Source organism: Paenibacillus sp. BK033, assembly GCF_004345425.1.
Lineage (GTDB): Bacteria > Bacillota > Bacilli > Paenibacillales > Paenibacillaceae > Pristimantibacillus.
Map to the genome: position 1 here is coordinate 1 of NZ_SLVP01000009.1, position 57,671 is coordinate 57,671.

Below are 57,671 nucleotides of genomic sequence, written 5' to 3' on the forward strand. Positions count from 1 at the left end.
AGACCCCTTGAAGACGACGAGGTTGATAGGTTCGGGGTGGAAGCACAGCAATGTGTGGAGCTGACGAATACTAATCGGTCGAGGGCTTATCCTACTGCTTAAGAATTCATTATTTCGCATCCAGTTTTCAAGGCACAAGCTTTGAACATATTCCCTGATAGCTCAGTTGGTAGAGCACTCGACTGTTAATCGAGTTGTCACAGGTTCGAGTCCTGTTCGGGGAGCCAATATGCTCTCATAGCTCAGTAGGTAGAGTGCATCCATGGTAAGGATGAGGTCACCGGTTCGATCCCGGTTGAGAGCTCCAGAAGTATTTTTAAGGCCCGTTGGTCAAGGGGTTAAGACACCTCCCTTTCACGGAGGTAACAGGGGTTCGAATCCCCTACGGGTCACCATATATACTTATACGGTGGATATATTGCCTGTGGAGGCTTAGCTCAGCTGGGAGAGCATCTGCCTTACAAGCAGAGGGTCGGGGGTTCGATCCCCTCAGCCTCCACCATTACAACATTGGGGATTAGCCAAGCGGTAAGGCAACGGACTTTGACTCCGTCACTCCAAGGTTCGAATCCTTGATCCCCAGCCATTTTAATACGAGCCATTAGCTCAGTTGGTAGAGCACCTGACTTTTAATCAGGGTGTCGAAGGTTCGAGTCCTTCATGGCTCACTTTTCTTAATAAGCTTCACCCATGCGCGTATGGCGGAATTGGCAGACGCACCAGACTTAGGATCTGGCGGGCGACCGTGGGGGTTCAAGTCCCTCTACGCGCACCATACTTAACACCCAAACCTTCAGAAGATGTCCTGAAGGTTTTTTTGTGCTACATTGTAACCATATTAATTTTTAAGGCAAAGGAGATATCGATAATGAACGAAACTATAGCTAAGTTGTTGCAACACCGCTCTATACGCAAATTTACGAAGGATCCGATTACGCAAGAGCAGCTTGATGCCATATTATCCGCGGCTCAGCAAGCATCAACTTCAAGCAATATGCAAGCCTATTCCATTATTGGTATTACGGATAAGGTACTGCGCAGCGAGCTGGCTAAGCTGGCGGGAAATCAGGCTTATATAGAGGAAAGCCCCGTATTCCTCGTCTGGTGCGCGGATTTGTACCGCTGGGAGCAAGCAGCGAAACGGCATTACGGGGAAGTGATTCCTAGTACAACGGAGAACTTTATTATCGGTACGGTGGATACGGCATTAGCCGCACAGAACGCTGCTGTAGCAGCCGAATCTCTTGGGCTTGGTATCGTTTATATCGGAGGGATCCGGAATCAGCCTGATAAGGTGTCTGAACTTCTGAAGCTGCCGCAGCATGTGTATCCGGTGTTTGGCATGTGCATTGGCGTACCGGATCAGTCTCCGCTCGAACGGCCTCGTCTGCCTCGCCAAGCAGTCTATTTTGAGAATACATACAAGCAGGACGCCATAGACTCTGCTATTGATGCTTACGATGAGACGCTAAGCGCTTATATGACGGCTAGATCGAACGGGAAGGCCAGCGCGACATGGTCGCAGTCGATGGCAGGCAAGGCGGGTCCTGTACGCATTCATATGCGTTCGTTTTTAGAGAAACAAGGATTTAAGCTGGAGTAACGTTCATTCCCTTAAATATGAAGTCCATTAATCCAAAGTCATTTGGTCAAGTATCACATTTCTGTCATTGACAACGTATCTGAGAACGATTATCATTATACATAGTTAATTGATAATTGTTATCACGACGCGCTGCAGGCGCATAAATAAAAACGATCCGCCTTGCGGCATCGGAAGGAGCGTGCAGGTCAAATGATTCGTCTTGCGACTTCGAATCTCGACATTGCTTATGATGATCGACTCATCGTTCAAAATTTAAATATTGCTATCCCTCAAGGTAAAATTACAGCCCTTGTCGGTTCCAACGGATCGGGTAAATCGACCATTCTGAAGACGATGGCGCGTTTAATGCACCCATCTGCAGGCAGCGTTCTTTTGGACGGAAGATCGATTCACAAGCAGTCTACAAAAGAAGTGGCGAAGCAGCTTGCGATTTTGCCGCAGAATCCGACAGCTCCGGACGGCCTGACCGTTGCCGAGCTCGTGTCGTACGGTCGCTTTCCTTACCAAAAGGGCTTCGGGTCTTTAACGAAGGAAGACCGCGGTATTATCCAATGGGCTATTGAGGCGACAGGCATGGGAGAATTCACCGATCGCCCGGTTGACCAATTGTCCGGCGGTCAGCGCCAACGCGCATGGATTGCAATGGCACTTGCGCAAGAGACGGACATTTTGTTCCTCGACGAACCAACGACCTTCCTGGATATGGCCCATCAGCTTGAAGTGCTCCACTTGCTGCAGAAGCTTAATGAGATGAACAACCGCACCGTTGTCATGGTTGTCCATGATTTGAACCATGCCTCCCGTTACGCGCATCATATGGTTGCCATCAAGAAGGGCACGGTCGTAGGTGAAGGCACTCCGGCTGAAGTCATGACACCGGATATTTTGCGTGAAGTATTTAATATCGAAGCCGATATCGTTCCTGATCCTCGCACAGGTGTACCGCTTTGCCTGCCACACGCATTAGCCGGCGAACCGGCTGCTGACAAAGCGCTGGCTGACTCGAGGCCTGAACGGATTTTGACTGCTGCAGGGGCATAATTATAATGAAAGGCCGTGCGGGAATGGCGCGGCTTTTTCTTTTTATAACTTTTCTTAAAAAAACTTTTATAAAACAGTTGCATTTTGTTTTTGAAGGTGATATATTATTACTTGTCGCCGCGATGATAAGTAAACGCGAACGACAGCGAAAGTAACATGCGGAAGTGGCTCAGCGGTAGAGCATCGCCTTGCCAAGGCGAGGGTCGCGGGTTCGATTCCCGTCTTCCGCTCCATAATGTGCGGCCTTAGCTCAGCTGGATAGAGCGTTTGACTACGAATCAAAAGGTCAGGAGTTCGAATCTCTTAGGCCGCGCCAATCTTTACTAATACTTACTTATATTTGTCGGGATGTAGCTCAGCTTGGTAGAGCACCTGGTTTGGGACCAGGGGGTCGCATGTTCAAATCGTGTCATCCCGACCATTTAATACGCGGGTGTAGTTCAATGGTAGAACTTTAGCCTTCCAAGCTAATAGCGTGGGTTCGATTCCCATCACCCGCTCCAGATTTTCAAACAATCTCCTTCTTCGGAAGGAGTTTTTATATTTTATCTCCTTATATTGGCAGCCCCCGCTGGGGCTGCCTTTCGCGCGTTATGAAAAGAAAGTGGGTGCTTCGGGCTTCAACCGAGCGTCATTTTGTAGTATGATGATTAGAAGTTGAAAATGCGTTAAAGTACAGGAGGATCAGTATGTCGGACCAAGTAACATCGACTTTATCGGCACAACATCGGCCGCAGGCTAACAATTTACTGCGCAGAGACGTCCGTTTCCTAGGCAACATACTTGGGGAAGTGCTCGTCCATCAAGGCGGCCGCGAACTGCTGGATATCGTCGAGCAAATTCGTGAAACAAGTAAAGCGTTACGCGCTGAATTTGTACCTGAGCTTTTTGAACAGTTTAAGACGACAATTGCATCATTAAGTCCCGAAATTCGCCATCAGGTGATCCGTGCATTCGCGATCTATTTCCAATTGGTCAACATTGCAGAGCAGAACCACCGTATTCGCCGTAAACGCGATTACGAGCGTTCAGCAGGGGAAAGTGTACAACGAGGTTCCATTGAGAGCGCGATTTCCGATCTGAAAGAGCGCAACATCGATGTTGAAGGTGTTCAAGAAATCCTGAGCAATATTTCACTCGAGCTCGTGATGACTGCGCATCCGACGGAAGCGACGCGTCGTGCCGTGCTTGATATTCATAAGCGGATTGCCGAAGACGTAATGGAGCTTGATAATCCGACGCTGACTTACCGCGAACGCGAGATCCTTCGGGACAAGCTGCTGAACGAAGTACTCATTCTATGGCAGACCGACGAGCTCCGCGACCGTAAGCCAACTGTTATCGATGAAGTGCGCAACGGGTTGTATTACTTCGACGAAACCCTGTTTGAGGTGCTTCCGAACGTATACGAAGAACTGGAACGCAATCTTACGAAATATTATCCGGGAGAGTCCTGGCATGTACCAAGCTATCTGCGCTTCGGCTCATGGATCGGCGGAGACCGTGACGGCAACCCGTCCGTAACCGCTAAGGTCACATGGGAGACGCTGACGCTTAACCGCCAGCTGGCTATTAAGAAATACGAAGAGAAGCTGCATGAGCTTGTCAGCATTCTGAGCTTCAGCACGAACCTGGTTGAAGTATCCGAAGAGCTGATTAACTCGATTAAGAAAGACCGCGAGCACGTGGAACTCAAATGCATCGATCTGTGGCGCAATGCGAAAGAACCTTACCGCATTAAGCTGGGCTTTATGCTGGAGAAGCTGGCGAATACGCGCGACGAGTCGCTCAAAGGCTCTGCAATGCGTTACAACAACGCAAACGAGCTGCTTGAGGATCTGTACATTATCGACCGCAGCTTGCGCGGGCATTTTGCCGATTATGTAGCGGATACGCACATTGGCAAGCTTGTACGCCAAGTGGAGCTGTTTGGCTTCCATATGCTTACCCTCGATATCCGTCAGCACAGCCAAGAGCATGAGAATGCAATGGCCGAAATTTTGGCGAAAATGAATATCGCTCAGAACTACGGTTCCTTGTCGGAAGATGAAAAGATTGAATTGCTCGGCAAATTGCTGGAGGATCCGCGTCCTCTTACTTCTTCCCATCTGGATTACTCGCCTTCGACTCGCGAGTGCCTTGACGTATACCACACGGTATACAGAGCGCAGCAAGAGTTCGGACCGGAATGTATTTCGACTTATCTGATCAGTATGACACAAGGCGCCAGCGACATGCTGGAGGTTATGGTATTCGCGAAAGAGGTTGGCTTGTTCTGCAAGGAAGCAGACGGCAGCGTTCGCTGCACGCTGCAATCCGTGCCGCTCTTCGAGACCATTGACGACCTTCACGCCGCACCTGGCATCATGAAGCTGCTCTTCGAGCTGCCGATCTATCGTCAAGCCGTAGCGGCAAGAGGCGATCTGCATGAAATCATGCTGGGTTACTCCGATAGTAACAAAGACGGCGGCGCGGTAACCGCGAACTGGGAACTGCGCGTAGCGCTTAACGATATTACGGCAACTGCGGGAGAATACGGCGTGAAGCTGAAATTCTTCCATGGCCGCGGCGGTGCGCTTGGCCGTGGCGGAATGCCGCTTAACCGCAGTATCCTGGCTCAACCGCCACATACGGTTGGCGGCGGTATTAAGATTACCGAGCAAGGCGAAGTATTGTCCTCGCGTTATTCGATGCAGGGCATTGCTTACCGAAGCCTGGAGCAGGCAACATGGGCGCTTATTACGGCTGCCCGTCTTGCGAAATATCCGCAGGCACAAGACGACGCCGTGCTGAAGGAATGGGAAGAGATTTCCCGTTCGATCTCGGAAACGGCTTTGAACAAATACCAAGATCTGATCTTCCGCGATCCGGACTTCCTGACTTACTTCAAAGAGTCGACTCCGCTTCCTGAGGTTGGCGAGCTGAACATCGGTTCCCGTCCTTCGAAACGGAAAAATAGCGACCGCTTCGAGGATCTTCGCGCGATTCCTTGGGTATTTGCATGGACGCAGAGCCGTTACTTGCTGCCGGCATGGTATGCGGCAGGTACTGCCCTGAAGCAGTATACCGGCGAGGATGCGCAGCGTCTTGAAACGTTGAAGACGATGTACGAGAAGTTTCCGTTCTTCCGTTCGCTCATCGACAATCTGCAAATGGCACTGGCAAAAGCAGATTTAACGATCGCGAAGGAATATGCGGATATGATCGCCGACAGCACGATTCGCGACCGTATCTTCACGCAGATCGAGAACGAATATAAGCTGACTTCGGAAATGATACTGAGCATTACCGGTCAAGACGAGATTCTGGACAACGTGCCTGTTATCCAGGAATCGATTCGTCTGCGGAATCCATACGTGGATCCGCTCAGCTACATGCAAGTTCAGCTTCTGAGCGAGCTGCGAGCGTTGCGCGCGAAGGAAGAGGATGATCCTGAGCTGCTCCGCGAAGTGCTTCTTACCATTAACGGAATTGCTGCGGGTCTGAGAAACACGGGCTAACAGCAGACTTATAACCGGGCATTCGGCTTAATACAAGCCGGATCGCCCGGTTTTTGTTTTAAAAAACGAATTCGCCTATTATTTATCCTCCTTTATAATCCGCTTAAGTTTGATTTAAGGTACAACCCTCATGATAGTAATCAAGCAAGCGACATCAATTGCAAAAGCGATTGTCATGACAAAGGAGCGATTAAGATGAACCATAACGAATTCGAAAATAACCAAGTAAACGGAAACGATACAACTAACACCGAATCCACTGCTGAACATAAGCCATATACCTATACTTACAGAACGAGCCGCTCGACGGCAAATCTTCGCGAAGCTTACGAGAATCAGCTGCAGCTGACGGGGATGGACGGATCGGACGGAGGATACGGCAGCGGCGGAAAGAAGAAGGGGAGGAAATCGCAGGCCAAGGCCATGGTTGCGGCTTTCCTTGTTGGCGCGGTAGTTATCAGCGGATTTATGTACGCATCGGATAAAACAAACTTGTTCACCGGTAATCAGCCGCCTACTGCGGCAACTACACTCGCGAGCAATACGCCGCAGCAGTCGGCGGGCGTAACTACGGCATCGGTAAGCGTAGACGCTTCTATCGCTGACGTATATAAAGCTGCATCGCCTGCGGTAGTGAAAATCGAGAATTACACGGAGCCGGTTCAAAGCACGGGCAGAGGCTTCGGAGGCAGAGGCGGCTGGCAGGGATTTAGCCAAATGCCGCAGTCCCAAAGCGGCAGCGGTCAATCTAATTCGACCGATTCCACCGATAGCTCTAATCTGCAGCTGGCGGGAACGGGCACAGGATTCTTTTTCGAATCCTCCGGTTATATCCTGACCAATGATCATGTAGTCGAGGGAGCCGCGCAAGTGAAGGTGCAGGTAGAAGGTTATGATGAGCCGTTTGTGGCTGAGGTCGTAGGCGAGAACGCGGATCAGGACTTAGCCGTATTGAAAATCACGGGCTCCAAGGCATTCCCGACTCTCGCGATTGGCGATTCCGATCAAACCGCTATCGGGGATTGGGTTATTGCAATCGGCAACCCGTACGGCTTTGACCACACGATGACCGTTGGGGTGCTAAGCGCGAAGGAACGTCCAATTACGATCAGCGAGGAAGACGGCACCGAGCATCAATACGAGCATCTGCTGCAAACGGACGCTTCGATCAACCCGGGCAACTCCGGCGGACCGCTGCTGAACGCAAAAGGTGAAGTTATAGGTATAAATACAGCCGTCAATGCCGAAGCGCAAGGCATCGGATTTGCGATTCCAACCAGCACGATTCAAGAAACATTGAAGCAATTGCTTGGCCGCAGCGCATAATGCCATTATTCACTTATAAGGTTTGGGAAACGGAGGGGCGCTTATGCGCCTCTTCGTTTTGTTTTTTGCTTTTGCTTTTGCTTTTGAAGGGGGAGAACCGATATAATAGATCAGATGCGAATGGAGGACTTTTGTTCGATGAAAATTTCATCTGGCTATTGGACGGGCGTTGTTATGGTCGTTACCGCGGCAGCATGCTACGGAATCATGTCGCCGGTGCTTAAGCTTGCTTACGAACATGCCTATACCTTTCAGCAAATTACGGTACATCAGGCCGGAATAGGCGCGGCGCTGCTGTGGATCCTTGTCCTTTTGCGGCCAAACTCATGGAATAAGCTGGAGTTCGGTTTGAGACATTGGGCGGCATTAGCGTTTACCGGTATTTTCGGCCTAAGTATGACAACCGTATTATATAATCAAACCCTGGAGAGACTGGATGCTTCTTTTTCAATTGTCTTGCTTTTTCAGTTCATGTGGATTACGATTTTGCTAGAAAGTTTACGGAACCGGAAATGGCCGACGAAATGGCAATGGGCAGCCATTGTTATGGCTATGGCAGGAACGGTGCTGGCGGCCGGTTTGCTCCAGAATAATCTTAGGGACATGGACTGGGCTGGTGTTGGATATGGACTGGCCTCGGCGTTTTCGTACAGTCTTTTTCTATTTCTGGCGGGCAGAGTGGCCCCGGGTTACGATCCTGTATTTAAGTCGGCTCTTATGATGTCATTCGGATTTATTGTTATTCTGATTATGTACGGCTCTGCGACATTCCAGGGCAGTGCCGGCCTGCAATGGAAGCTTATGGGCTGGGGTTTCGCGCTTGGGCTGCTCGGGCAGGTCATGCCAACGGTCTTCTTTAACGCGGGTATTCCCCGGGTGGGAAGCGGGCTTGCTTCCATGCTGGGAGCAACGGAGCTGCCTTTTGCCGTAATAAGTGCATGGCTGATACTAGGGGAGCCGATAACGTTGACCGGTACCGGTGGCATATTGCTTATTCTAGGCGGTATTGTTGTGGCCGAATACGGTGCGCGCCTAAGGCGGCAAGCCGCTTGACCGGACCATGCTTGCGAAGTAAGAATTAACACGAGCCGCGTGTTTGGACCATGCTTACGAAGTAAGAATTAACACGAGCCGCGTGTTTGGACCATGCTTACGAAGTAAGAATTAACACGAAACAGCTTGTGTTAATTCTTTGTAGGAGGATGAATAGTGAATGTATTGGAAGCCCGTCTCGCCAGGTTAGCGTTGAAAGGCGACCAGCGGGCATTTGCTGAGCTTGTGGGCCTGTATCAGGACAAGCTTTTCCATATGGCCTACCGAATGTTATATAACCGCCAGGAGGCGGAAGACGTCGTTCAGGAAACCTTTCTGCGCGTCTATAAAAATCTGGAGCGGTACGACGAGTCGCTCAAATTCTCCACGTGGATCTACCGGATTGCCACGAATCTTTGCATCGACCGGCTGAGGAAGCGAAAGCCTTCTTATTCGCTGGATGCGGAATCTACGGATCACGAAGGTTTGGATGGCTACTCCATGATCCCAAGCGATGACCGTACGCCCGAATCCGAGCTTCTGCTGTCGGAAACCCAGCGCATTATACACGAGTCGATCGAATCGCTTCCTCCGAAGTACAAGACGATTATGATGCTCCGCTATATCCAGGAGATGTCTCTGCAGGAGATTGGCGACGTTCTGGATATGCCGGTTACGACAATCAAGACGCGCGTCCACCGGGGCAGGGAGTTTTTGCGGAAAAAACTGGAGCACAAGCTATAGGCCAAGGAGAAACGGCTGTCGCCGTCCTTGGCGGAATCCGGAGAATGCTTCCGGACAGGAAATACTTATACCATTTTATAGCTTAAAAAAAGTGAAACATCTAATGCGAGCTATACGTACTCTATAAATGTGAAGAGCTTATGCGCAAGCAAACGAAAGAAAGGACTGGCTGCTATGAATTGCAACGTCGCGGTTGTATGGATGCATGATTATTTGGACGGCGATCTGCCGCGTGAAGACGCGCAAGAACTAAAAAATCATTTGCACGCATGTCCCGCTTGCCTGGCCCGCTTTGAACAGCTGGAGAAAACGGAAGCGATGATGCTGGGTACCCTTGAGCATACCGTTTCCATTCCCGATTACGATAAATCAGCTTTGACCGACCGTATTATGGCGCAGCTGCCAAAACCGGCAAAAACAAAAGAGCGTCGCGGCGTGCTCCGGTTCATCTACAAGTATCCGGGTCTTACGGCCGCCGCGTTGTTCGTGCTTGTCATGCTCGGCAGCTTCACTTCGATATGGGAACAGGACTCCAAGCTGATTGTATCCGGAGAAGATCTGCAGCAGGTTGTCATTAACGGAAACACGGTCACGGTTCCGGAAGGTGCCCATGTGAAAGGGAATCTGGTTGTCGAGAATGGAACGGCTGATGTGAAAGGCGAGGTAGATGGCAACGTAACGGTCATCGACGGCAGCCTCAATCTGGCATCAACGGGGTACATCGCAGGACAAAGCCGGACCATCGACCAGGCGCTGGATTGGTTCTGGTACAAAGTGACGGAAACGTTCAGCGGATTGGCTTCTTAGGACGAACTGCCTCTCTTGCAGAGAGGCGGTTATTTTTTTTATGAAAAAAAGGGTTTCGAAGTGCGATTCTAGAAAAGAATAAAGTTGAGTCCAAAAAAACGTATGATGGAGCAGATTACGTTTCGCGGGTAAAATATAGGCGGAAAGATAGAGAAATCTTATACTTACTTAAATGATGAGTTGTCGTCGGCAGTTTGGGGGTTGATCTATGAATTACTTCAATGATTTGACTTGGAATGGCTGGATAAAGGACATCATTGATATCGGCATTGTCAGTTATATTATCTATAAATTGATTTTGCTGGTGAGAGGCACAAGAGCAGTCCAGCTTTTGAAAGGGATTCTGGTCCTGGTTGGCACCTGGGCGATAAGTACCTGGTTTAATCTTTATACGCTGAAATGGCTGATGAACCAGATGTTTACGTTTGGCGTTCTGGCTGTATTTATCATTTTCCAGCCGGAGCTTCGGCGCGCGCTTGAGCAATTGGGACGCGGGAAGCTGTTTGCCCGTACGTCTACGCTGGAGCGGGATATTATAGCCGAACAGGTCGAGAGCATTATGAAGGCTGTTCAGCATATGTCTCAGCGGAGTATCGGGGCATTGATTGTTTTTGAACGAAATACGGGAGTCAGCGAGTTGATTGAATCCGGGATCCAGATGGAATCGCGGATTACGTCGGAGCTGCTCATAAATATTTTTACGCCGAATACACCGCTGCACGACGGGGCGGTTATTATCCGGGGCAATCAGATTATGGCCGCAGGCTGTTATTTGCCGCTTTCGGAAAATCCGTTTATCAGCAAAGAGCTGGGGACGCGACATCGCGCGGCTATCGGGGTAAGCGAGGTGAGTGACGCCGTCGCGGTTATCGTCTCGGAAGAGACGGGGCAAGTCTCCCTTGCGATTAACGGAATGATTGTCCGCGATATTAAGGAAGAATCGCTTATTTCCAAGCTGTTCGAAGAGCTGACGCCGAAACAGACGAGCGGCAAGGAGCGGGCAACCGTTTCCTCGTTCTCATTCTCCTCGTTCTGGAAGCGGAAAGGAGGCAGCGATGGATAAGTGGTTAAGTCATCCGACGATACTCAAGATTCTTTCGGTTGCGATTGCGCTTCTTTTATGGGCTATGGTTCATTTTGATCCGGAATCGACCCCGGCCACGGTGACGTCCACTATGGATACCAAAGTCATCGAGGCCGCCTCGGTTATTCCGACCGGACTGGATGAAACGAAATATGCACTTGTAAATGTAGAACCTACCGTAGTCCGGCTGGTCGTAGAAGGACGCAAAGCGAATTTGTTGACGATGAAAGACGAGGATTATGCGGTGCATCTGGATTTGAGTCACGTGACGCCAGGCGAGCATGTGGTGCCGCTGACCTATGATTTGCCCAAGGGCATTAGTCTGATTGAAATGTCGCCGCGTTCCGCTACAGTGGATATTGTAGAGATCGAGACGAAAACGTTCGAGCTTGGGGTCGCAACGGAAGGAACGCCCGCGAACGGTTATATTGCCGGCACGCCAACGGTGAAATCGGGAACGATCGTGAACGTTACGCTGCCGAGGGACGAGATGGCTCTCGTCGGGGCGGTGCGTACAACCGTTGATATCGAAGGCTCGGAGAAAAACGTTGTGAATAAAAAAGCGCAGGTTGTTGTCTACGATACGGAAGGCGAAGCGATGGAGCATGCCATCATACGTCCTTCGACGGTAGAGGTCGAAGTGCCGGTAACTCCTCCGCTTAAGACAATGCCGCTGCAGATCAGCTACACGGGGAGTTTGCCGGATGGTCTTAGCGTGAGCTCGGTAAAGGCGGATATTGATAAAGTCGCCGTATACGGGGATCAGAAGCTGCTTGATTCCATGGATACATATACCGGCGGCGTGACGGTGGATTTATCGAAGATCAAGGAATCCGGTACGGTCAAAGCGAAGGTAACGGCCGTTGGCGACGTGAAGATGGTCGAGCCGTCCGAGATTAATGTGGAGGTTACGGTTGTGCCTTCCCAGACGCTGACGCTGGACCGCAGCGTCATCTTGAACGACTTGCCCGGCGGGCTGAAGACAGCTTTTAAGGATCCTCCCGACGGTCATGTCTCGATCACGGTTCGAGGCGCGCCTAATATGCTTGCGGCTATTCAAGCCAATGATGTGCGGGTTATAGCGGATCTGAGCGGGGCCAAAGTGGGTCAGGCCATGTTTCCGCTGCTTGTGAAGCTGCCGCGGTTTATCGAACTGGCCAATGAGTCCCAAAAATTTACGGTTACGCTTGATATTGCGGATAAAAACGCCCCTAGCGGGAACAACTCGGACGGCGGAAGCAATAATGGCAACGGGGATGTCCCGGCTGGCGGACAACCGGAGGATACGCCATCGCCGCCGCCGGATACGGATACGGGAGCAGGAAACGGTACCGGGAATGGCTCCGGAAACGGCTCGGATACGGATGCAGGCTCCAGTCCTGATCCTTCTTCGAGCACGGACACCGGGGCTGACCCCGATGCCAGCCATTAAGGAATGCAGGCATGCTAGCGAAAAAAGCGGTAATTAATAGTAGTTCAAAAGCGGCCTCAGATGGAGTAGGATATGGAATAGGCCATTTGCAGCAGCAGATTTAACGACAAAAGGGGCATGAGAAACGATGGGGAAATATTTTGGTACGGACGGAGTGCGCGGAGTAGCCAATCAGGAGCTGACTCCGGAGCTTGCTTATAAAATCGGCCGCTGCGGCGGTTACGTATTAACCGGACAGGCGGATAAGCCTAAGGTGGTTATCGGTCTGGATACGCGGATCTCTGGACCGATGCTGGAGGCTGCCCTTATTGCAGGGCTTCTGTCGATTGGCGCAAGCGTTATTCGGCTTGGCGTTGTATCGACACCGGCAGTTGCTTACATTACGCGCGAGCTTAAAGCGGATGCGGGCGTTATGATCTCGGCCTCGCATAACCCGGTTCAGGATAACGGCATTAAGTTTTTTGGCGGCGACGGCTTCAAGCTGTCCGACGAGACGGAGCTTGAAATCGAGCGTCTGATTGATGCCGAGGCGGATGAGCTGCCTCGTCCAATCGGCGGCGATATCGGTGCGGTATTGAACGACGATCAAGCGAAGTTCCGTTACCTCGATTATTTAAAAACAACGATTAAGGGCGATTTCGGCGGCCTTAAAATCGTCCTCGACTGTGCGCACGGTTCCGCTTACGAGCTGGCGCCAAAAGTATTCCGCGAGCTTGGCGCGGAGATTATTACCGTAGGCGCGGAGCCGGACGGCCGCAATATCAATGCGGGCGTTGGTTCGACGCATCCGGAATATTTGCGCGAGCAGGTTCTGGCTCACGGCGCGGACCTCGGTCTGTCGTTTGACGGCGATGCCGACCGCCTGATCGCGATTGACGACAAAGGCGAGGAAGTAGACGGCGATTATATCCTCTGCATCTGCGGCGATGCGATGAAACGGGCCGGCAAGCTGAAAAACGATACGATCGTTACAACGGTAATGGCGAACATCGGCTTCTTCAAAGCGACGCAGCGCCTTGATCTGAATACGGCGCAAACGGCCGTCGGCGACCGTTACGTGATGGAAGAAATGCGCCGCGGCGGCTTTAACCTGGGCGGCGAACAGTCCGGTCACGTGATTTTCCTGGATTACAACACAACCGGCGACGGCATTCTGACGGCTTTGCAGCTGGTCGATACTCTCGTGGCATCCGGCCGGAAGCTAAGCGAGCTAAAAACGCTGATGAGCAAATATCCGCAGGTGCTGGTGAACGTTCGAGTTGCGGACAAAAGCCTGTATGCGGGGAATGAGGCAATCGTTAGCGCCACGGAGCAGGTTGAGAAGGAGCTTGGCGATAACGGCCGCGTGCTCGTCCGTCCATCCGGTACGGAGTCTCTGATCCGCGTTATGGCCGAAGGCCCGGATAAGGACCAGATCGAGGAGTATGTGGCACGAATCGTAAATGTCGTGAAAGAGCAATTAGGCTAAACGTTAGCGGGCTTAAAGCCTTTGCATACACATGCGAAAGTCTCCACGATTCCGTGGAGACTTTTACATGCGCGGCCTGGCCAATGAATATATAGGTGATGTAAGGAGATTCGTTTTCCTCGAGAGTTGGGGCAAATGTATGACTAGGCTTGGGCAATTCGGACGAGAAGGCGTATATTGTTAGGGGAAAATAAGGGCGTTGTTCGTCCTGCGTCTAAAGTTCAGGTTGCGAAACAAGTCGAAAGTGAATATGATAGGAAGTATGATTCAAGCAGGAAAGCGAGGATAGAGGTTCAAATGACGTTTTATAAGCGCCAGAGCTTCAAGGGGGATGATGCCTTTCAATCCGTTTATTTGGATGGGAAGGGTCACACGAGGAAGCTGACGAGGTGAAGGTGTTCGAATTATTCGGCGGGGACCTTCCGGTTATCGCAAAGCCAACCGAAAGCCGATACGCAAAAAGATTGGGTGACCGGTCTCACAAACGTTCGGCAGGCTTGCATGTATTGATCTTTTATTTACCACAATAGAATTTATAGTTTTTCATTGTCAGTCGAAAACTGAAATTCGATGTGGCGATAAAACCTACCGCTAGACGCGGTCGCTCATCTTTGAGAGGCCGCGATAGAGGTTTTCTCATTTCGAGGTTTTTTAAAACATGCTCCCGTATGTCTATGGTGCCGCCTTAGAGGTTGGCACGGGCAGTAGGGAAAATAACGCCTGTGCCGCATATAGGCTGGCAGCCATGGTCATAGTGGGGAGACTACTATCGATTATCGGAGGTCTTTATATATGTGTGGTATTGTAGGATATATTGGTAAACGTGATTCCCAGGATATTTTGATTGAAGGACTCAAGAAGCTGGAATACCGGGGTTACGACTCCGCCGGTATTGCGGTATTCACGACGAACGGACTGGAGATCAAGAAATCCAAAGGCCGTCTGGCTGTGCTGGAGGATAAACTGCGTGATGAGCCGCTTGCCGGGTCGGTTGGTATCGGTCATACGCGTTGGGCTACTCATGGCAAGCCATCGGACGTTAATTCGCATCCTCACACGGATAACTCGGCGAAGTTCTCGGTCGTGCATAACGGCATTGTCGAAAACTACCTGGATCTGAAAGATGAGCTGATGGCGAAAGGACATCGTTTTGTGTCGGAGACGGACACGGAGGTTATCTCGCACTTAGTTGCCGACGAATACGACGGCAATATTGTCGAAGCGGTACAACGCGCCGTAAAACGCATGCGCGGCGCATTTGCGCTTGGCGTACTGACGGAATACGAGCCAGAACGTCTGGTTGCGGTTCGTTTCGCTAGCCCGCTTGTTATCGGCATCGGCGAAGGCGAGAACTTTATCGGGTCGGATATTCCGGCAATTTTGGAGCATACTCGAAATGTATACATCTTGAACGACGGCGAAATGGCTGTATTGACACGCGATAGTGTCGAACTCATGACGACAGAGGGCGAATTTATTTCCAAGGAAATATACCATGTCGATTGGGATCTTGTGACAGCGGAGAAAGCCGGATTTGATCATTTTATGCTGAAAGAAATTTACGAGCAGCCGAAGGCTTACCGTGACACCATGCTGGGCCGCATTGCGGAAGATGGCAAGTCCGTAAACCTGAAAGAGCTGACGATGACGGCCGATTACGTGAAGTCGATCCGCAAAGTGCATATCGTTGCTTGCGGTACGGCTTATCATGCAGGCATGGTTGGCAAAACGGTTATCGAATCGCTCGCACGCATCCCGGTTGAGACCGATGTAGCTTCCGAATACCGTTATCGGTCGCCGATTATTACGCCTGACACGCTCGTTATCGTCGTTAGCCAATCGGGCGAAACAGCGGATACGCTGGCTGCGCTTCGCGAAGCGCAACGCAACGGTGCCCGCGTTCTCGCCATCACTAACGTTGTAGGCAGCTCGGTAGCCCGCGAAGCGGACGATGTGCTCGTTACTTGGGCAGGTCCGGAAATCGCGGTTGCCTCGACAAAGGCTTACACTTCGCAGCTGATTGCCTTCTACCTGTTTGGTCTGCACTTGGCGACTATCCTTGGTACAAAAGACGAAGCAACCGTTGCCGGCATCATCGCGGCTATGAACGAGCTTCCAGAGCAAGTGGAGAGCATTCTCGAAAACGCTCCGGTTCTGAAGCAAGTAGCAGAGTCGATCTCGCATCATAAGAGCCTGTTTTTCATCGGCCGCGGCGTCGACTATGCAGTCGCGCAAGAAGGCTCGCTGAAGCTGAAGGAAATCTCGTACATTCACTCCGAAGCGTATGCGGCGGGCGAGCTGAAGCACGGTACGCTGGCTCTGATCGAGGACGGTATTCCGGTCATCGCGCTTGTCACGCAAGAAGAGCTGTATGAGAAGACGCTGAGCAACATCAAGGAAGTAAAAGCACGCGGCGCTCATGTCTTTGGCCTTGCAAACGCGGGCAGCGAAGCGGAGGTAGGCAAATCGGTAGACGAATTGTTCGCGATTCCTAAAACCTTGCCGCTTCTGGCACCAGCCCTGTCGGTTGTGCCGCTGCAGCTGATCTCTTACTACGCATCGCTGGCTCTTGGCCACGATGTTGATAAACCCCGTAACCTAGCGAAGTCGGTTACGGTGGAATAAGGTTTTTAAAAGTTGTTAGGAAATAAGCCAGCAGCCCAAGGGCTGCTGGCTTTTGTTTTGCGATTTTCACGGGCAGGCTGGCATAACGAATCGGATTACCACGCGATAACGCCATGCTCATTCAGAAATTCGCCGTTGTGCCGCTTACCGTCCGTTGCGTATCCTACGATGATGGCTGCGCCTTCCGCCTTCGATTTACCGCCTTCCGCATTGCCGTTCAGATCGGTCGTCGTGAAACCCGGCGTTACGGCGAATACTTGAGCACCGCTGTTTCTTGATTCATAGGCCATTGATAGGGTCATGGCATTGTTGGCCGTTTTGGACGAATTGTAATCGAAGGCGTTTAACGTGAATTCGGCGTTTTGCATATGGTTAAGGGACGCCATGTCGGTTGATACATTGACGATCGTGCCTTCGTTATCCTTGATTAACGGGAACAAACGCTGGTTTAAACGATAGGTACCGAAGAAATTTACTTCGAAAGCGTTGCGCAGATCTTCTTCTTTGGTATCCGTAAAGGAACTGGAGAATGCACCCGGCATGCCGGCGTTGTTAATCAGCAGCTTTAACGCCGGATATTTCGTCTTGATTAGTTGCGAAGCTGTTTCAATACTCGTCAAATCAGTCATGTCGATTTGAATCCACTCCACGTCCAACCCTTGAGCGGACAGCTCGGATACGGCGGCTTGGCCCCTATGCGCATCGCGGGCTCCGAGAACTACCTGCCAGCCTTTTTCGCCCAGCTGTTTGGCGATTTCAAATCCGATTCCTTTATTCGCTCCTGTTACCAATGCGGTCTTTTTCATTAGAATCCCTCTTTCATTCCTTGTTTTTCGTTTCATGATTTATAGCTTAATATGCTACACTTAGTGTAGGTCAACAACCAAAATTCTATATACGCGAGGACAACTATGTTTACGATTGGACATGTGGCGAAGGAGACCGGATTGAATATAGGCGCGATTCGCTTTTATGAAAGAAAAGGCTTGCTGGAACCGGCTGCGCGGAACGAACAAAATAATCGGCTCTATACCGAGCACGAGCTGAATTGGCTGGTTTTCATCAAATGTCTCCGCGAAACCGGAATGAGCGTGGAAGACATTAAGCACTACTATGACATGGTACAAAGCAGAACCGCTACTCTTCCTCAAAGAATTAAGCTCATTCAAGAACAGAAGCAAAAGCTTTTGGACGATATAGAGGAGAAGAAGTCACAGCTCGCTCACTTAGAGCATAAGCTTGACCGTTATTATCGCGGTGAGAACTACTAGATACCCGGGAAGTTCATGGTCCGCCGATGTTTGAATTTTGATCCGGTCCGATGGGAGGGAATTCATGCAAGAAGCGATAATCAGGAAGCGGTGGCCTGTCATAGCGGCTGGCTGCCGTCATACCGTTGGCCTCAAATCGGATGGCACGGTTGTTGCCGCAGGCGATAATTTACACGGTCAATGCGAGGTGAACGGTTGGCGCGATATCGTGGCGGTAGCGGCTGGCAATGTTCATATGGCGGCAAACACGGGTAATGCTCATACCGTTGGTCTGGCCTCTGACGGAAAAGTAGTGGCGGCCGGTTGGAATAAGCATGGCCAATGCGAAGTAAACGATTGGCGCGATATCGTAGCAATAGCGGCAGGCTGGCGTCGTACCGTTGGTCTTCAAGCAGATGGCACAGTAGTGGCTGCGGGGCGAAATCAGGAAGGGCAGTGCATGGTAAGCGACTGGCGCGATATCGTAGCGATAGCGGCAGGAGACTGGCATACGGTTGGTCTTCAATCAGACGGCACGGTGACAGCCGCGGGTAATAACCGGTATGGGCAATGCAAGGTCGGCAGCTGGAACGATATCGTAGCGATAGCGGCAGGTTACTTACATACGGTTGGGCTTAAAGCAGACGGCACGGCGGTGGCTGCGGGCTTGAATAAGCATGGTCAATGCGAAGTAAGCAGCTGGCGCGGTGTGATGTCGATAACGGCGGGCAGTTACCATACGGTCGGACTTCAATCGGACGGCACGGTGCTGGCCGCAGGCGGGAATGAATTCGGCCAATGCGAGGTGAGCGGCTGGCGCGATATCGTGGCGGTGGCCGCGGGCTGCACGCATACGGTTGGACTTCAATCGGACGGCACGGTGCTGGCTGCGGGTAATAACGAATACGGCCAATGCGAGGTGAACGATTGGAGCGTTAACGCCAATAATGAATTTGATTCCATCGCTGAAATAAATCTGATGACGGACAGGGGACCGATACAATGATCAAAGGTTTCGGAGGAGTATTCTGGAGAACCAAAAATCTTGATACGATTAAAAACTGGTACAACGAAGCGCTGCAGCTTGAAATCGGGGATTGGAACGGGACGATGGTAAAAAACGAATCGGGAAGCGAGACGATCTTCTCTCTCTTTGCCGAGACTGACCCTTATTTCCCAACCGAACAACAAGTGATGCTGAACTTCCAAGTCCATAATCTGGACGAAACGATTAAGCATCTTGAACAGGTTGACGTACCTCTCGCAAGGCCAAAAGAGAGCAGCGAATTTGGACAGTTTGTTTGGATTGAAGATCCGGATGGCCGGCTGATCGAGCTGTGGGAGAAGTCATAACTAGGGCCAGGGATTCCTTTAAGCTAGCGTGTTTGGGCAGGAATCCCTTTAGCCTTTAAAGGGCATTTCAGTCCATGGAACCGAGCTCAGCCGACAGCTCATGAAGGATATATAGTTTCAGATGCTTCTTCACCGTTAAAACATGGGATTCTTCGGCGAATATTTGCCTTAAAAGGATACCGCCCTCAATAGAAGACATGATAAACGTTGCTGCTTCATGCGGATCAACTTCGGCACGGAATTCTTTGTTTTCGATACCGTTTTTAACAATGTCTTCAATTAGAAGAAGCAAAATGCGCATTTGCTGCTGTACTTGTTCTAACAGCCTCGGAGAACGGCCGTCATCGGCTTCAACCCCCGCGTTCATAATCGTACATCCTCCCGCCAGGGGAGAATGATCGCCAAACGAGTAATACGCTTCAATGAAGGCGAACAGCTGATCCTTAGCGGTAGTCTTGGATTGAAGCTCGCTTTCGATGCGCTCGCGCATGATGCTGCAGCATTGATCGAAAGCGAGCAGGATGATTTCTTCTTTATCTTTGAAGTGGTTATAGATTCCTCCCTTTTGCAATCCCGTTATTTCCACGATTTCGGCGAGCGAAGTCGACGTAAAGCCTCGTTGATTCATCAGCCTCGCGGCCTTTTCAATGATATGATTTCTGGTAATTTCGCCTTTTCTCAACTGAGTCACCTCTTCGTATCCGTGCGCTTATCGATTTACATTATACCTAAAACATGCGGCATGCCACAAAGAAGCACTTTCAAAGGAAAAGTGCTTCTTTGCGATTGCGATTTGCGCCTATACGGCCAAAGGCAGGATCATCCTTACCGCAGATGGATCCGACTCATGTCGATGGAAACCAGCAGCGGTTCCGCTGCCTTTTGTCCATCCGGTCCAATTGGATATACCCGGCGTTTGGTCGGCACTAAAATACCATTGACCTCTTGATAGCCGGAGGCGTAATTGGCACCCGTTGCACCGGCGCTTACTTCAACCGTATAGTCGTGCCGGCGCAGCAAGCCGTCTTCTCCGAAATAAGTGATCTGTTCGCGGCTATGAGTGGCGATACTCTCCGGGAACGTGACTTTGAGACGGCGCCAAGTCTCACCGTTCTCCTGTACAGGGGGAAGCTCTTCCGTCGCGAAGCCAGGACGCGTGTACAGGAAGGGCTGATTAAGATAAAGCCACATCGCATAGCTTGCGAAATACACCAAATGCAGCTGATCCCATTGCGTTTCCAGAACATGACCATGAAAGGCCTGGCGAGGGTTATCGCGGCTTTGCAGAGTTTCGCCAGTGCTTGCGTTCTCGATTGAAACCCGGTCCGGGGTGTAGACACTGCGTTGATCTGCCCCTGCGAATCGGTTGAAACTCACGAATTGATCGCGCGTGTTCACTTCAAGATCGTAATCGTCCAAGAGGCCGGGAACCCCTTTGAGCGGCCACAATACTCCTCCTGCGTTTACGCGGGCAGTCAACTTCGAGAATTTCTCCCATCGCTCCAACCCGCCGTGTGCGTCTAATGCAAGCTTCAATAAATCATTCATATATCTTCGTCTCCTTATGGATTGTTTTTATCGAAATAAAAAACCGACCGTTCGGTCTCATTATAATCGAGCCAAAGTTATTGTCAATTCATTTTTTTATAGATAATATCAATACGTCAGGTTTACGAAAAGAAGATCTCATAATATGCTTATTGATATACATTTTATTTATTGTCATTTTGTTAGCTGAAAGCGAGGAGATAAGGGAATGAAAGAATACGATTACGAATATGCGGACTTTATCTACTACACGCCGGGCGAGCTGGACAAGGAGGGCCGGCTGTGGCCGGTAAGGGCGGGAAGATGTCTGGCCAAGCCCCATTACAAGGTTGGACCCAAACGAATCGAGTGCTACAGCCTTCATTTCGTGCGGGAAGGGAGGCTTCGCCTCGAATATGAGGGCCGTCAGGTGGAGCTTGCGAGGGGAGACCTGTTCGTCCTGTTCCCGGACCGAACGTATTATTACGACATGCTCCCGGCGGAGCGGCCGCTTGAAATGCGCTGGCTGGCAGTCGACGGGGACCGGGTGGAGCCGCTGCTTCTGCTGGCGGGACTGACGGAGCAAGAGCCTTTCCGCAGGGGTGCCGTCTCTTCGCGGATCGAAGCTGCCGCGGACCGGGCTATCGACGCGCTGGAGCGGGTTCAGCGCTGGCGGCCGGCGGTGGCCTTGGAGCTTCAAGGGCATTTGTACGGGCTGCTCGCGGCCCTGATGCTGGAAGAAGCCGGGCAAGGGCCGGAGCTTGCGGGCTGGATCCACGAATGCGCGGAGTATATGGAGCTCCATGCGACGGAAGGAATCACGGTCCAGCAGGTTGCCGAATATGCGGGCGTACACCGTTCCTATTTTACGCAGGTATTTACCGAAGAGATGGGAATCCCCCCGATGAAATACATGCAGAAGGTTCGAATGGAGAAGGCTAGACGCCTCTTAATCGATACCCATGCGTCGGTGACGGAAATTGGGCTGTCGCTTGGTTATCCGAATCTGTATACCTTCACGCGGGCCTTCAAGACGTACTTCAAGGAATCTCCGTTGGCTATAAGAAAGGCGGAGGCTTAACCGGTCCAGCCACGCCATTCGTGTAAGCGATTGCATTTATCTCCTCGAAGGAGTTGTCCGAAATGAAGCTCTCCACCCTCAGGCGCTGGGTATCGCCGAGCCTCAGTATCCAAGGCAAAATCTTTCTGGCGTTCAGCCTTGTCGCTCTTCTCTCTATCGTCTCCATTTCCGTCATTGTCTATCTCAACATGCGGGAGACCATCAAGTCCAATGCCGTAACCTCGGTGTCGGACAGTATCCGTCAAGCCGACGAGTCGCTCAACATTATGCTGGAGGAGATCGACCGGCTTAATACGGTTGTCGTTACGAACAAAAACACCGTAATCGATACGCTGCTCAGCCCCTCGGAGGAAATCAGCTACGAATGGTTTCAGGAGCAGAAGCGAATCGAGGAATTTCTGTCCTCGTTAGTCGCGAACAAGCCTTATATCGCCCGGATCGCCGTCGTTGGTTTAAGCGGCAAGGTGTTCTTCACCGGAGGTCCGTGGCTGGACCGAAGCGTCCTCGGAACGCCCATGATGGACTATATGCTGCGCAACGGCTCCCGTCATGCGTATTTGAAGCAGACGGGCGTCACGGAGACGATAACGGTGGGCCGCGAAATCCGCTACAACCGCGAGACGATTGGCGTTGTTATGGTCGATTTGAATTACGATTTTATCCGCAAAACGTACGGAGTGAGGCCCACCGCCGACAGTATGCTGTATGTGCTGGATCAGCAGGACGAATTCGTGTACCGGTCGGACCATACGCCAAGCTTTGCCCCTTCCGATGAGCGTATCGCCGACATGAAGCGGAAATATGCCAAGCTTGGCAAGCCTGAAGGCAATGTGGAGGAAAAGGTTATTAGCGGCAGGTCCTATATCGTGGTCAGCCGGCAATCGGACCATACGGGGTGGACGACGCTGGCGCTTATTCCGACGAATTCCCTGTTCAGCGAATCGGCCCGCTTGCTCAAGCTGATTATCGAAGCCTCGGCGATTGTTCTGCTGGTCGTCCTTATTGGCTCGCTGCAGGTATCGTCGCGCATTACGATTAATATCCGGCGCTTGAAGTCGATGATGATGCTGGTCAAGGACGGCAATTTGACGCTGCCGAAGAAGGAGATCCGGGCAAAGGACGAGGTAGGACAGCTGTACCACGTATTTATCGGCATGATGGAGGAGCTGAAGCGTTTATTCGAAGGGATACGCGTCAGCGAGCAGGAGAAGCGGGAGGCCGAGCTGACCGCGCTCCAGGCGCAAATACGACCCCATTTTCTATACAACTCGCTGAATACGATCAAATATTTGGCCAAGCTCAACGGGACGCCAAACATTGAGGAAGTATCCGGTTCATTAATCGATCTGATGAGGGGCGTGCTGGGCAATTCCAACGAATATTTGACGGTGAGGGAAGAGCTGGATTATGTGCGAAGCTATATCTCTATCGTTAAATACAAATACATGGAGCCTATTCTTGTTCACGAAGAGATCGAAGATCCTTCGTTATTGGATAGCCGCGTATTAAAGCTGACGCTGCAGCCTATCGTGGAGAATGCGATTCTGCACGGCATTGGCTCGCGTGACCAAGGAGGCTTCGTCACGATACGGGTATACGAGGACAACCGCGACCTGATGATCGAGGTGACGGACAACGGAAAGGGAATGACGCCCGAGCAGGTGGAGCAGCTGCTGGGCGGACCGGGCACGAAGCCGACCTCCTCCCGGTTCAGCGGGATGGGCGTGCGCAACGTGCACGAGAGAATCGTCCGTTCGTTTGAAGCCCCATACGGCATCAGGCTGTACAGCGAGCCCGGCTTGTATACGAAAGTCGAGATTCGCTTTCCCAATCTGCGGAGCCAGGCAGGCGCCGGACAAGAGGTGAGCTAATGATGTATCGAGTGCTATTGGTAGACGATGAGCCGCTCGTCCGCAACGATCTGCGGTCTTTATTGGATTTTCGCGCACACGGATTCGAGATCTGCGGAGAAGCGCAAAGCGCGGAGTCGGCATTGGTCATGATTGGAGAGCAGCGCCCCGACGTGGCGATCCTCGACGTTAATATGCCGGGAATGAACGGCGTCGATTTGAACCGGACGATCAAACAGCGGTATCCCGCCGTCCAGACCATTATGCTCAGCAGCTATGACGATTACGACTACGTCCGGGACTGCCTGAAGAACGGCTCGGTCGATTATTTGCTGAAGCACCGGCTGGATAAAGAGACATTGCTTGCCATGCTTGAAAAAGCGGTTCAGGCAGGCCAATCAGCCGGTGCTGCGGGTGAAGCCGACGAACCGTCCGGCTTCAATGCCGAGTTGGTCAGGAATCGGATTGCCGACCTGGCCAGGGGCAAAGAGGAAGCCGCAAGAGAGCTGGAAGGATGCGTTAGGCGTTACGGCATGTACCCCCAGGCGGACTTGTATGCGGCAGCGGTCCTGCAGATCGTTCCTTTCCTGCTGCTGACGGAATCGAATACCGACGTGCAGACGAACCGGCTGGTTCAACAGGTCGTTGAGCTCATGCAGCAGAGCCTGGGAGACGCGCGCGAGCGTACGGCCGCTTACGTGGAGGACGGGCGAGTCGCGGTCGTGTTCGCCATTCGGGAGCGAAGCGAGCATGCGGCCGCAAGCGAAGCGGCCAGAAGCATGAGCAAGCTTGGCCACGCGCTTTCGATGTATTTGAATTTGAAATCGATCTATGCGGTTGGACATGTGTGCAACAGCCTCTCGCGGCTTGGGGCAAGCTACGCCTCCGCGGAGCGGGCACTCGATCCAAACGCTCAGGCCGCTCATCCGAATCCGGAGCAGCGCGGAAAAGGCACGCGGGAGAGCCGCGTCGCGCTTACGATCGAGGAGCAGAAGCAGCTGCTGCTTGCCATCGAGAGGCTGGACGGGCAAGGCGCGCAGCGTCTGATCGGTTCGGTATTCGAGCCGCTTCGCGGGCTTCCTTTACATTCGCACGCGGTACAGATGACTGTCAGCGAGCTGCTGCATATCGGCGATAAGGCATTGAAAAAGGGGAACAGGTCCCCGGTTGGGGCAGCAAAGGATGCGGATCGTCTGCCGTCGCGAGGCGAGCTTAACCGTCTTGGAAGCGTCGGAGAGCTGGAGAAATGGCTTCAGCAGTTTTATGGCGTCTTGCTCGTTCTGCTTAGGGAGCATCACGCGACGGGCAGCTATTCCCGTCATGTATCGCAGGCGATCGGCTTTATTCTGGAACGGTATTCCGGCGTCGTGACGCTGGAGCTTGCCGCAGGCTTCATCGGCTTAAACGCTTCCTATTTGAGCCGGATCTTCAAGGAGGAGACGCAGTCGACGTTCTCCGAATACGTGAATCGGGTACGGGTCGACGCAGCTCGCAGGCTGCTGGAAAGCGGCCGTTATACCATCAAGCAGGTCAGCGACGAGGTGGGCTTTTCCACGCACAACTATTTCTTCAAGGTGTTCAAGGAAGCGACGGGCATGACGCCGCAGGCGTATGGTTACAGTCTCGGAGGCGGCAAGGCAGCGGCTAAGGATTCCGTAAAATATGTGGAGTAAATAGTCATATAAGTGTAACTCGGCGCTAGGGGCCGTACTTTATAATCGTAACAACACCGATGGTAAACGCTTACAAGGGTCGGTGAATTGAAGGTCTGGAGGTATACAAACATGCGGAAAACATGGGGGAGATATGCTTTCGCCACGATGCTTGTTACCGGATTGATCGTATCCGGCTGCAGCAACGATAGCAACGGCGGCAATGAAAAGGGCGGCAGCACCGGGGACTCCAAGTCATCGGGTTCGACCGAAAATACGGTAAAAACGGAAGGATTCCCAATCGTCGATACGCCGATCAAGCTGAAAATGTTTACCCGCGTCGCGCCCGTAAACGGCCCGTTCAAGGACATGCCCGTATTCCAGGATTACGAGAAGATGAGCAACGTCCAGGTTGATTTTATCGAGGCGCCGACCGACGGCTTTGCGGAGAAGAAAAACTTGTTGTTCGCATCCAACGAGCTTCCCGATGCTTTGTACCGCTCGGGTCTGACGCAGCTGGAGACGGTCCGCTACGGAGCTGCCGGACAGCTGATCCCGCTGGAAAATCTCATTGATCAATATGCGCCTAACCTGAAAAACCTCATGGAGCAATATCCGGAGATCCGCGCGGGCATCACGACGCCGGAGGGACATATTTACGCGATCCCTGGCATTGTGACGCTAGGCTCCGCCCGGACCGACAAGAGATGGATCAACAAGGCATGGCTGGATAAGCTGGGCCTGAAGGTGCCTGAGACGACCGACGAATTGTACGAGGTGCTGAAGGCCTTCCGCGACGGCGATCCGAACGGCAACGGGAAAGCGGACGAAATTCCGATGACCGCGCGTATCGGAATGCCAATCGTCTATCAAATGGCGGGAGCATTCGGTCTTGATTCGCAGCTGGGCTACAACATTAATGTCGATAGTGACAAGGTGCATATCTGGAGCGGTGACGAGCAGTACAAAGAGCTGCTCATGTATTTGAACAAGCTCTATAAGGAGAAGCTGATCGACCCGGAGATTTTCTCCCATACGGAAGCGCAATATCTCGCCAAGCAAGGAACGGGCAATACGGGCTACTTTTTCGATCAGACGAACAATAACTTCCTGACCATTCAGGATCAGTATATAGGCATTGCGCCGCAAGCGGGTCCGAATGGCGACCGCCTGCATAGCCAGATCGCTCCGGTGCCGCGCGATTACGGAGCATTCGCCATCACGTCCGTCAACAAATATCCGGAAGCGACCATGCGCTGGATCGACTACTTCTACAGCGACGAAGGCTCAACGCTGCTGCGCTTCGGCCGGGAAGGCGAGCACTACGATCTGAAGGACGGTATCCCGTATTACAAGGAAGAGCTTCTTAACGTAGCGGGCGCCCAGGCGAAAATTACGCCATACGCCGGCGGCGGCGCGCCTCATCTCATCAGCGATAAAGTAGCTTCGTTCATCAACCCGCCTCAAGTGCAGGAGGCTTACGAGCAGCTCGAGCCGTATTTGCCGAAAATCCGCTATGCTTCGCCGCTGTTTGACGAAGCGACCGCCCAGAAGGTTAACGTGCTGCGCAATGACATCGACAAATATTTCGAAGAGCAAAGCACCAAGTTCATCGTTGGGGCGCTCAGCTTCGACAAGTGGGACGAATTCCAGTCCACGCTGAAGAAAATGAACATTGCAGAGCTTGAGAAGCTTTACCAGGATGCCTATGACAAGATGGCCAAATAAACGGGATGACGCTAAGAGAGGGAGGGGTTGCTCATGGACAGCATGATCGAGAACGCGGGGGCGGCCCCCGTTCCCGGCGGCAAGAGGAAGAATGACGGGCTGCTGAGAAAGATGGCGAAGCGGTATGATTTGTATCTCATGCTGCTGCCGCCGCTCGCCTTTTATTTGATTTTCCATTACGGGCCGCTGTACGGCCTGCAGATCGCCTTCAAAAACTTCAATCCGGCCAAAGGCATTATCGGCAGCCCGTGGGAAGGGTTCGGCCATTTCGAACGGTTTTTCAACTCGTATTACTTCTGGCGACTGCTATGGAATACGGTATCCATCAACCTGTTCTCGCTCCTCATCGCCTTCCCGGTACCGATCCTGCTGGCGCTGCTCGTAAACGAAATCAAGAGCCGGGCCTACAGCAAATGGCTGCAAAATATTACGTACATTCCGCATTTTATCTCGGTTGTTGTTATCGTCGGCATTCTGAACGTGTTCCTGTCGCCGAAGACGGGACCCGTCAATCAATTGATCGAGGCGTTTGGCGGCACGCCGATTAACTTCCTTCAGGAAGCAGCCTGGTTTAAGCCGATCTTTATCGGATCGAATATCTGGCAAAGCATGGGATGGCAATCCATTATTTATATCGCGGCGCTCAGCGGGGTGAATCCCCAGCTGTACGAAGCGGCCAAGATGGACGGAGCCTCGCGGCTCCGCCGCATCTGGCACGTATCGCTGCCGGGCATTATGCCGGTTATCGTTATCCTGCTCATTCTCGATATCGGCCACTTCATGAACATCGGCTTCGAGAAAATTTTGCTCATGCAGAACAACCTGAATCTGGAATCCAGCGACGTCATCTCCACGTTCGTCTATACGACGGGAATCTTGAAGGGCGAGTACAGCTACACGGCGGCCATCGGCCTGTTCAACTCGGTGATCAACCTTATGCTGCTGCTGCTCGTAAACCGTTTTGCCCGCAAGACGTCGGAGACGAGCTTATGGTAAGGAGGTAACCGCTTATGGAAAAGAGCATAAGTCCGTCGAATGAACGTTTATTCGACGCAGTCGTATATATCATAGCCGCTATAATTATGGTCATTGTATTGTATCCGCTGCTGTTCATTGTCAGCGCGTCATTCAGCGACCCGGCCAAAGTCTTAAACGGCGACGTGTGGCTGCTGCCGCAAGGCCTCAATGTCGAGGCTTACGCCAACATTTTGCAGAACGACAAGATCTGGACCGGCTACGGCAACTCGATTATGTACACCGTCATCGGAACCGTCATTAACCTTATCATGACGATTCTCGCGGCGTATCCGCTGTCGAGACCGGATCTTCCCTTGCGCAACGGGATTATGGTCCTGATTACGATGACGATGTTTTTCAGCGGAGGTCTTATTCCGACTTATCTGCTGGTCAAAGACCTGGGCATGGTCGACACCATGTGGGCGCTGATCGTGCCTGGCGCTATCGCGACTTACAATCTTATCGTCATGCGCACGTATTTCCAGAACAGCATTCCTTGGGAGCTGCAGGAGGCAGCCCACATGGACGGCTGCTCCAACTGGAGACTGCTCGTCAGCATCATCCTGCCGCTTTCAAAACCGATTCTGGCTGTCATGGTGCTGTTCTACGCGGTTGGCCACTGGAACTCGTTCTTTAACGCGCTTATCTATATCCGCGACGAAGGCAAATATCCGCTGCAGCTGGTGCTGCGCGAAATCCTGCTGATCAGCCAATCCGCCCAAACGGACGGCGGAAGCGTTGGCCTGGAGAAACAAATTTTGCTGTCGGAGAGCATTAAATTCGCGGTGATCATCGTGTCCAGCTTGCCCGTGCTGATCATGTATCCCTTTGTGCAGCGGCATTTCGTCAAAGGCGTCATGATTGGCTCCATTAAGGGATAAGGCGGCTCCCGCTATACTAACGATTTCTATGGAGGTTCATTTTGACTAACAAAGCTAACATAACCGTCGATTGCGCCGGAGCGAGCCGGCATGCCGTCAACCCGTACCTGTTCGGACACTTTGTTGAGGATATCCGGGACCATATGGAAGCCATGCTGGCCTTCCCGCTTAAGGATATGGATTTCGAGAGTGAGTCCGAGACGAAGCGGGAAATTTCCGGAAGCTGGCAAGCCTTTACGAACGGCCGCAATACGAAATATGCATTGGAGGCGCCCGCGCCCAAGCATTCGGGACGGGCGCAGCGCATCCGCTTGTTAAGCGACGATGAAGCCTATGCCGGAATCGCGCAGAAGACCGCCCTCAAAGGGCCTGCCGATTATAAGGTAAAAGTCGTTGCGCGCGCGTCGATTGAGCTGAAGCGGCTGGTGGTGGAAGCGGTGGACCGGCATACGGAGGAACCCCTTGGTTCTGTAGTTATCGAGCTCACCAGCCATAACTGGCGGGAATACGAAGCGGACTTAGCCGTCTCCCGGGCTTGCGCCGACGCCGAGCTTCGCGTCTACATTCCGGATGACCATCCGCGCTGGGCGGATCACGTGTCGACCGGCATGCTGTGGCTCGATCACGTATCCCTGCTTGCAGCCGACAGCATCGCCCTGGTGAAACGCGAGGTCGTCGATATGACGAGGGAACTGAACGCCGGCATGATGAGGCTGGCGGGCAACTACATCAGCGCCTACCATTGGGAGCATGGCGTTGGTCCCGTGCTGGAGAGACCTGTTATGTACAACGAGGCATGGGGCGGCTGGACGAGCAAATATTTCGGCACGGACGAATTTATCGCCTTCTGCCGGGAGCTGCAGGTGGAGCCCCTTATTTGCGTGAACGACGGATCCGGAACGCCCGAAGAGGCAGCGGCATGGATCGAGTATTGCAATGGCGCGGCAGATACGCCGATGGGCGCCTTGCGCGCCGCGAACGGATATCCCGAACCGTACGGCGTGAAGTACTGGGAGATTGGCAACGAGGTATGGGGAGGGTGGCAGGTAGGCACCTGCTCCGCCGAAGAGTTCGCGGCGCGCACGGTATCGTTCGCCAAAACGATGAAAGCGGCGGACCCCTCCATCGTGCTGCTGGCCTGCGGCCATTACGACCAGGCATGGAACAAGCCGGTGCTCGAGCAGGCCGGCGAGCTGATCGACTATTTGACCCTGCATATCTACCATGGCTACGGACCGTTCGGCATGAACCGGAGTACGCCTCCGGAGGACCGGTATAAAGCCATTGCGGCTTATCCCGAGTTCACGCGGCATTACTTGCGGGAGACGACGGACAGCATCAAGGCAAATCCGAAGCACGCCCATGTCAAAATCGCCATTACGGAATACAACACGATGTATTATCCGAATACGATTCGCAAAGGGCTGCCGAATGAGCATACGCTTGGCGCGGCGGTTGCCAATGCCGCCAATCTGAACGAAATGCTTCGTTCAAGCGACATGGTGCATATCGGCAGCTTCTCCGATCTGGTTAACGGCTGGCTCGGCGGCTGCATCCGGGTGGGCGATTATTATGCCGATCAATATTGCGGCAAGCTGCCTGGCTGGAGCAATCGGCCGCTCGACGTGTATGGGACGCCGACCTACGAGGTCATGAAGCTGTACGCGAACCGCGACCTTCGGCATATGCTTCCCGTGCAGGCGGAATGCGCGACGTTTGCCGTGCCGGCGCTCAAGGAGACGCCGGTAGAGCTGAACGGGCTGCCGGAGCTGGACATTGCGGCGGGCATTAACGGAGACGGCGATACCGTTACGGTATTTATCGTTAACCGCGGCCTGAATGAAGTGAATGCCGCGCTGGATTTGGCTGCCTTCAACGCGGCCGATGAGGTGGTACTGCACGAAATCAGCGGCGAGGGTTACGACGAGATTAACAGCGTTTTCGAGCCGGAGAACATCATGAGCAAAAGCCGGATTGTTCCGACGGCCGATTGGAAGCGAGGCGTTGCGCTGCGTCCGTCTTCCATTTATGCAGCGGTATTTCAAGGGAAGGTATAGGAGCAGGAGGTACGGCATGACGACGAAATCATATAGCAAGGACTATCCGAGACCTCAGCTCGTGCGCGGCGATTGGCATAATCTGAACGGCGAATGGGACTTCCGGTTCGACGACGCAAACGCCGGCGAGCGCGAGAAGTGGCAGGTGGCATTCGAGGCAACGCACCGGATTAACGTACCGTTTACGTATGAAACAAAAGCGAGCGGCATTGGCGAGGAAAGCTTTCATCCCTATGTGTGGTACAGCAGAGAGATCTCCGTTCCGTTGGAAGCGGTGGGCAAGCAAGCGATCCTGCATTTTCAAGCCGTGGACTACGACGCCAAAGTATGGATTAACGGCGAGCTGGCCGGAAGGCATCAAGGCGGCTATGCGGCATTCTCTGTCGACATGACGTCGTATCTGAAGTTCGGAGCCGATAACCGGATAACGGTGAAGGTAACGGACAGCAACAGCTGCTATCAGCCGAGAGGCAAGCAGCGCTGGGTGCCGGACAACTTTGAATGCTTCTACGTGCAAACGACGGGCATCTGGCAGACGGTATGGATGGAATACGTAGAGGAAGAGCGGCTGGAGTCGGTCAAAATCACGCCGGATCTCGACCGCCATGTCATCCGGTTCGATTACGAGGTGAACGGCGTCCGGCCTGGAGGCGATCTGCTGCTGGAGGCCATCGTCACCTTAAAGGGGCGGCCCGTGAAGCGGGTTGCGCTGGGGATCGACCGCCCATGCCTCTCGGTTGAGGTAGATCTTCACCATGAAGCGAACGGACCGTGGAAGCGGGCGTATTGGACACCGGCCCGTCCGAATTTGTACGATGTCGAGTTCGTCCTGACCTCGGGCGGACGTGTCGTCGACCGTGCGCTTTCTTATTTCGGCATGCGGAAAATATCCATCGAGAACGGCAAGGTGCTGCTGAACAACGCGCCGATTTACCAACGGCTTATTTTGGACCAGGGCTATTGGACGGACAGCCATCTGACGCCGCCAAGCGAAGAAGCGCTGACCCGGGATATCGACCTCATCCTGGCGATGGGCTATAACGGCGTGCGAAAGCATATGAAGATCGAGGATGCCCTCTTCCTCTATTGGTGCGACGTTAAGGGGCTGCTCGTCTGGTCGGAGATGGCGGCGACCTTCGAGTTCCATGACCGCGCGGTCGAGGCTTTCACGAGAGAATGGCTTGAAATTATCAAGCAGCAGCATAATCATCCCAGCATTATTACGTGGGTGCCGTTCAACGAGTCGTGGGGGATTGGCAACATCCTTCGCGACAAACGGCAGCAGGGGTTTACGGAGGGCATCTACCATCTGACGAAGTCGTATGACCCGAATCGTCCGGTTATCGTCAATGACGGCTGGGAGCATACGGTATCCGATATCGTGACGCTGCATGACTACGTCCAGACCGGAGACGGCTTCCTGAAGCGTTACCGGGATAATAAGGAGGGGATCATGTCGCGCGAGACAACCTGCAACCACTGGAAATATGCCTTTGCAGAAGGCTACAGCTACCGGGGACAGCCGATTATTATCAGCGAATTCGGCGGCATTGCGTTTCAGTCGGATAAAGGCTGGGGCTATGGGGAGCAGGTGGATTCGGTTGAAGCCTTCACGGAACGCTTCAAGGGGCTTACGCAAGCCATCAAGTCCGTCGACTATATTTGCGGCTATTGCTATACGCAGGTGGCCGACGTGCAGCAGGAGATTAACGGACTGCTGACGGAGGACCGAAAGCCGAAGATTCCGCTGGAGGAGATTCGGGCCATTAACTTGGGTTGATCGTCTTCAGTAACGGGTAACGGGAAAGAGCCGGGTCTGCAGCATGCAGGCCCGGCTTTTTCCCAAGTCAGGGGATAGCCTCTCTTATTTACACAGCCTATGCGCCCGAGATGCGCGGCATCGGCATCGGTTCCTTGCCAAGCTCCGCCCAGATGTATTTGAGCAGCAGCTCGGATTTCAAAGCCGCGTATGCCGGATCGTCCCATAAGTTGTTAAGCTCGCTTGGGTCATCTTGCAGATCAAAGATTTCGCCGTAGGTCTGGTTGTAGTAAACCGTGATTTTATAACGCTGGTCGACGTACGTTTTTTGATGAATGGTTGTTGGCTCATGACGGAATTCGCAGATGGCATGGTCTCTGGCAGAGGATGCCGTCCCTTTCCATACCTCGCTTTGATCGACGCCGGTCATCGCATGCGGAATCGGAATGCCGCTGAGCGACAGGAACGTTGGCGCAAGGTCAACAAGCGATTGGATCGCGTCCGACGTTACTCCTGCCGGAACCTGTCCCGGATAACGCACGATAAACGGCAGGCGGATCAGATCCTCGTAATGGAAGCCGCCTTTGGCCTGCAGACCGTGCTGGCCGAAGAAGTGGCCATGGTCCGTCGTAAAGACGACAACCGTGTTGTCTGCAATGCCAAGCTCTTCGAGCTTGTCGAGGATGGTGCCGATATATTTGTCCATCATGCTGATCATGCCGTAATAGACGGCAACCAGCTTCTTCTTGTCGTAGTATGTAAGCTTCTTTCTTTCGCCGTATTCATAATAATGATGCGAACGGTACCCGTGAATGCCTTTACCCGTTTCCGCCCAAGGGGAGAAGTCCGGATTGTCCATTTGCGTCAGGCCGAAATGAGGCGGGTTTTTGTCGTGCTCGCCTGGCACGATATCGGGAATGGTCAAGGAATCCGGATCGTACATTGTATCCCACGGCTCCGGCACCAAATATTCCGGATGCGGGTCGAAGAAGCTTGACCAGAGGAAGAACGGTATGTCTTCTTCGGCGTATTGCTCCATAAGCGCGTTCGTGCGCTCCGCAATCCACGTATTGTAGTGGTACTCTTCTGGAATCGGCCACTTGTACGTAATGGCAGGGTCCATGGTTCCCGTAGGAGGAAGGAAATAATCCCGCCAATTCGTGCAGCCCTTCTCCTCCATCCATATGGCATAATGTTGGCCTACATGAGCTTCGTTCGTATGATTGCGCGTCAGCTCGACATGCTCGAACCCGTAGAAGGGCCCATGGAAGTGCTTCCATTTCTCCAGATCCTGCAGGACCGGGTAAGCCTCCATAGATGGGTATTCTTCCGTAGAAGACAGCGGCTGAAAATGGGCTTTGCCGACAAGCGCGGTCTTGTAGCCGGCTGAGTTGAAATCTTCCCCGACGAAATGCCGGTCTTCCAAGAGCTTTGTTCCGAGCGTCCAAGCGCCATGCTGGCTTGGGTATTGGCCCGTAATGATGGATGCACGGCTTGGCGTACACGTCGGATTCGGGCAATAGGCTCTCGTAAAGGTTGTGCCGGACTGAATAAGCCGGTCTAAATTAGGCGTGCTTAATTCGTTATTGAAATAACCTAGCGTATTCCAGTGCTGCTGATCGCTAGTAATCAACAAAATGTTTGGTTTTTTCAAGGGAAAATCGCCTCCATGCCATTCATTGTAATGGAAAGAAGGCAGTCGTAAAATAGCATCATGTATGGTTGATTTACCAATTTGTCAGGTTAAGAGGCGGATTGCGGTGAATGGCAATGGTGCGGGGGCTTCGAAAACGCCGAGTTTTTGTGTATCGTCTATTGGCGGCTTTACGCCGGACGGTTTCGGTTCCCCATGCGTATGCCCGGAATGCCTCGGATTGGGTCAAGCAATGCATTCCTATATCCGGCAGCATGCCACGGAAGGCATGACGGTTCAGCAGGCGGCTAGGGCAGCGGGGATGAACCGGACGTATTACTCCGTTGCTCTCTCCGAAAAGGCGGAGATGCCGCCAAGCGAATTCATCACGCAGGCCCGGATGGAGTCTGCCAAGCGGCTTCTAGCGGAGACGGATGCCTCCATTACGGAGGTCGCTTATACGACCGGTTATTCCTCTTTGTATGCTTTTACGGGAGCGTTTGAAAACTGATGCCAACAGGTTGTCCACAGTTATTCACAAACTTATGCACATATTAAGAGCGCTTTCTGTCGTACAACTGTTCATTTTCGCAATGTTATCCACTTGTCCACAGGGGCTGTTATCCACATCCGCATAGGATCTTTGAATTTCCGGATGATTGCCGACAGCCATGCGCTAAACGCGGACATCGCGATCGACAGCAGACAAACGGCGGCGAAATGAAGCAGGCTGTTTACTACAAACAGCCGTTCCAGATGCGCTGCTTTGGCTGCTCCGCGTACCAGAACAATGGCCAAGGGATGCAGGATATACACCCATGTACGCCACTCCCGGAACCTTTTGCTGGCCGGAACCTTCCACTGCATGGACCATTGGAACAGGAAATACGTAGCGGGAAGCGCAAACACATACATGCTGTCATGCCGCGGCATTCCAGACGACCGAAGGAGCATCCCTTCGACGAACATGAGTCCTAGCGATCCCGCAAACAAAGCCGCGTTCACGATCGGTTTGCTGGCGTGAGGAGGCTGTTTGGCTGCCCAGGCTCCCATCGCCAAATAAATGGGGGCGTAGAAAAGCCCGTTGCGGGTGTAATCAAACACCGTAAACATTCCTTCGTAAAGATGGGCCAGGCCTGCATGATTCTGCAGAATGCCGTAGTAACTGTCGCCAAGCAGTCCGACGATGTACAAGAGCCCGGCCGAAGCCAGCACCGCGTTCATCGGCAGGAACCGAACCATCGTGCAGGTTATCAACAGACCGATCATTAACGCCGGCAAATACCATAGATGATAAAAGGTTCCGTCAAACACGATGTCCTTAATGACGGAATACGCCGTGAAGGAATCGGAAAAATAACCGGTATACAGGTTGAGCGGAATGTACAGGACAATGGCAATTGCGTAGAGCTTTAAAATTTTCAACAGGTAGCCTTGAACAGCCTTTCGATCCGTTAAAGGATTTCCGGTCAGCTTGCGGAACAATAAAAATCCGGCCGTCATAAAAAAGACGGGAACGGCAATACGCGTAAGCAGATTGCTTACAAGAAAATCGGCGGAAGCGCTGTATGACAGAAGCGGGCTGGTATGATTGGCGACAACGAGGAGCGCGGCCGCGAATTTGAGCCAATCGAGTCCGCCGTAGCCGGTTCTAGACATGGGCACCCCTGCTTCTATCTCTGAACGCGGTCACGATAAAGCCGTCTATATTATTGCCGGACAAGTGGAACCGGTCGCAGGGGATAAGGGGAATGGACGTCGATTCTCCCGCATCCGCCGCGAAGTAGTAGATTTCGACCCATGTACGATCGTCCTCGAATAAAAGATGCTCGTTCCCGTAGGAAAAGCCTTTAAGCGCGTCAATATATTCCTCCAGGCACCAATCGTGCCGCTCCATAATCTCGGCATGGGGATAACCGATATAACGGAAATGCCAAGGCTCGCACGAGATTTGAGTAAGGGCTTTCTTGCCTTCCTTGTAACGTTGAATGAAACCAAAGCCTGCGGCAAGCTGCTTAAAGGACTTATAGACATCCGTGTCCGGGAACGCCGGCGCGATAAAATCGATCTCCTTGCCAAGCCTGCCGACGTCGATTGCCAGTCCCGTTTGATGCTCGCTCCGGTCGGGCAATGCGACATAACGCGTTGTGTAATCCGGACCGTTCTCAGCTAAGGACGAGCTGTAAATCTGCTCCTGATCATGCTTAGTCCGATAGCCGCTGACCGCGATAATATCATCGAGCCCTTCGCTGGCCGCAAGAAGCTCAGCCAGCTGCCGCAAGCAGGTTCGCTCCAAGCGCATGCCATCCCTCAGCGTATGAATCGCCGGAACGGAGCAGATTGGTGCCAAACGGTCCGAAGAGGGGATTTGCCGAATGGGATTTTCCCGATTAATCAAGACCAGATGTCCTTTATGAACACCGGAATTGGCGGTTTGAATAATTGTGTGGCTTGTTAGATGACGGCCTGACTCATGTCGCTTGGCCAAGTTGGTTTGTCCCATCTTGTTTGTACCTCCTCGATATCTTTATAGACTCTTGTTATCCGGACGCCAAGCGAAGTGGAGACTTCCTGCGCGACGCTTCCGATATGCGCCGCAAGCTCTGCGAAAGTAATGCGCTGCCCCCCTTGCGTTCCGATCAAGGTAACCGGAGTTCCTTCCGCGCACGGTCCCGGAAGCTTGACCATCAGCTGATCCATGCAGATTTTGCCCACGATGGGGGCGCGATGGCCTCCAATCAGCACCTCGGTGCCTTGCATCCGCTGCGCCCAGCCGTCGGCATAACCGATCGGTACCGTTCCGATCCATTCCTCCTCTTCGGCCCGGTAAGAATTGTCGTAGCCGAGATAATCTCCTGCAGCCAGCTTTTTCACCTGAATCAGACCGCTGTGAAGACTTAAGGCAGGCTCCAGCTTAACCGGACAAGCAAGGCTTGCAGGGTAGAAGCCGTACATCGCCGCTCCGATTCGGACCATATCCATCGCCAGATGAGGAAATCGCAGCGCCGCAACGCTGCCTGCGCAATGATAATGACGAATCGCAAGTCCGGAGACGCGCGCCCATTCCTTCATATCGAGGAAGCGGGCAGCCTGCTGTTCCAGAAAACGGGTATCCTCCTGCCCGGCGGTCGCAAAATGCGTATAGAATCCGTCCACGTCCACATCCTCAGCGTGCAGCGACGGAACAAGCCTGTCCCATTCCTGCTTCGTCCGGATACCGATTCTCCCAAGCCCCGTATCCATCTTTACATGAATCCGCAGCCTGCCCGGGGAGCCGCAAGGCTTAAAGACCCGCATCTCGGAAAACCATTTGGCGCTTGTTACGGTTATGGAGAGGTCATGCCTCAGAGCCAATTGCGCATGCTCCGGCGGGATAGGCGTTAAGACGAGAATCGGCAGCGTTAATCCGGCATCGCGAAGCCGAATCGCTTCTTCCAGGTAGGCAACCGCCAAATAATCCGCGCCGGCCTTCATCGCAGCCCTGGCCGACTCGATGTCGCCATGCCCGTAGCCGTTCGCCTTCACGACAGCCATCAGCTTCACCGAACCGGGAAGAGACCGGCGAATGTTCAGCATATTCTCCCGAATACGGCTCAAACTAATTTCAGCCCAAGTTTCTCTTAACATAGGGCTCACCTCGCTCGCTTATTTGGTATATTGCAGCGTTTGTTTATTTTGGTGGCGGGCGACGGCATGCCCGATTAATTGTTCGATCAGCTCGGAATAAGCCGTTCCGTTCGTGCGCTCCCACATGACCGGGTACATACTGAAATTCGTAAAGCCGGGCAGCGCGTTTATCTCATTGAGGTACAATCGGCCTTCTCCGTCAAGGAAGAAGTCGACGCGGGCAAGGCCTTCGCAGCCATGGGCCTGATAGGCTTGGACCGCCAGCTCGCGGATTCGAGAAGTCAGGCCGTCCTCGAGCTTGGCCGGAATCTGCATGGTCAGCCGCTTGTCCAAGTATTTGGATTCGTAATCGAAGAAAAGATGGTCATGGATAAATTCGCCGGGCAGCGAGGCAAGCGGTCTCTCATTGCCGATAACGGCGACTTGTATTTCTCTGCCGGCTACTTCGCGTTCGATGACAATCTTTTTGTCGTAAGAGAATGCTTCGCGGATCCCGGTCAGGAGCGCTTCGCGGTTTGTGCACCGGCTGATGCCGATACTGGAGCCAAGGGAGGCTGGCTTCACATAGCACGGGTATCCAATGGCGTCCTCCGCCTTGCGTAACACGGCGTCCTCATCCGTGGCCCACTCCTCATGGCGGTATACCCGATATTCCGTCTGCCGAATGCCGGCTTGGGCCAATACCTGCTTCGACATCGCCTTGTCCAAGGTTAACGCGGCAGCCAGAACGCCATTCCCTACATAAGGAACGTTCACGAGCTCCAGCAATCCTTGTACCGTACCGTCCTCACCATTGGGACCATGCAGAAGCGGCAAGACGACCTTTGGGCCGGGCAGCGCCATGATGCCAGACAGAATTTCCCCAATGGAACGGGCAGGATCCGAAAAGGCCGGCAGCTGGGTCAGCCTTTCAATCGTCAACCCCTCCTTGGCCAGACATCCGGGCGGCGAGCACCATAAGCCTTCGCGTGTAATATAGACGGGATAAACCTCGTAGCGGCTTTGATCAATGGATTGAAGGACCGTAACGGCCGTTTTTAACGACACTTCATGTTCGGCGGATTTACCTCCGTACAGCACGTATAACTTTGTTTTCATCTATTCATACCTCCAGGTAGAGTTTTTGTCCGTTGCTCTATATCCAAGATAACGCGCTGGGCCCAAGAGATTCGTAAGACATCCTAAAGGAAACCTTAAGAATTTCTTATTTGTGATGGGGGGTGTCCGCTCCGCAGACTATTTCTGATACACTATAGCCACATTCATTAACCATATAGACGGGGAGATCTCATGAATACCATTCAAATACTGATCGCCGACGATGACCTCGAAATCGCGGAGCTGATCAAAATCTATCTAACCAACGAAGGGTACCAGGTGCTGATTGCGGGCAACGGCCGGGAAGCCATGGAGCTGATCGCCAAGGAATCCGTCCAGTTAATGATTCTCGACGTTATGATGCCGGAGATGAACGGTCTCGAGGTGGTCCGGGCGGTACGCGCGGAGTACGGCATTCCGATCCTGATGCTAAGCGCCAAGGCGGAGGACATGGACAAAATCATGGGGCTGACGACGGGCGCGGACGATTACATGGTGAAGCCGTTTAACGCGCTGGAGCTGATTGCCCGGGTGAAGTCGCTGCTGCGCAGGTCCATTTATTTGAATCCCCAGCTTCAAACGGCGCAGGATCAGGACAAGGACATCATTCAGCTGCATTCGCTGAAAATAAGCAAGAAATCGCATACGGTAACGGTGGAGGACCGCGGCATCAATTTAACTTCAACGGAGTTTGATATCCTGTACTTGCTGGCAAGCCATCCCGGGCAGGTCTTTAGCGCGGAGGCGATCTTCGAAGCGGTGTGGAAGGACAAGTTCCTGGAGTCCAATAACACCGTCATGGTTCACATAAGCAAGCTTCGGGATAAATTGGAGAGCGAGCTGGGCGGCGTCAAGCTGATTCAGACCGTGTGGGGAGTTGGGTATAAAATTGATCCGTAAACCGTGGAAAAGCCTTCGTTTCAAAATGCTGTATCTATTCGGACTTAGCGCGTTTGGGGCATTCATGTCGTCAGGCCTTTTGTATCTGGTCGCGGTCGCCGCGTACAGCGCCGATATGATTTATCTCTCTCCTTTGCTGAGGGAGGTGCTGGATAAATTTGGACTATTAACAACGTTTATCTCGGTTACCGTTATCTTTTTTTTCATCTATTTCTTCGCTTTAAGCCGTTCGACTATTCGCTATCTGGTGCGGATTTCGCAAGGAATCGAGCGGATTGCCGGCGGGGATTTCGAATCCCGATTGCCGGTGCGAGGCGGAGACGAGCTGGGGGCGTTGGCGGAAAATATCAATAAAATGACGGCTCAGCTTAAGCTCTCCATCGAGGAGGAACGACGCACGGAACGGACGAAAGCCGAGCTTGTGACGAACGTGTCCCATGATTTGCGCACGCCTTTAACGTCTATTGTCGGGTACTTGGGTCTGATCGAAGAAGACCGTTACCGGGATGAGGTGGAGCTGAGGCATTACGTTCAAATCGCTTACGAGAAATCGATTCGTCTGAAAACGATGATCGATGATCTATTCGAATATACGAGGACCAGCGGCGGAATAGGGCTAAGGCTGTCGCCGATCAATCTCGTAGAGATGATTGGCCAATTGTCGGCACAATTCCGCTTGCAATTCGAGCAGGCAGAGATGAAATGCAGATTGACCCTTCCGGATCATCCGATCCTTATCGATGCCGACGGAGACAAGCTTGTCCGTGTGTTCGAGAATCTGATCGTTAACGCCATTCAATACGGAAAAGAGGGCAGGCAGATCGATATCGCGGTCCGGAGCGAGAGGTGGCTTGCCGTCGTCGAGATCGCGAATTACGGCGAGCCTTTGCCGGCTTCGGTTATTCCGCTATTGTTCGAACGGTTCTATCGCGGCGAGCAGTCCCGCTCCCGGAATACGGGCGGTTCAGGTCTAGGCCTTGCGATTGCGAAGAATATTGTCGAGCTGCATCATGGCCTGATTTCCGCGGCGAGCGCCGAAGGGAAAACTTCGTTTAAGGTCGAATTGCCGCTTGGCGGCAAAGATCTCCTTGACATCCACCGGGGGGCAGGTAAACATTAGGGGGAAGGCATAAAACTACGACGTAAGGTGGGAATGTAGAGTGACTCTTCGGATTGGTATTGCGGGAACAGGCTGGTTTGGACGGATGCATGCGGAAAAGCTTGCTGCGATGGATGGGGTAAGCGTCAGCGCGTTTTGCGGGACAAGCCTCGACAAGGCGGAAACGGCAGCAAGGCCTTATAGCGATGCTCGCGGTTACGACACGATTGAAGCGATGCTTGAGGACCGCAAGCTGGACGCGGTTTATATTTGCACGCCGCCATTTGCTCATGGCGAGATTGAATTAGCGCTTGTGGAGCGGGGGATTCCTTTCCTCGTCGAAAAGCCGATTGGCGTAGACGAGGAGACACCTTCCCGGATCCGTCAGGCGATTGCGGATAAAGGACTTATTACGTCGGTTGGTTATCATTTCCGTTATATGGACAGCACAAACCATGCGAAAGAGCTCCTTGCGGACCGCACGCCGCTGATGGCCCTGGGCCAATGGATGGGCTCGATGCCGGGCGTATACTGGTGGCGCAAGATGGAGACCTCCGGCGGACAGTTTGTGGAGCAGACGACGCATATCGTGGATTTGACCCGTTATTTGCTTGGCGATGTGAATGAAGTCTATGCGGCGTATGGCAGCAGACATATGGCTCAGGTGGAAGAGGGCGTTACGGTGCCGGATGTCGGTACGGTAACGATCAAGCTGGCGAGCGGGGCCGTTGCCACGATCAGCAATACTTGCGCGATTCCGGCCGGGGGCCATGCCGGACTTCAAATCTACACGAACACGGGCGTGCTGCAGGTTACGGGCGAAGCCCTGGTGGATATCGAAGCCGATAAGAAAACCGAGTACAAATCCTCGAACAATCCGTACGTACGGGAGAACGAAGCTTTCCTTCACGCAGTAAGAACAGGCGACAGCAGCCAGATTCTGTCCACTTACGAGGATGCTTGGGAGACGCACCGCGTAACCATGGCAGCCAATGAATCGGCAAGAACGGGCCTGCCCGTTAAGCTGAGATAGCTGTTTGACGGCGCGTAATAAAGTTAACATAAAGGTGCTTATCGTTATTTGACGATAGGTACCTTTTTTTGCGTTACAGGTTTGCGGGGTTAAAGGTTAATGCCGGAAACCTGCCTGCTGAGGCTCTTAAGGATGCCGAGCTTTTGCTCGAAAGAAGTCCAAATATGATCACACCGGAAACGCGGGCGAAAAATTTAGCTTTTAAATAACAGCTTCACGCAAGGGCCTCCCGATAATTATCGGCGGGCTCTTTATCGTTATTCACCTTGCTGGTAAGCTAGTAACTAGCACTTATACGATAAAGGAGACCAACAATGAGAGGACTTGCCATCTTGCTGGGATACACCCTATTGGGCAACGCGATACACTCCCTGCTGTCCGTGCCGATCTCGGGGAACGTTATCGGAATGGTATTGCTCGTCATCAGCCTGTTTGCAGGCTGGGTGAAGCTGGCGTGGATCGAGGAGACCGCGCAATTTTTTCTGAAGCATATGATGATCTTTTTTGCGCCCGTTATCGTGGGCACGATGATGTTTTTTGGCTTAATAGGAGATCAGTGGCTAGTCATAGCGGTTGCGCTCTCCGCCGGCACAATAATCGTCATTCTAGTTACAGCCTGCGTAACGGCATGGCAAACCGGAAAGGCCAAGGAACGTACCTATGAATGAAGCCTGGTTTCAACAGCCGTTGTTCGGCTTTACAATCACCGTATTATTTTATGTCGGAGCCCAGCTCCTTAATAGCCGTTATAAATGGTTAAACCCTCTGTTCGTAACATCGGGAGGCATTATCCTGCTGCTGCTGCTTTGCGATATTCCTTATGAGGCTTACCAAGCGGGTGGAGACATCATTACCTTTTTCCTTGGACCGGCTACGGTAGCTTTAGCGGTTCCCTTTTACAAAAACTTTCAAAAGCTGAGAGATCAGCTTATGCCCATTGTTATTGGCGTCAGCGCCGGATTGGTATGCGGGCTGCTTGCGGTATGGGGAATCGTTCATTTTCTCCATGGTTCGAAAGAGGTCATGCTCACCATGCTGCCTAAATCGGTAACAACGCCTATTGCGATAGAAGTTGCCGATTTGCTGGGCGGAACGCCCGAGCTGGCTGGCGTGTTTGCCGTACTGACGGGTCTCCTCGGCAGCATGGTTGGACCTGGCATCCTCAAAATGTTAAGATTCCGCAGCGATTTGGCCATTGGAGCAGCCATGGGGACGGCGGCACACGGCATCGGCACAGCGCGCATTATGCGAGACTCCGAGATCCAAGGCGGCATCAGCGCCTTTGCCATGGGGCTATCGAGCATCTTGACGCCGCTGTTTTGCATACCGCTGATTTGGTGGCTGTAATGGGAAATTATTTTATATCTGGGGGGGCTAATCTATGTTCAAAGCAATAATAAATAAGGAAACCTATCTTTCTCTTTTAGAGACAAGGCATGCAAATGAACTTTATCAATTAATTGATGGCAGTCGAGAAAGTATTCGGGAATGGCTGGAGTTCCCGGACCTAACCCATCAGGTTGAGGATACGGATGCCTTTATTCGTCGATCATTAAAAAGATTCTCAGAAAACGACGGTTATTGGGCCGGGATCTGGTATCGTAATAAGCTTGCAGGCTCAATAGGTTTTTTATATATAGATTGGAAAAATAAAAAAACGGAAATTGGCTATTGGCTAGGAAAAGAGTATGAAGGGCTAGGATTAGCAACAAACTCATGTAAATTAATGATCAATTATGCTTTTGAAGAACTGGGACTCCATAAAGTACAAATCGGAGTTGCAGCAGACAACTTAAAAAGCAGAGCCATCCCAGAACGATTGAAGTTCTCTAATGAGGGGGTAATTCGTCATTACGAATTGCTGCATGGCATGCATTTGGACAGGGTGGTATATGGGCTGCTAAGAGAAGAATGGGAAACTATAATTTGAGTTATTGACTTTAACATAAAATAGACAAGGTACCTATCGTCCGTCGACGAGAGGTGCCTTTTTTCGTTACCGCGTGCCTACGACTTTGGGAATAAAAACCAATAAAAGTGGAATTTTTCCCAATAATGGATTCCTTACGCCTGTCAGAAATTGGTCCTATAATTATGAATGCGGTTACAAAATAACGCACAAAAAAACAAGGATCATTAAAAGGGAGGCAAAGCATGAAACGAATGAAACGCGCTTTAATGGGGATCTCCACATTGCTTGTGATGACAACAGCTCTCGCAGCGTGCGGCGGAAACTCAAACTCGAATTCGAATTCGAACGCAAACTCATCTAGCCCAAGCCCGACAGCATCTGAGACAGCATCAGCGGAACCGGCAAAAAGTGACGGCAAGAAAGTCACGATCAACCTCTGGAGCTTCACGGATGAGATTCCGAACATGACGAAAAAGTATCTCGAAACTCACCCAGACGCAAACGTAGAGTTCAAAACAACCGTAATCGCAACAACCGACGGCGCTTATCAGCCTGCGCTCGACCAAGCACTGGCAGGCGGCGGCAGCGATGCTCCGGACATCTACGCAGCCGAAGCCGCGTTTGTTCTCAAGTATACACAAGGTGACGCATCCACTTATGCCGCTAACTATGCGGACCTGGGGTTGACCGACCAAATGGTTAAAGACGCGGGTATCGCCCAATACTCCGTTGATATCGGCTCGAAGGACGGCCAGCTGAAAGGTCTTGCTTACCAAGCAACCGGCGGCGGCTTTATCTATCGCCGTTCGATTGCCAAGGACGTATTCGGAACGGATGACCCTGCAGCCATCAAAACGCAAGTTGGCCCAGGCTGGGATAAATACTTCGCGGCAGCCGAGAAGCTGAAAGCGAAAGGTTACGCGATTGTATCCGGCGACGGCGACATCTGGCATCCAATCGAGAACAGCTCCGACCAAGGCTGGGTTGTGGACGGCAAGCTGCATATCGACCCTAAACGCGAGCAATTCCTTGATTTCTCCAAAAAGCTGACAGACAACGGCTACAGCAACGGAACGCAGGACTGGCAGGAAGCCTGGTACGCGGATATGTCCGGCGCAGGCGCAAAACCGGTATTTGGTTTCTTTGGTCCGGCATGGCTTATTAACTACGTTATGAAAGATCAAGTCAAAGATACAAACGGCGACTGGGCAGTTACAGAACCGCCAACTGGCTTCTTCTGGGGCGGCACATGGCTGCTTGCCAACAAAGACGTAACGAAGGACGATGCGAAGAAGAAAGCGGTAGCGGACTTCATCAATTGGGTTACGCTCGATACTTCCGAGACAGGTCTCCAATACTACTGGGCGAACGGCACGATGAAGGAAGGCGAGCAAGGCACGAAGGACAGCGTAGCTTCTTCCGTCGTGATGTCGAAGTCGAACGGCGAAGTGGCGTTGCTCGGCGGACAAAACATGTTTGACGCATTTGTTCCGGCTAACGCCAACGCAACGGGCAAAAACCTCACGCAATACGACGAATCGATCAACCTGATCTGGCGCGACCAAGTCCGTGCTTACGCTTCCGGCAGCAAGAGCCGCGAGGCTGCACTGAAAGACTTCAAGCAAACGGTTAAAGACCAACTCGGTCTCGAAAGCGAATAATAGGCGCCAAGGGGCGGGAGCATGATCCCGCCCCTTTATATCAATTGATGGGGTGAGAGCATGCGCCGCAAGGGAGTCAACTACTCGAAATACGGCTATATTTTCAGTATTCCTTTTATACTAGCGTTTCTTATTTTTTCTTTGTATCCAACACTGTACACGGCCTTTATCGGCTTCACGGATATGAAGGGGGTTATTCCGAAGCAGGTTCATATTCTGGATAATCCGTTTGGAAATTTCAAAGACCTGATTCTTAACAACGTTTCGTTTAAACAATCTCTTGTGAACACCTTTGTACTCTGGATTGCCAATTTCATTCCGCAGATTGGGCTTGCGCTTTTGCTTACGGCTTGGTTTACCAACAAACGCCTTAATATTAAAGGGCAAGGCGCGTTTAAAGTTCTTCTCTACATGCCGAATATTATCACGGCGAGTACGATCGCCGTGCTTTTCAGCACCTTGTTCGCTTATCCGATGGGGCCGGTGAACAGCTTGTTCCACGCGCTGGGGTGGAGCGATGCTCCCATTCAATTTCTTCAGGATAAGAACACGGCAAGGGGCATTGTTTCGTTCATCCAGTTCTGGATGTGGTACGGCAATACGATGATTATCCTGATCGCAGGCGTAATGGGGATTAACCCGGCACTCTTTGAGGCGGCGGCCATTGACGGAGCAACGGGCACTCAAACCTTTTTCCGCGTGACTCTGCCAAGTCTTCGAACAATCCTGCTGTACTCGCTTGTTACCTCCATGATCGGCGGGCTGCAGATGTTTGATATTCCGCAGCTGTTCATCACACCTGCTGGCGGTCCGGATAATGCCACGCTGACGACATCGGTATTCATCTACGGGCAAGCGTTCAAGGGAGCTTATATGTATAACAAGGCCGCGGCGGCCAGCATGATTATGTTCCTCATAGCGGCCGTATTGTCCGCGCTCCTGTTCTATCTGATGCGCGACCGCGGCGAGGCGAAGCTTAGAAAGCAGCTAAAGCTGCAAGAGAAAGCTGCAAAAGCAGCGGCAAAGGGGGTGTGAGGGATGGCGAAAATAGAGAGAACAGCAACGGTCTCCCGGGGCATCAACAAGACCATTATCTACATTGTCTGCATTGGCCTTGCGCTGCTTAGCATCCTTCCATTCTGGGTGATGTTCGTGAATGCAACGCGTTCTACGGCGGAGATTCAAAGCGGACTGTCATTGATTCCTTCCACGCATCTCAAGACTAACTGGGATGTGCTGACCAGCAAAAGCTTTGATCCGTTAAAAGGGTTCTTGAACTCGTTCATTATTTCGGCTACATCAACCGTCTGCGCCGTTTATTTCTCTTCTCTAACGGCCTACGGGCTTGTTGTGTACAATTGGAAATGGCGTCAAACTTTCTTCACGTTTATCCTGTGCGTGATGATGATTCCGGCGCAGGCCAGCGCGATTGGCTTCTATCAATTTATGTACCAGCTGCATTGGACGAACAGCTTCCTGCCGCTCATTTTGCCTGCGATCGCGGCTCCGGCCATCGTATTCTTCATGCGCCAATACCTGCTGGCAACCCTCTCTTTGGAGATTGTTGAAGCATCGCGCATTGACGGTTCGGGCGAGTTCGCAACCTTTAACAAGATTATCATTCCGATTATGATGCCGGCGGTTGCGACGCAAGCCATCTTCGCTTTTGTGGCAAGCTGGAACAACCTGTTTATGCCTCTCATCCTGCTCACGGACAAATCGAAGTATACGCTGCCGGTTATGGTCAGCCTGCTCCGGGGCGATATCTATAAAACGGAGTTTGGCTCAATCTATATGGGCCTGGCGTTAACGGCCTTGCCGCTATTCGTTATTTACTTCCTGTTATCCCGGTATATTATCGCGGGCGTAGCGCTTGGCGGGGTTAAGGAGTAGCGTGGTTATAAAATCGAAAGAGGCTGCCTCAATGGGCAGTCTTTTTGTTGTCTTTATTGGGTTGACTGCAACGCCAGACGAAGTAGATCCGCAAATACGGGAAGACTACTACTATGGATCGACTGGCCTCTGACATTATTCATTCTATACAAACTGTGTTAAAATTGATTTGTCATTTTTCAACCGGTAGACGGATACTGAGCTCGAGTAAAAGAAATCATAAAGGGTGTGTCGAGATGTCGAAACTCCAAGAGATTATTACTGTTTCCAGAAAAATCATTTATTATAAGGGCTACCAAGCTACATCGATAAGCGATATTTTGGACAAGGCTCACATCGGCAAAGGTCAGTTCTATCACTACTTTTCGTCCAAGCGCGACCTTGGTCTTGCCGTCGTCGATGATCTGGTTAAGGAATGGGATAGGGATGTATTCGAAGATATTTTCGCATCCAACCTTGATCCTATTGAGAAATTAAATAAAATGCTTGATAGGACGTTAACCATCCATACAGACGAAGAAGGGAAATCGGGTTGTCCCGCAGGGAACCTTGCCATCGAGATGAGCGAACACGACGAGACGTTTCGGGAAAAAGTCCAATATATATTTGACCGATGGATTTCCTCGATCGAAGGTGCGCTCAACGATCTGAAAGCACAGGGGCATCTAACGTCGGACATTGATGCCAAACAGCATGCACGAGCCATCGTATCCATGATCGAGGGCGCCATTTTATTAAAGAAAAGTCAGAAAGAAGCCGACTTTCTCACAAACGCCATCGCGATCATTCGCTCGCAATATCGGCTTTCTTGATTCGAGATGACTTCCGATTTTTTCTATTGCGCAACTAAAACAGTTTTGTTATGATCGGTTTGTACCGAACGGTAGGTACAGATACATCGATCAGGAGCTGGATTATATCTATGTCTCTCTGCATAATTTCTTTTCTAAGCCCCTCCGAGGCATGGAAAGTAATAAATCCCGGATGGAAATCCTGAAAGAGCTAGTAGGAAACCGAACTGTACTCATTGGCGTTGGCGAAATTACGACTCCGGAGCAAGCTGCAGCCGCCCTATCTTCCGACGTGGAGCTTGTCGCACTTGGAAGAGCGCTTCTACTCGACCCGGACTGGCTTGGCAAGGTTCGAGAAGGTCGAGAAGGTCGAGAAGATCAACTTAAGAACAAGTTATTCCAAAGAGACTTACCGGAGCTCTTATTTCCTAAGAAAATGTGGGAGCACCCTGATATTCTCCCATTAATCCAGGCTGCTGACGATTAAGAGAACTTACTTGATATTTTTCCGGAGGAGAGGTTAAGCCCTTCCTCCTCTTTTATAGGAGGAATATGTTTATGAAAACGGTTAAATTCGATTTAAATGAAAAGGTAGCTCTCGTTACCGGTGCGGGCCGGGGGATTGGACGAACGATTGCCGAAGGGTTGGCACAAGCGGGGGCTGATGTCGTTTTGACTGCGCGGACCGAAACGGAGGTACTAAAGGCTGCAGAAGAAATACATCTTGCAACCGGCCGGCGCACGCTCGGAGTTTTATGTGACGTTACGGATAAAATCTCCATTCATTCAGCCGTTCAACGGATATTGAAAAGCTTTGGGAAAATTGACATTTTAGTTAATAATGCCGGGACGAATGTACGCCATTCCGCTTTTGATCTTAGTGAGGAAGAATGGGATTTCGTCGTCGACACCAATTTGAAATCCGTTTTTCTTATGTCTCAGGCGGTAGGAACTCATATGGTAGAACGCCGAAGCGGACGTATCGTCAATATCGCGTCCGCAGCATCCGAATTAACGTTATCTTTCTCATCGGCATATGGGCCAAGCAAAGCGGGCGTCGTACATTTAACAAGACAGCTTGCCAACGAATGGGCTAAATTCGGAGTTACCGTAAATGCAATCAGCCCTTGGTTTTTCCGAACTTCTCTTAACGAAAAGGCTCTTGATGATCCGGATAACAAAAAGTTAATCGAAGAGCGTACGCCAATGGGAAGGTATGGCAGTGTTGAGGAATTAGTCACCCCTGTCGTATTTTTTTGCCTTGAAGGTTCGGGTTATATTACAGGTCAAAACTTGTTTGTTGACGGAGGAGCTGCACATTACGGCGTCTGATAAACTTCGTCCTCTAGCGGCTGCTACACTTTAAAACTCTATGGGTAGTCCGCGAATCCCGAGTGGTTCGTCCGGACGAGCGAAAGACGGCGACCATTTGAAATGTAATCGCCAATAATACGACCTCGGGAACAAGAAGCTGCGTAGTGTATGCTTATTACTCTACCGAGGAGAAACCAACTCCGCTAGAAATAAAAATCCTATACTAAGTTAACGGAGAACTTTATTTCAAAAAAACACAAAATAGCAGCCGATAGTTCATCGGCTGCTATTTGTGTTGAAGTAACGTGCAGCATCGTTGGAACATAGTATTCTTTATAAGACTGAAACAACTCATCTTAAAAGAGGGTGGGGAATTACGAGCAAGAAGGGGATAAAAGCGAGTGAAACGGCATTCGTCGAGATGGGGATATTTTACTGTTATTATTGTCATAAGTATCTTACTTAGTTATCTACCGGAAAAACTGACTGTTTTGCAGAGTTGGACATTGCCGGCCCTTGCTGTTTGCATGCTTGCAACTCTCATAATTTCCATTTTGAGGCGACACCACGAGTGGATACGAACATTCGCGATCATTACAAACAGCATGGTGATGCTCGGGCTTATCAGTAGTGTCGTTATCCTCTTGCATCAGCTTTTTACGCATGTTGCAAGTGCAAGTGAGTTATTCGGAAGTGCATTGGTACTTTGGGTGACTAATATATTCGTGTTTTCTGTCTGGTACTGGGAAATCGATCGTGGCGGACCAAATGCAAGAAATGAACAAGCAGAACGTATTCCGGATTTTCTTTTTCCTCAAATGACTCGTGAGGATTTGAAAGCCTGGAGCCCGGCTTTTTTTGATTATTTGTTTCTGGCCTTTAACACAAACACCGCGTTTAGCCCAACAGATACACTCGTATTGTCGAAAAAGGCCAAAGTTCTAACGATGATGCAGTCCTCCATCTCACTCGTAATTGTAGCGGTACTCGCGGCACGGGCGATTAACATTGCATAAAATAATCATTCAAATAACTCGACTGCAGCATACGCTAGTCATCCAGCATTGGCAGTACAGATCATTGACGGCTGTTTTTTTATGATGCTTTAGAAACCAGAAACCCGGGCGTCTTGTTAAAAGCCCCGGGTTTCTCCACGCATAGGTGATGGCCTTGCGGCAAGGTCAGCTTTTGATTGCGCCGGCCGCAATATCGGAAATAAACTGCTTGCTGACGAACAGGAACAATATAATGAGCGGGATAACCGCCAACAGCGTGCCCGCGACGACCATGGCATAATCGGTCACATAAATGCCGTTCAGGGAGGAGAGCGCCACCTGCAGCGTAAATTTGCTTTCGTCGTTCAGAATAATCAGCGGCCAGAGATAATCGTTCCAGGAACCGATGAAGGTAAATGCCCCCAGGAAAGACAACGCCGGGCGAAGAATAGGGATGGTGACGTTCCAGTAGAGCCGGAAGTAACCGCAGCCGTCGATACGTCCGGCATCTAACAGCTCGGATGGAACGGCTTCCTGCGCGTATTGGCGAATCCAGAAAATGCCGAATGCATTGGCCATGCCGGGAATGATCAATGCTTTGAATGAGCCCACCCACCCGAACTTCGCCATGATGACGAAGGAAGGAACGAGCGAGAGCTGCGACGGCGCCATCATTGTGGCGAGCAAAAGGACAAACAGCCATTTTTTGCCCGGAAAATTGAATTTAGCGAACGTAAAGCCGGCCAGGGAATCAAAAAACAAGACGAGCAAGGTGCTGCAGGAAGCTACGAACAGCGAATTGAGAAACGCGCCGACAAAATCGACATTATCGAACACCCGCGTCACATTGCTTATTAAATGCGTCCCGAACCAAAACTTGGGCGGGAAGCTGTAAATTTCCGCCGTCGTACGGGTGGCCATGACGGACAACCAGTAAAAAGGAAAGATCGAAATGACGAGTCCGATAATCAGCCCGAAATATAGCAGGATGGCAGACTTTCTTTTAACCATGCGTATCACCTCGTTTATTCATCTTTGGCACCGCCCTGAACTACCCGCCAGTTGAAGATCGAGAAGAGGGCAATTAATATGAACATGCCCCAGCCGACGGCGGAGCCGTAGCCGAAGTAATTGTTCACGAATGCCTCCCGGTACAGGTAGAGAACGATGGTCAGCCCCCCGCCGCTAACGCCGCCGTCGTTGCCGACGAGCACCTGCGATTCGGTGAAGATCTGCATGCCTCCGATGGTAGAAGTAATGACGGTGAAAAGAATAATCGGCCGCAAATTCGGGATCGTAATGCGGAAGAACGACTGGATGCCGGTTGCTCCGTCAATTTTGGCGGCCTCATAGAGGACAGTGGGGATGCTTTGGAGTCCCGCCAAATAAATGATGGCATTGTATCCGACCCAGCGCCAGATGACCATGATGGACACCGCCAGCTGGATGCCCCAGGTCTTGTTCAGCCATTCCACGGGGGAAAGGCCAAAGAGGGACAGGAAATAGTTCAGCAGCCCGTAATTGTTGGAGAATACGGTGCTGAACACAATGGCAACCGCAACGAGCGAAGTGACGTTCGGCAAGAAGTAACCGATCCGGAAGAAGGTGCGAAACCTCGTGAACGACGCATTCAGCAAAAACGCGATGATAAGCGCGAAGAACAGCATCGGAATGGACGAATAAATCCAGATCAGGAGCGTATTGCCTACCGCTTTCCAAAATTCGGGATCGGTGACCATGAATTGATAATTGTTGAGACCGTTAAAGGTCATCGTGCCAATGCCGTCCCATTTCTGGAAAGAAAGATACATCGAGAACAGAATCGGAAATAAGCCGAAGACGGCAAACAAGATATAAAAGGGGGAAATGGCCAGGTATTCTTTTCGGTGCTTCCAAATTTCAGACGCCAATCCTCGCTTCCGTACAGAGAGCTGCATGGAGCTTCCGGGATCGATTTGAGTTCGGTTCTGTAATGGTTGAGCCATAAGAATCTACCTCCATTGTGCGATGGTATGAGGCCTTAACGCAGCAGCTCCTTTTTCACTCTGGATAGCGCGTCTTTCCAAGCCTTATCCGGGTTTTTGCCTTGAAGGGCAACCGATGACAGCTCACGGTTTACGATACCGTTTAGGTTGGAGTATTTCGTCCCGAAATAGGCGGGCTTCACGTTGCGCGCGGACTCCGTAAAAATTTCACCGGTAGCTTGGCCGCCGAAAAACTCCTCTTGCGTCTTCATGACATCCGAATCAAGCGCCTTGGAGGCGGAAGGAAACAGATTCAGTTCCTTGAAGCTGGTCACCTGGTTCTCGGAATTCAGCAGCCACTTCATCACTTCGAAGGACTCCTTCGGGTATTTGCTCGTTTTCATAATGGCGAGGAAAGAGCCGCCGTTATTGCCGTCTCCGCCCGGAGCTCTCGCGACGCGCCACTTGCCCGCCGTATCCGGAGCCGCGTCCATTAGAATTTGTTTAGCCCATACGGCGCCAACGAAGGATGCGATCTTTCCGTTGTTCATTGCCGCGTTCCACTCGGTGGAGAACGTGCCTGCATTGGCGAGCAGGTCCATTTGCGAGGCTTTTACCGCAAGATCCCACGCTTTCTTCATGGAAGAGGAGGGATCCTCGCCAATGAAATTTTCGTTTTTATCAAAATAAACTTTATCCGACTGCGAATTGACCTGGTTATACACCTGTCCAATGTTGTCAAGCAGCTTCACCTTGCCGCCTAACGCCTTCTGAAGCTTCTCGCCCGCGGCGAAGTAGTCTTCCCAAGTGCCCATCATCCGATGAACCTCTTCCGGGTCGGTTGGAAGCCCCGCTTGATCGAACAAGTCCGCGCGGTAAAATAAGGCGGTCGGGCCCGTGTCGATCGGCATGGCGATCATTTCGCCCTTCGGCGTGACCCCAAGCTGCCATTTCCAGCCGAGGTAGTCCCCCTCGATGTCCTTTGCTCCGAGGTCGTACAAGTTGTAGAACCGGTCGGCGCTTGGAAACAGCTCGGTAACCCAGTCGTTAAAAGCCACGATATCCGGGCCGCCGCTGCCTGCGGCGAGCGTCGTTTTCAGCTTGGATTTGAAGTCGCCCCCGATTTTTTGGGCGTTGATGCGAATGCCCGGAAACTGCTTCTGGACCTCGTTGATCAGGTTATCGTCCAGACTCCGGTTCCAGTACCAAAGGGTAAGCGTTTTCATTTCGCTGTTAGATGAAGTTCCGTTTGAACATCCGCTAATTATGAAAACTAGAAGCAATAAACACGTTAATAATCCTCGGTATTTTGCCATCCTTTTCGGCCTCCCATCGCGGCATTTTGGTACTGCGGCAACCTCACCACCTCTTAAAAACCCTGAAATGTGTGTTCGACTTATAGAACATTATAGACGCATCCCATTCGATTTTGAACTCGCTTTCCCGAAATGAGGCGATGGTAGGACATCGCCCGAAATGCCATTATATTGCGCATGGGTTTATAGTCATAAGGAAGAACGCCACGATATCCCATAATAATATTTGCGAACTTCGTGAATATATTGTTAGATAAAACTGATGAAGTGAGACATCCTATTACCGAAAGGAATGATAACGTGATCATTATGATAAACGGGGCTTTTGGTTCAGGTAAGACTTCCACAGCCCAAATGCTGCAGCCATTAGTTGCGAATAGCATGATATTTGATCCTGAAGAAATTGGACTTATGATTAGAAAGCTCGTACCCGAGGAAGTAAGGCGCATTCATGAACAAACGGAAGATTTCCAGGACATTGAACTTTGGAAAATCTTGACCGTAAAGGTGGCGGGAGAGGTGAAAAAGAAGTATCAAAAACACTTGATTGTGCCCATGACGATCTATAAAGAGGAAAATTTCGATTACATTTACAATGGATTTAAAGAATGGGATGAAGAACTCTATCATTTTTGTTTAATAGCCTCGGAGGACACCATATATAACCGATTAGTCAAGCGCGGTGACACCGTAGGGGGATGGTCATTCCAACGGACAGCTGCATGTGTCGAAGCATTTAGGAAGGATATATTTCAAGAGCATTTAATTACGGATCACTTAAAGACAACGGAAATTGTAGACGTTATTTTAAAGAGAATAAACAACTCGACGGCGAGATTGACTTCACCTAACAATGAATAGGGCTTTTAACATCCGCAACGATCGAGGTTGTGCAACCAGGCTCGGCAAGGGAAAAAACTTTTCATTTGCCTGTTGACAACAATAAGAAAATCATATATCTTTAATTCAAGATATTTAAATTAAAGATAAAACGCATTCATACAAATGCTAATCAAAAATGAAATTGAGCATTGTGTGGAGGGACAGGAAATTTTTTACACCTTATATCTTAATTTTAAGATAATTAACCAAGGAGTGATTCTTATGTAGATGTGCCGTAGTTAAGGCAAGAAAACGTCGATTTTTTTACCGGCGCGCTTGGAAGAGAGAGGCATGATGTGACCATTAGATAAATTCGCTAAGTAAATGTAAGATCAACGCCATAACAATATTGGGGAGATGAAGGAAATGATGGATTTGGGACTTCTTGTTATTCGGGTAGTGGTAGGATTGTTGTTTGTAGGTCATGGAGCACAGAAACTGTTCGGCTTGTTCGGGGGATACGGCCCTAAAGGGACAGGAGGCTGGATGGAATCGGTTGGCATTCGTCCGGGTGTTGCTATGGCTGTCTTTGCCGGAGTATTGGAACTGTTGGGCGGGGCTTTGTTCACTGCGGGCCTGTTCACGGCAGCTGCAGGAGTGATGATTGTAATCACCATGGCAGGCGCAATAGTTAAAGTGCATGGGCCTAACGGCCTGTGGGCAACGGCAAACGGATATGAATATCCGCTGGTACTCGTGGCTTTAGCTATCGGCGTTGCACTGACCGGAGCAGGAGCTTATTCGCTGGATGCGCTGTTCTTCTAATCTGAAACGCGGGGATGAGATTTTCATCAATGATATAGCGGTCTATACAAAACGGCAGTCCATGGGCTGCCGTTTTGTATGAAACCCTATCAGGCAGCCGATAGCGGGTTCTTCAGTAAACCCCAGCCAAATGTTATAATTAGAGCGGTTTTAAATACCTCAACATTTTAGGAGAGTTACATTATGATCATCCAATTCATTCGTTTAAGGTAGTGTAAGGTACAGATCACTTAACCCGTCTATTTTTTTAACAAATAGGTTGGGTTTATTTGACTGTGCCTTTTTCATTCACCGATTACGAATGAATGGGGTGCTTTTTTATGTCGAAACCTAGTAAAAAGATGATGAGTGCAGCTGTTATTGCACGATTCCAAGAGATATTTAGATGCCCGGTATGTAACGGTCAGATGCAAATGATCAATTTACAAAGTTTAATTTGCAACCGGCATTGTTTTGATATAGCGAAGCAGGGATATGTGAACCTATTGTCGCTAGCCAAAAAAACCAAATATGATAAAAGAATGTTCGAACATCGAAGAATGATCAACAGAAACGGATTTTTTGATCCCTTGAATGCTGCGGTAAGCAATAAAATAATTAATCAACTCGGGAACAATGAACCGACAAGCATACTAGATGCAGGGTGTGGGGAAGGCTCTCATTTAACTGAAATTCAAGAAAAATTATTTCGAAAAACAACCAATTCTCTCTTGGCGGTCGGAATCGATCTTTCCAAGGAGGGGATCAGCAGCGCTGCGGCTGAATATTCCAATGCTATTTGGTGTGTTGCAGACATTGCGAACTGTCCATTTGCCAATCATCGATTCGATTTCATTCTTAACATTCTATCCCCGGCTAATTATTCAGAATTTAAAAGACTGATTGCGGATGAGAGTATGGTTATAAAGGTTATTCCTGAACGGGATTATCTTAAAGAATTAAGAGACATTTTTTACGAAGGATCTGAAAAACAGGTTTATTCAAACGAAATGACGCTGGATCACTTTAGTGAACATTTTGAGCTAACAGACGTTGAAAATGTTCGATATCAGGTGAACTTGGGCGAGTCGTCCATTAAACCATTACTTGGAATGACGCCTTTGTCCTGGGGGACAACAACGGAACGTTTGCGAAAAATCCAAGAGATGAAATTACAACAGGTCACAATGGACTTCAAGATTTTGATTGGTAAGAAATAATCTTAGTGTAATAGGTCAACGGCGGCAGCTGACACATGATGATCGGCTGCCGTTTTTATTAAGGTAAAGGGCAGGATAACGCAACAATCGAATTGTTTAGGGAGTTTTATATAGTAAAGGGGGCGATGAATTTCTTGAGGAGTATTACCAATTGGGGGATTATTTTGGGGTTATTATTTTTAATCCTTGCTGGATGCGGTAAAGAGATTTCAGGCGATGAAAAAAATGCTGAGCAATACGTCGAGCAACAAGGGTATAAAGTTATTACACGAAAAGGCGAAGTTCAAAAATACGTTTTAGACAAAAGCAAATTTTTCGAAGGAAGTGTGGAATCAACGTACAATCAACAGATATGGGGCGTTCAAAAAGAAGAACCCGACAAGTATTTCGGGAAAGAAATAACCGAATACGGATTCACAGTGAAAAATCATCCCCTAGAGAAAAAATACAATACCGAAACCAACGTCTCTGTCATGGTTTGCGATGGCAAAGTAATAGGCGGCACTTCATTCCCTGTTCAAGGAAAAGTGCTTTTAATGGGAGCGCCTTTCTCACTTGACGGTAAAACGTTAGAGGAAGTAACTGGACTGACTTATAAAGAGTGGTCCGAAAAATGGGGAAAGAAATACGGAAGATGACAGACTAACCGGAAATACTAGTTCAATTAATTAGCCAACTGCCTTTGGAAGCACGTTGGCCTAATTCTGAAATTAATGGCAGTTATGCAGAATATCTCATGTAAAGAAGAGGGGGAGCGATATGGAATACG

51 protein-coding genes, 11 tRNA genes and 1 rRNA gene are annotated in these 57,671 nt (G+C 51.2%); 52 read left to right on the forward strand and 11 right to left on the reverse strand.

The window, feature by feature from the left end:
• The 23 genes from EV294_RS23995 to glmS all read left to right on the forward strand — a co-directional run.
• Positions 1–94: ribosomal RNA gene (locus EV294_RS23995) — 23S ribosomal RNA — on the forward strand; the annotation flags it as partial.
• Between the two features lie 57 nt (positions 95–151).
• A tRNA-Asn gene (locus EV294_RS24000) sits at positions 152–227 on the forward strand.
• A 4-nt stretch (positions 228–231) separates the two neighbouring features.
• Positions 232–307 (forward strand) — tRNA-Thr (locus EV294_RS24005).
• 13 nt (positions 308–320) lie between these two features.
• Positions 321–395, forward strand: a tRNA-Glu gene (locus EV294_RS24010).
• A gap of 31 nt (positions 396–426) precedes the next feature.
• Positions 427–502: transfer RNA gene (locus EV294_RS24015), tRNA-Val, on the forward strand.
• A gap of 9 nt (positions 503–511) precedes the next feature.
• Positions 512–586 (forward strand) — tRNA-Gln (locus EV294_RS24020).
• Between the two features lie 9 nt (positions 587–595).
• Positions 596–668: transfer RNA gene (locus EV294_RS24025), tRNA-Lys, on the forward strand.
• A 24-nt stretch (positions 669–692) separates the two neighbouring features.
• A tRNA-Leu gene (locus EV294_RS24030) sits at positions 693–775 on the forward strand.
• A gap of 93 nt (positions 776–868) precedes the next feature.
• Positions 869–1,603, forward strand: a complete 735-nt coding sequence (gene nfsA / locus EV294_RS24035; protein ID WP_132311499.1) for an oxygen-insensitive NADPH nitroreductase — start codon at positions 869–871, stop codon at positions 1,601–1,603.
• A gap of 192 nt (positions 1,604–1,795) precedes the next feature.
• Positions 1,796–2,647 (forward strand): ABC transporter ATP-binding protein, encoded by an 852-nt coding sequence (locus EV294_RS24040; protein WP_132311501.1) that lies wholly within the window; start codon positions 1,796–1,798, stop codon positions 2,645–2,647.
• 158 nt (positions 2,648–2,805) lie between these two features.
• Positions 2,806–2,880 (forward strand) — tRNA-Gly (locus EV294_RS24045).
• 6 nt (positions 2,881–2,886) lie between these two features.
• Positions 2,887–2,963, forward strand: a tRNA-Arg gene (locus tag EV294_RS24050).
• A 28-nt stretch (positions 2,964–2,991) separates the two neighbouring features.
• Positions 2,992–3,068, forward strand: a tRNA-Pro gene (locus EV294_RS24055).
• An 8-nt stretch (positions 3,069–3,076) separates the two neighbouring features.
• A tRNA-Gly gene (locus tag EV294_RS24060) sits at positions 3,077–3,150 on the forward strand.
• Between the two features lie 186 nt (positions 3,151–3,336).
• The gene (ppc, locus tag EV294_RS24065; protein ID WP_132311503.1) at positions 3,337–6,147 is read left to right on the forward strand and encodes a phosphoenolpyruvate carboxylase; all 2,811 of its coding nucleotides are present in this window, start codon (positions 3,337–3,339) and stop codon (positions 6,145–6,147) included.
• Between the two features lie 195 nt (positions 6,148–6,342).
• Positions 6,343–7,473, forward strand: coding sequence for a S1C family serine protease (locus EV294_RS24070; protein ID WP_132311505.1), 1,131 nt, complete (start codon positions 6,343–6,345; stop codon positions 7,471–7,473).
• Between the two features lie 138 nt (positions 7,474–7,611).
• Positions 7,612–8,526, forward strand: a complete 915-nt coding sequence (locus EV294_RS24075) for an EamA family transporter (protein ID WP_132311507.1) — start codon at positions 7,612–7,614, stop codon at positions 8,524–8,526.
• 156 nt (positions 8,527–8,682) lie between these two features.
• Positions 8,683–9,249: an RNA polymerase sigma factor SigW gene (sigW, locus tag EV294_RS24080; RefSeq protein WP_015847179.1), complete on the forward strand. Its 567-nt coding sequence runs from the start codon at positions 8,683–8,685 to the stop codon at positions 9,247–9,249.
• Between the two features lie 174 nt (positions 9,250–9,423).
• Positions 9,424–10,056, forward strand: a complete 633-nt coding sequence (locus tag EV294_RS24085) for a zf-HC2 domain-containing protein (RefSeq protein WP_132311509.1) — start codon at positions 9,424–9,426, stop codon at positions 10,054–10,056.
• Between the two features lie 208 nt (positions 10,057–10,264).
• Positions 10,265–11,119, forward strand: coding sequence for a diadenylate cyclase CdaA (cdaA, locus tag EV294_RS24090; protein ID WP_132311511.1), 855 nt, complete (start codon positions 10,265–10,267; stop codon positions 11,117–11,119).
• The gene (locus tag EV294_RS24095; protein ID WP_132311513.1) at positions 11,112–12,572 is read left to right on the forward strand and encodes a CdaR family protein; all 1,461 of its coding nucleotides are present in this window, start codon (positions 11,112–11,114) and stop codon (positions 12,570–12,572) included. The genes cdaA and EV294_RS24095 overlap by 8 nt, the downstream gene beginning before the upstream one ends.
• A 127-nt stretch (positions 12,573–12,699) precedes the next feature.
• A complete protein-coding gene (glmM, locus tag EV294_RS24100) occupies positions 12,700–14,040 on the forward strand; it encodes a phosphoglucosamine mutase (RefSeq protein WP_132311515.1) in 1,341 nt (446 codons plus the stop codon).
• Positions 14,041–14,832: 792 nt separating this feature from the next.
• On the forward strand, positions 14,833–16,665 hold the full coding sequence (glmS, locus tag EV294_RS24105; protein WP_132311517.1) for a glutamine--fructose-6-phosphate transaminase (isomerizing): 1,833 nt from the start codon (positions 14,833–14,835) through the stop codon (positions 16,663–16,665).
• 95 nt (positions 16,666–16,760) lie between these two features.
• Here glmS and EV294_RS24110 read toward each other — a convergent pair whose 3' ends face one another.
• Complete coding sequence (locus EV294_RS24110; protein ID WP_132311519.1) at positions 16,761–17,471, reverse strand: SDR family NAD(P)-dependent oxidoreductase; 711 nt, start codon at positions 17,469–17,471, stop codon at positions 16,761–16,763.
• Positions 17,472–17,576: 105 nt separating this feature from the next.
• Here EV294_RS24110 and EV294_RS24115 point away from each other — a divergent pair, with 105 nt between their 5' ends.
• The 3 genes from EV294_RS24115 to EV294_RS24125 all read left to right on the forward strand — a co-directional run bounded on the left by EV294_RS24115 (position 17,577) and on the right by EV294_RS24125 (position 19,268).
• Positions 17,577–17,936 carry a MerR family transcriptional regulator gene (locus EV294_RS24115; protein ID WP_132311521.1) on the forward strand — a complete coding sequence of 120 codons (360 nt, stop codon included), beginning with the start codon at positions 17,577–17,579 and terminating at the stop codon, positions 17,934–17,936.
• Positions 17,937–18,000: 64 nt separating this feature from the next.
• Positions 18,001–18,921, forward strand: a complete 921-nt coding sequence (locus tag EV294_RS24120) for an RCC1 domain-containing protein (RefSeq protein ID WP_132311523.1) — start codon at positions 18,001–18,003, stop codon at positions 18,919–18,921.
• Positions 18,918–19,268 carry a VOC family protein gene (locus EV294_RS24125; RefSeq protein ID WP_132311525.1) on the forward strand — a complete coding sequence of 117 codons (351 nt, stop codon included), beginning with the start codon at positions 18,918–18,920 and terminating at the stop codon, positions 19,266–19,268. The genes EV294_RS24120 and EV294_RS24125 overlap by 4 nt, the downstream gene beginning before the upstream one ends.
• Positions 19,269–19,335: 67 nt before the next feature.
• Here the strand turns inward: EV294_RS24125 and EV294_RS24130 are convergent, their stop codons facing one another.
• Positions 19,336–19,950 carry a TetR/AcrR family transcriptional regulator gene (locus EV294_RS24130; RefSeq protein ID WP_132311527.1) on the reverse strand — a complete coding sequence of 205 codons (615 nt, stop codon included), beginning with the start codon at positions 19,948–19,950 and terminating at the stop codon, positions 19,336–19,338.
• 143 nt (positions 19,951–20,093) lie between these two features.
• Positions 20,094–20,816, reverse strand: a complete 723-nt coding sequence (locus tag EV294_RS24135) for a hypothetical protein (RefSeq protein ID WP_132311529.1) — start codon at positions 20,814–20,816, stop codon at positions 20,094–20,096.
• A gap of 208 nt (positions 20,817–21,024) precedes the next feature.
• Here EV294_RS24135 and EV294_RS24140 point away from each other — a divergent pair, with 208 nt between their 5' ends.
• The 8 genes from EV294_RS24140 to EV294_RS24175 all read left to right on the forward strand — a co-directional run bounded on the left by EV294_RS24140 (position 21,025) and on the right by EV294_RS24175 (position 32,841).
• Positions 21,025–21,876 (forward strand): helix-turn-helix transcriptional regulator, encoded by an 852-nt coding sequence (locus tag EV294_RS24140; RefSeq protein ID WP_132311531.1) that lies wholly within the window; start codon positions 21,025–21,027, stop codon positions 21,874–21,876.
• Between the two features lie 62 nt (positions 21,877–21,938).
• On the forward strand, positions 21,939–23,747 hold the full coding sequence (locus tag EV294_RS24145) for a cache domain-containing sensor histidine kinase (protein ID WP_132311533.1): 1,809 nt from the start codon (positions 21,939–21,941) through the stop codon (positions 23,745–23,747).
• The gene (locus tag EV294_RS24150; protein WP_243711779.1) at positions 23,747–25,399 is read left to right on the forward strand and encodes a response regulator; all 1,653 of its coding nucleotides are present in this window, start codon (positions 23,747–23,749) and stop codon (positions 25,397–25,399) included. The genes EV294_RS24145 and EV294_RS24150 overlap by 1 nt, the downstream gene beginning before the upstream one ends.
• A 111-nt stretch (positions 25,400–25,510) precedes the next feature.
• Complete coding sequence (locus EV294_RS24155; RefSeq protein WP_132311535.1) at positions 25,511–27,106, forward strand: extracellular solute-binding protein; 1,596 nt, start codon at positions 25,511–25,513, stop codon at positions 27,104–27,106.
• A 33-nt stretch (positions 27,107–27,139) separates the two neighbouring features.
• Entirely contained in the window at positions 27,140–28,102 is a 963-nt protein-coding gene (locus EV294_RS24160; protein ID WP_132311537.1) for an ABC transporter permease, read from the forward strand.
• Positions 28,103–28,116: 14 nt separating this feature from the next.
• Positions 28,117–29,004 (forward strand): carbohydrate ABC transporter permease, encoded by an 888-nt coding sequence (locus EV294_RS24165; protein WP_132311539.1) that lies wholly within the window; start codon positions 28,117–28,119, stop codon positions 29,002–29,004.
• A gap of 41 nt (positions 29,005–29,045) precedes the next feature.
• Positions 29,046–31,061: an alpha-L-arabinofuranosidase C-terminal domain-containing protein gene (locus tag EV294_RS24170; RefSeq protein WP_132311541.1), complete on the forward strand. Its 2,016-nt coding sequence runs from the start codon at positions 29,046–29,048 to the stop codon at positions 31,059–31,061.
• Positions 31,062–31,077: 16 nt separating this feature from the next.
• On the forward strand, positions 31,078–32,841 hold the full coding sequence (locus EV294_RS24175) for a glycoside hydrolase family 2 protein (RefSeq protein WP_132311543.1): 1,764 nt from the start codon (positions 31,078–31,080) through the stop codon (positions 32,839–32,841).
• Positions 32,842–32,938: 97 nt separating this feature from the next.
• On the opposite strand, the gene EV294_RS24180 is transcribed toward EV294_RS24175, so the two are convergent.
• Entirely contained in the window at positions 32,939–34,474 is a 1,536-nt protein-coding gene (locus EV294_RS24180) for a sulfatase family protein (protein WP_132311545.1), read from the reverse strand.
• A 106-nt stretch (positions 34,475–34,580) separates the two neighbouring features.
• Here EV294_RS24180 and EV294_RS24185 point away from each other — a divergent pair, with 106 nt between their 5' ends.
• The gene (locus tag EV294_RS24185; protein ID WP_165930794.1) at positions 34,581–34,964 is read left to right on the forward strand and encodes a helix-turn-helix domain-containing protein; all 384 of its coding nucleotides are present in this window, start codon (positions 34,581–34,583) and stop codon (positions 34,962–34,964) included.
• A 71-nt stretch (positions 34,965–35,035) separates the two neighbouring features.
• Here the strand turns inward: EV294_RS24185 and EV294_RS24190 are convergent, their stop codons facing one another.
• From EV294_RS24190 to EV294_RS24205, 4 genes are read right to left on the reverse strand one after another with little or no spacing between them, the layout of a single operon-like run.
• Positions 35,036–36,112 carry an acyltransferase gene (locus tag EV294_RS24190; RefSeq protein ID WP_132311549.1) on the reverse strand — a complete coding sequence of 359 codons (1,077 nt, stop codon included), beginning with the start codon at positions 36,110–36,112 and terminating at the stop codon, positions 35,036–35,038.
• Positions 36,105–36,956, reverse strand: coding sequence for a D-alanyl-D-alanine carboxypeptidase family protein (locus tag EV294_RS24195; protein ID WP_243711780.1), 852 nt, complete (start codon positions 36,954–36,956; stop codon positions 36,105–36,107). The genes EV294_RS24190 and EV294_RS24195 overlap by 8 nt, the downstream gene beginning before the upstream one ends.
• On the reverse strand, positions 36,908–38,080 hold the full coding sequence (gene alr / locus EV294_RS24200; protein WP_132311551.1) for an alanine racemase: 1,173 nt from the start codon (positions 38,078–38,080) through the stop codon (positions 36,908–36,910). The genes EV294_RS24195 and alr overlap by 49 nt, the downstream gene beginning before the upstream one ends.
• An 18-nt stretch (positions 38,081–38,098) precedes the next feature.
• On the reverse strand, positions 38,099–39,178 hold the full coding sequence (locus tag EV294_RS24205) for a D-alanine--D-alanine ligase family protein (RefSeq protein WP_132311553.1): 1,080 nt from the start codon (positions 39,176–39,178) through the stop codon (positions 38,099–38,101).
• A gap of 192 nt (positions 39,179–39,370) precedes the next feature.
• Here EV294_RS24205 and EV294_RS24210 point away from each other — a divergent pair, with 192 nt between their 5' ends.
• The 13 genes from EV294_RS24210 to EV294_RS24270 all read left to right on the forward strand — a co-directional run bounded on the left by EV294_RS24210 (position 39,371) and on the right by EV294_RS24270 (position 50,797).
• Positions 39,371–40,078: a response regulator transcription factor gene (locus tag EV294_RS24210; RefSeq protein ID WP_132311555.1), complete on the forward strand. Its 708-nt coding sequence runs from the start codon at positions 39,371–39,373 to the stop codon at positions 40,076–40,078.
• Positions 40,068–41,198 (forward strand): sensor histidine kinase, encoded by a 1,131-nt coding sequence (locus tag EV294_RS24215; RefSeq protein ID WP_132311557.1) that lies wholly within the window; start codon positions 40,068–40,070, stop codon positions 41,196–41,198. Before EV294_RS24210 ends, EV294_RS24215 begins: the two co-directional genes overlap by 11 nt.
• A 40-nt stretch (positions 41,199–41,238) precedes the next feature.
• Entirely contained in the window at positions 41,239–42,210 is a 972-nt protein-coding gene (locus EV294_RS24220; protein ID WP_132311559.1) for a Gfo/Idh/MocA family protein, read from the forward strand.
• A 314-nt stretch (positions 42,211–42,524) separates the two neighbouring features.
• Positions 42,525–42,878, forward strand: a complete 354-nt coding sequence (locus EV294_RS24225) for a CidA/LrgA family protein (protein WP_132311561.1) — start codon at positions 42,525–42,527, stop codon at positions 42,876–42,878.
• Positions 42,871–43,557: an LrgB family protein gene (locus EV294_RS24230; protein WP_132311563.1), complete on the forward strand. Its 687-nt coding sequence runs from the start codon at positions 42,871–42,873 to the stop codon at positions 43,555–43,557. Before EV294_RS24225 ends, EV294_RS24230 begins: the two co-directional genes overlap by 8 nt.
• Positions 43,558–43,591: 34 nt before the next feature.
• The gene (locus EV294_RS24235) at positions 43,592–44,140 is read left to right on the forward strand and encodes a GNAT family N-acetyltransferase (protein WP_132311565.1); all 549 of its coding nucleotides are present in this window, start codon (positions 43,592–43,594) and stop codon (positions 44,138–44,140) included.
• A 224-nt stretch (positions 44,141–44,364) separates the two neighbouring features.
• On the forward strand, positions 44,365–45,783 hold the full coding sequence (locus EV294_RS24240; protein WP_132311567.1) for an ABC transporter substrate-binding protein: 1,419 nt from the start codon (positions 44,365–44,367) through the stop codon (positions 45,781–45,783).
• Between the two features lie 60 nt (positions 45,784–45,843).
• Entirely contained in the window at positions 45,844–46,818 is a 975-nt protein-coding gene (locus EV294_RS24245) for a carbohydrate ABC transporter permease (protein ID WP_132311569.1), read from the forward strand.
• A 3-nt stretch (positions 46,819–46,821) separates the two neighbouring features.
• Positions 46,822–47,676: a carbohydrate ABC transporter permease gene (locus tag EV294_RS24250; protein WP_015847142.1), complete on the forward strand. Its 855-nt coding sequence runs from the start codon at positions 46,822–46,824 to the stop codon at positions 47,674–47,676.
• A 236-nt stretch (positions 47,677–47,912) separates the two neighbouring features.
• Positions 47,913–48,488 (forward strand): TetR/AcrR family transcriptional regulator, encoded by a 576-nt coding sequence (locus EV294_RS24255; RefSeq protein WP_165930795.1) that lies wholly within the window; start codon positions 47,913–47,915, stop codon positions 48,486–48,488.
• A gap of 172 nt (positions 48,489–48,660) precedes the next feature.
• Complete coding sequence (locus EV294_RS31135; RefSeq protein ID WP_481856089.1) at positions 48,661–48,954, forward strand: oxidoreductase; 294 nt, start codon at positions 48,661–48,663, stop codon at positions 48,952–48,954.
• A 71-nt stretch (positions 48,955–49,025) separates the two neighbouring features.
• Entirely contained in the window at positions 49,026–49,799 is a 774-nt protein-coding gene (locus EV294_RS24265) for an SDR family NAD(P)-dependent oxidoreductase (protein WP_132311575.1), read from the forward strand.
• A gap of 383 nt (positions 49,800–50,182) precedes the next feature.
• Positions 50,183–50,797: a DUF1345 domain-containing protein gene (locus EV294_RS24270; protein ID WP_132311577.1), complete on the forward strand. Its 615-nt coding sequence runs from the start codon at positions 50,183–50,185 to the stop codon at positions 50,795–50,797.
• Between the two features lie 165 nt (positions 50,798–50,962).
• Here EV294_RS24270 and EV294_RS24275 read toward each other — a convergent pair whose 3' ends face one another.
• The 3 genes from EV294_RS24275 to EV294_RS24285 are packed head-to-tail and all read right to left on the reverse strand — an operon-like array spanning position 50,963 to position 53,966.
• Positions 50,963–51,787: a carbohydrate ABC transporter permease gene (locus EV294_RS24275; protein WP_132311579.1), complete on the reverse strand. Its 825-nt coding sequence runs from the start codon at positions 51,785–51,787 to the stop codon at positions 50,963–50,965.
• Positions 51,788–51,801: 14 nt separating this feature from the next.
• Positions 51,802–52,761, reverse strand: coding sequence for a carbohydrate ABC transporter permease (locus EV294_RS24280; RefSeq protein ID WP_132311581.1), 960 nt, complete (start codon positions 52,759–52,761; stop codon positions 51,802–51,804).
• 35 nt (positions 52,762–52,796) lie between these two features.
• A complete protein-coding gene (locus EV294_RS24285) occupies positions 52,797–53,966 on the reverse strand; it encodes an ABC transporter substrate-binding protein (RefSeq protein ID WP_243711781.1) in 1,170 nt (389 codons plus the stop codon).
• Between the two features lie 399 nt (positions 53,967–54,365).
• Here EV294_RS24285 and EV294_RS24290 point away from each other — a divergent pair, with 399 nt between their 5' ends.
• The 4 genes from EV294_RS24290 to EV294_RS24305 all read left to right on the forward strand — a co-directional run bounded on the left by EV294_RS24290 (position 54,366) and on the right by EV294_RS24305 (position 57,540).
• Positions 54,366–54,917, forward strand: coding sequence for an AAA family ATPase (locus tag EV294_RS24290; protein WP_243711787.1), 552 nt, complete (start codon positions 54,366–54,368; stop codon positions 54,915–54,917).
• 387 nt (positions 54,918–55,304) lie between these two features.
• A complete protein-coding gene (locus EV294_RS24295) occupies positions 55,305–55,703 on the forward strand; it encodes a DoxX family protein (protein WP_132311587.1) in 399 nt (132 codons plus the stop codon).
• 320 nt (positions 55,704–56,023) lie between these two features.
• Positions 56,024–56,902 (forward strand): putative RNA methyltransferase, encoded by an 879-nt coding sequence (locus EV294_RS24300; RefSeq protein ID WP_132311589.1) that lies wholly within the window; start codon positions 56,024–56,026, stop codon positions 56,900–56,902.
• A gap of 134 nt (positions 56,903–57,036) precedes the next feature.
• Positions 57,037–57,540 carry a DUF4830 domain-containing protein gene (locus EV294_RS24305; RefSeq protein WP_243711782.1) on the forward strand — a complete coding sequence of 168 codons (504 nt, stop codon included), beginning with the start codon at positions 57,037–57,039 and terminating at the stop codon, positions 57,538–57,540.
• Positions 57,541–57,671 lie beyond the last annotated feature (131 nt).

Excerpts from the sequence above, each read along its gene's own strand:
- nfsA (WP_132311499.1), top strand. The coding sequence starts at position 869 with ATGAACGAAACTATAGCTAAGTTGTTGCAACACCGCTCTATACGCAAA.
- EV294_RS24040 (WP_132311501.1), top strand. The coding sequence starts at position 1,796 with ATGATTCGTCTTGCGACTTCGAATCTCGACATTGCTTATGATGATCGA.
- ppc (WP_132311503.1), top strand. The coding sequence starts at position 3,337 with ATGTCGGACCAAGTAACATCGACTTTATCGGCACAACATCGGCCGCAG.
- EV294_RS24070 (WP_132311505.1), top strand. The coding sequence starts at position 6,343 with ATGAACCATAACGAATTCGAAAATAACCAAGTAAACGGAAACGATACA.
- EV294_RS24075 (WP_132311507.1), top strand. The coding sequence starts at position 7,612 with ATGAAAATTTCATCTGGCTATTGGACGGGCGTTGTTATGGTCGTTACC.
- EV294_RS24085 (WP_132311509.1), top strand. The coding sequence starts at position 9,424 with ATGAATTGCAACGTCGCGGTTGTATGGATGCATGATTATTTGGACGGC.
- cdaA (WP_132311511.1), top strand. The coding sequence starts at position 10,265 with ATGAATTACTTCAATGATTTGACTTGGAATGGCTGGATAAAGGACATC.
- EV294_RS24095 (WP_132311513.1), top strand. The coding sequence starts at position 11,112 with ATGGATAAGTGGTTAAGTCATCCGACGATACTCAAGATTCTTTCGGTT.
- glmM (WP_132311515.1), top strand. The coding sequence starts at position 12,700 with ATGGGGAAATATTTTGGTACGGACGGAGTGCGCGGAGTAGCCAATCAG.
- glmS (WP_132311517.1), top strand. The coding sequence starts at position 14,833 with ATGTGTGGTATTGTAGGATATATTGGTAAACGTGATTCCCAGGATATT.
- EV294_RS24110 (WP_132311519.1), bottom strand. The coding sequence starts at position 17,471 with ATGAAAAAGACCGCATTGGTAACAGGAGCGAATAAAGGAATCGGATTT.
- EV294_RS24115 (WP_132311521.1), top strand. The coding sequence starts at position 17,577 with ATGTTTACGATTGGACATGTGGCGAAGGAGACCGGATTGAATATAGGC.
- EV294_RS24120 (WP_132311523.1), top strand. The coding sequence starts at position 18,001 with ATGCAAGAAGCGATAATCAGGAAGCGGTGGCCTGTCATAGCGGCTGGC.
- EV294_RS24125 (WP_132311525.1), top strand. The coding sequence starts at position 18,918 with ATGATCAAAGGTTTCGGAGGAGTATTCTGGAGAACCAAAAATCTTGAT.
- EV294_RS24135 (WP_132311529.1), bottom strand. The coding sequence starts at position 20,816 with ATGAATGATTTATTGAAGCTTGCATTAGACGCACACGGCGGGTTGGAG.
- EV294_RS24140 (WP_132311531.1), top strand. The coding sequence starts at position 21,025 with ATGAAAGAATACGATTACGAATATGCGGACTTTATCTACTACACGCCG.
- EV294_RS24145 (WP_132311533.1), top strand. The coding sequence starts at position 21,939 with ATGAAGCTCTCCACCCTCAGGCGCTGGGTATCGCCGAGCCTCAGTATC.
- EV294_RS24150 (WP_243711779.1), top strand. The coding sequence starts at position 23,747 with ATGATGTATCGAGTGCTATTGGTAGACGATGAGCCGCTCGTCCGCAAC.
- EV294_RS24155 (WP_132311535.1), top strand. The coding sequence starts at position 25,511 with ATGCGGAAAACATGGGGGAGATATGCTTTCGCCACGATGCTTGTTACC.
- EV294_RS24160 (WP_132311537.1), top strand. The coding sequence starts at position 27,140 with ATGGACAGCATGATCGAGAACGCGGGGGCGGCCCCCGTTCCCGGCGGC.
- EV294_RS24165 (WP_132311539.1), top strand. The coding sequence starts at position 28,117 with ATGGAAAAGAGCATAAGTCCGTCGAATGAACGTTTATTCGACGCAGTC.
- EV294_RS24175 (WP_132311543.1), top strand. The coding sequence starts at position 31,078 with ATGACGACGAAATCATATAGCAAGGACTATCCGAGACCTCAGCTCGTG.
- EV294_RS24190 (WP_132311549.1), bottom strand. The coding sequence starts at position 36,112 with ATGTCTAGAACCGGCTACGGCGGACTCGATTGGCTCAAATTCGCGGCC.
- EV294_RS24195 (WP_243711780.1), bottom strand. The coding sequence starts at position 36,956 with ATGGGACAAACCAACTTGGCCAAGCGACATGAGTCAGGCCGTCATCTA.
- alr (WP_132311551.1), bottom strand. The coding sequence starts at position 38,080 with ATGTTAAGAGAAACTTGGGCTGAAATTAGTTTGAGCCGTATTCGGGAG.
- EV294_RS24205 (WP_132311553.1), bottom strand. The coding sequence starts at position 39,178 with ATGAAAACAAAGTTATACGTGCTGTACGGAGGTAAATCCGCCGAACAT.
- EV294_RS24210 (WP_132311555.1), top strand. The coding sequence starts at position 39,371 with ATGAATACCATTCAAATACTGATCGCCGACGATGACCTCGAAATCGCG.
- EV294_RS24225 (WP_132311561.1), top strand. The coding sequence starts at position 42,525 with ATGAGAGGACTTGCCATCTTGCTGGGATACACCCTATTGGGCAACGCG.
- EV294_RS24230 (WP_132311563.1), top strand. The coding sequence starts at position 42,871 with ATGAATGAAGCCTGGTTTCAACAGCCGTTGTTCGGCTTTACAATCACC.
- EV294_RS24235 (WP_132311565.1), top strand. The coding sequence starts at position 43,592 with ATGTTCAAAGCAATAATAAATAAGGAAACCTATCTTTCTCTTTTAGAG.
- EV294_RS24240 (WP_132311567.1), top strand. The coding sequence starts at position 44,365 with ATGAAACGAATGAAACGCGCTTTAATGGGGATCTCCACATTGCTTGTG.
- EV294_RS24245 (WP_132311569.1), top strand. The coding sequence starts at position 45,844 with ATGCGCCGCAAGGGAGTCAACTACTCGAAATACGGCTATATTTTCAGT.
- EV294_RS24250 (WP_015847142.1), top strand. The coding sequence starts at position 46,822 with ATGGCGAAAATAGAGAGAACAGCAACGGTCTCCCGGGGCATCAACAAG.
- EV294_RS24255 (WP_165930795.1), top strand. The coding sequence starts at position 47,913 with ATGTCGAAACTCCAAGAGATTATTACTGTTTCCAGAAAAATCATTTAT.
- EV294_RS31135 (WP_481856089.1), top strand. The coding sequence starts at position 48,661 with ATGGAAATCCTGAAAGAGCTAGTAGGAAACCGAACTGTACTCATTGGC.
- EV294_RS24265 (WP_132311575.1), top strand. The coding sequence starts at position 49,026 with ATGAAAACGGTTAAATTCGATTTAAATGAAAAGGTAGCTCTCGTTACC.
- EV294_RS24275 (WP_132311579.1), bottom strand. The coding sequence starts at position 51,787 with ATGGTTAAAAGAAAGTCTGCCATCCTGCTATATTTCGGGCTGATTATC.
- EV294_RS24280 (WP_132311581.1), bottom strand. The coding sequence starts at position 52,761 with ATGGCTCAACCATTACAGAACCGAACTCAAATCGATCCCGGAAGCTCC.
- EV294_RS24285 (WP_243711781.1), bottom strand. The coding sequence starts at position 53,966 with ATGAAAACGCTTACCCTTTGGTACTGGAACCGGAGTCTGGACGATAAC.
- EV294_RS24290 (WP_243711787.1), top strand. The coding sequence starts at position 54,366 with ATGATAAACGGGGCTTTTGGTTCAGGTAAGACTTCCACAGCCCAAATG.
- EV294_RS24295 (WP_132311587.1), top strand. The coding sequence starts at position 55,305 with ATGATGGATTTGGGACTTCTTGTTATTCGGGTAGTGGTAGGATTGTTG.
- EV294_RS24300 (WP_132311589.1), top strand. The coding sequence starts at position 56,024 with ATGTCGAAACCTAGTAAAAAGATGATGAGTGCAGCTGTTATTGCACGA.